The sequence below is a fragment of the Bradyrhizobium sp. STM 3843 genome (genome assembly GCF_000239815.1).
Taxonomy (GTDB): domain Bacteria; phylum Pseudomonadota; class Alphaproteobacteria; order Rhizobiales; family Xanthobacteraceae; genus Bradyrhizobium.
Genome location: NZ_CAFK01000164.1, coordinates 1 through 53,749, shown reverse-complemented (window position 1 = coordinate 53,749; position 53,749 = coordinate 1). Strand labels below are relative to the sequence as shown.

At 64.5% G+C, this 53,749-nt stretch carries 47 protein-coding genes; 18 read left to right on the top strand and 29 right to left on the bottom strand.

The genetic code is table 11. From position 1 onward, the window contains the following. Positions 1-33: 33 nt before the first annotated feature. The 5 genes from BRAS3843_RS17865 to BRAS3843_RS17845 all read right to left on the bottom strand — a co-directional run bounded on the left by BRAS3843_RS17865 (position 34) and on the right by BRAS3843_RS17845 (position 7,946). Positions 34-1,899 (bottom strand): flagellar protein, encoded by a 1,866-nt coding sequence (locus tag BRAS3843_RS17865; RefSeq protein ID WP_008970380.1) that lies wholly within the window; start codon positions 1,897-1,899, stop codon positions 34-36. A 10-nt stretch (positions 1,900-1,909) separates the two neighbouring features. Beyond that, positions 1,910-3,778 (bottom strand): flagellar hook-associated protein FlgK, encoded by a 1,869-nt coding sequence (gene flgK / locus BRAS3843_RS17860; protein ID WP_008970379.1) that lies wholly within the window; start codon positions 3,776-3,778, stop codon positions 1,910-1,912. Positions 3,779-3,825: 47 nt separating this feature from the next. Then, positions 3,826-5,631 (bottom strand): flagellar hook-basal body complex protein, encoded by a 1,806-nt coding sequence (locus BRAS3843_RS17855; RefSeq protein ID WP_008970378.1) that lies wholly within the window; start codon positions 5,629-5,631, stop codon positions 3,826-3,828. A 280-nt stretch (positions 5,632-5,911) separates the two neighbouring features. Continuing rightward, entirely contained in the window at positions 5,912-6,415 is a 504-nt protein-coding gene (gene msrB / locus BRAS3843_RS17850) for a peptide-methionine (R)-S-oxide reductase MsrB (protein ID WP_008970377.1), read from the bottom strand. A gap of 106 nt (positions 6,416-6,521) precedes the next feature. Beyond that, positions 6,522-7,946, bottom strand: a complete 1,425-nt coding sequence (locus BRAS3843_RS17845; RefSeq protein ID WP_008970376.1) for an FAD-binding oxidoreductase — start codon at positions 7,944-7,946, stop codon at positions 6,522-6,524. A gap of 116 nt (positions 7,947-8,062) precedes the next feature. Between BRAS3843_RS17845 and BRAS3843_RS17840 the strand changes: the two genes are divergently transcribed. Together BRAS3843_RS17840 and BRAS3843_RS17835 are read left to right on the top strand one after the other, a co-directional pair. Then, entirely contained in the window at positions 8,063-8,596 is a 534-nt protein-coding gene (locus BRAS3843_RS17840) for a histidine phosphatase family protein (protein ID WP_008970375.1), read from the top strand. A 79-nt stretch (positions 8,597-8,675) separates the two neighbouring features. After that, positions 8,676-9,101, top strand: a complete 426-nt coding sequence (locus tag BRAS3843_RS17835; RefSeq protein WP_008970374.1) for a universal stress protein — start codon at positions 8,676-8,678, stop codon at positions 9,099-9,101. Between the two features lie 17 nt (positions 9,102-9,118). Here BRAS3843_RS17835 and BRAS3843_RS17830 read toward each other — a convergent pair whose 3' ends face one another. Together BRAS3843_RS17830 and BRAS3843_RS17825 are read right to left on the bottom strand one after the other, a co-directional pair. After that, positions 9,119-9,706: a YdcF family protein gene (locus BRAS3843_RS17830; protein WP_008970373.1), complete on the bottom strand. Its 588-nt coding sequence runs from the start codon at positions 9,704-9,706 to the stop codon at positions 9,119-9,121. 94 nt (positions 9,707-9,800) lie between these two features. Beyond that, positions 9,801-10,391: a hypothetical protein gene (locus BRAS3843_RS17825; RefSeq protein ID WP_008970372.1), complete on the bottom strand. Its 591-nt coding sequence runs from the start codon at positions 10,389-10,391 to the stop codon at positions 9,801-9,803. 64 nt (positions 10,392-10,455) lie between these two features. Here BRAS3843_RS17825 and BRAS3843_RS17820 point away from each other — a divergent pair, with 64 nt between their 5' ends. Then, positions 10,456-10,890, top strand: coding sequence for a hypothetical protein (locus tag BRAS3843_RS17820; protein ID WP_008970371.1), 435 nt, complete (start codon positions 10,456-10,458; stop codon positions 10,888-10,890). A 10-nt stretch (positions 10,891-10,900) separates the two neighbouring features. On the opposite strand, the gene BRAS3843_RS17815 is transcribed toward BRAS3843_RS17820, so the two are convergent. Both BRAS3843_RS17815 and BRAS3843_RS17810 read right to left on the bottom strand, forming a co-directional pair. After that, positions 10,901-12,316, bottom strand: coding sequence for an MFS transporter (locus tag BRAS3843_RS17815; protein ID WP_008970370.1), 1,416 nt, complete (start codon positions 12,314-12,316; stop codon positions 10,901-10,903). A 185-nt stretch (positions 12,317-12,501) separates the two neighbouring features. After that, the gene (locus BRAS3843_RS17810; protein ID WP_008970369.1) at positions 12,502-13,008 is read right to left on the bottom strand and encodes a ferritin-like domain-containing protein; all 507 of its coding nucleotides are present in this window, start codon (positions 13,006-13,008) and stop codon (positions 12,502-12,504) included. A gap of 387 nt (positions 13,009-13,395) precedes the next feature. On the opposite strand from BRAS3843_RS17810, the gene BRAS3843_RS17805 reads away from it, so the two are divergent. From BRAS3843_RS17805 to BRAS3843_RS17795, 3 genes are all read left to right on the top strand, one after another. Continuing rightward, a complete protein-coding gene (locus BRAS3843_RS17805) occupies positions 13,396-14,487 on the top strand; it encodes a YbhN family protein (RefSeq protein WP_008970368.1) in 1,092 nt (363 codons plus the stop codon). Positions 14,488-14,569: 82 nt separating this feature from the next. Continuing rightward, positions 14,570-16,519 carry a hypothetical protein gene (locus BRAS3843_RS17800; protein ID WP_008970367.1) on the top strand — a complete coding sequence of 650 codons (1,950 nt, stop codon included), beginning with the start codon at positions 14,570-14,572 and terminating at the stop codon, positions 16,517-16,519. 124 nt (positions 16,520-16,643) lie between these two features. Beyond that, on the top strand, positions 16,644-17,882 hold the full coding sequence (locus BRAS3843_RS17795) for an ABC transporter substrate-binding protein (RefSeq protein WP_008970366.1): 1,239 nt from the start codon (positions 16,644-16,646) through the stop codon (positions 17,880-17,882). A gap of 285 nt (positions 17,883-18,167) precedes the next feature. On the opposite strand, the gene BRAS3843_RS17790 is transcribed toward BRAS3843_RS17795, so the two are convergent. Further along, positions 18,168-18,767: a DUF2147 domain-containing protein gene (locus BRAS3843_RS17790; protein WP_008970365.1), complete on the bottom strand. Its 600-nt coding sequence runs from the start codon at positions 18,765-18,767 to the stop codon at positions 18,168-18,170. A 160-nt stretch (positions 18,768-18,927) separates the two neighbouring features. Continuing rightward, complete coding sequence (locus BRAS3843_RS17785; RefSeq protein WP_008970364.1) at positions 18,928-19,956, bottom strand: NAD(P)/FAD-dependent oxidoreductase; 1,029 nt, start codon at positions 19,954-19,956, stop codon at positions 18,928-18,930. A gap of 172 nt (positions 19,957-20,128) precedes the next feature. On the opposite strand from BRAS3843_RS17785, the gene BRAS3843_RS17780 reads away from it, so the two are divergent. Further along, entirely contained in the window at positions 20,129-20,596 is a 468-nt protein-coding gene (locus BRAS3843_RS17780; protein WP_008970363.1) for a thioesterase family protein, read from the top strand. 50 nt (positions 20,597-20,646) lie between these two features. On the opposite strand, the gene BRAS3843_RS17775 is transcribed toward BRAS3843_RS17780, so the two are convergent. Together BRAS3843_RS17775 and BRAS3843_RS17770 are read right to left on the bottom strand one after the other, a co-directional pair. Beyond that, on the bottom strand, positions 20,647-20,967 hold the full coding sequence (locus BRAS3843_RS17775; RefSeq protein ID WP_008970362.1) for a 2Fe-2S iron-sulfur cluster-binding protein: 321 nt from the start codon (positions 20,965-20,967) through the stop codon (positions 20,647-20,649). Between the two features lie 104 nt (positions 20,968-21,071). Beyond that, a complete protein-coding gene (locus BRAS3843_RS17770; protein WP_035982023.1) occupies positions 21,072-21,428 on the bottom strand; it encodes an Hpt domain-containing protein in 357 nt (118 codons plus the stop codon). Positions 21,429-21,858: 430 nt separating this feature from the next. Between BRAS3843_RS17770 and BRAS3843_RS17765 the strand changes: the two genes are divergently transcribed. Further along, on the top strand, positions 21,859-27,396 hold the full coding sequence (locus tag BRAS3843_RS17765) for a hypothetical protein (RefSeq protein ID WP_008970359.1): 5,538 nt from the start codon (positions 21,859-21,861) through the stop codon (positions 27,394-27,396). 210 nt (positions 27,397-27,606) lie between these two features. Here BRAS3843_RS17765 and BRAS3843_RS17760 read toward each other — a convergent pair whose 3' ends face one another. The 3 genes from BRAS3843_RS17760 to BRAS3843_RS17750 form a co-directional block, all read right to left on the bottom strand. Beyond that, on the bottom strand, positions 27,607-28,476 hold the full coding sequence (locus BRAS3843_RS17760) for an MlaD family protein (protein ID WP_008970358.1): 870 nt from the start codon (positions 28,474-28,476) through the stop codon (positions 27,607-27,609). A gap of 133 nt (positions 28,477-28,609) precedes the next feature. Then, a complete protein-coding gene (locus tag BRAS3843_RS17755; RefSeq protein ID WP_008970357.1) occupies positions 28,610-29,383 on the bottom strand; it encodes an ABC transporter ATP-binding protein in 774 nt (257 codons plus the stop codon). 2 nt (positions 29,384-29,385) lie between these two features. Beyond that, positions 29,386-30,519 carry an ABC transporter permease gene (locus BRAS3843_RS17750; protein ID WP_008970356.1) on the bottom strand — a complete coding sequence of 378 codons (1,134 nt, stop codon included), beginning with the start codon at positions 30,517-30,519 and terminating at the stop codon, positions 29,386-29,388. A 142-nt stretch (positions 30,520-30,661) separates the two neighbouring features. Here BRAS3843_RS17750 and dgcA point away from each other — a divergent pair, with 142 nt between their 5' ends. Next, positions 30,662-31,657, top strand: a complete 996-nt coding sequence (dgcA, locus tag BRAS3843_RS17745) for an N-acetyl-D-Glu racemase DgcA (protein WP_008970355.1) — start codon at positions 30,662-30,664, stop codon at positions 31,655-31,657. On the opposite strand, the gene BRAS3843_RS17740 is transcribed toward dgcA, so the two are convergent. After that, on the bottom strand, positions 31,627-32,826 hold the full coding sequence (locus BRAS3843_RS17740; protein ID WP_008970354.1) for an MFS transporter: 1,200 nt from the start codon (positions 32,824-32,826) through the stop codon (positions 31,627-31,629). The two genes, dgcA and BRAS3843_RS17740, sit on opposite strands and share 31 nt — an antisense overlap. Positions 32,827-32,901: 75 nt before the next feature. On the opposite strand from BRAS3843_RS17740, the gene BRAS3843_RS17735 reads away from it, so the two are divergent. Next, positions 32,902-34,425, top strand: coding sequence for a hypothetical protein (locus tag BRAS3843_RS17735; protein ID WP_008970353.1), 1,524 nt, complete (start codon positions 32,902-32,904; stop codon positions 34,423-34,425). Positions 34,426-34,470: 45 nt separating this feature from the next. Here BRAS3843_RS17735 and BRAS3843_RS17730 read toward each other — a convergent pair whose 3' ends face one another. From BRAS3843_RS17730 to BRAS3843_RS17695, 8 genes are all read right to left on the bottom strand, one after another. Further along, positions 34,471-35,460 (bottom strand): threonine/serine dehydratase, encoded by a 990-nt coding sequence (locus tag BRAS3843_RS17730; RefSeq protein WP_008970352.1) that lies wholly within the window; start codon positions 35,458-35,460, stop codon positions 34,471-34,473. A gap of 37 nt (positions 35,461-35,497) precedes the next feature. Continuing rightward, a complete protein-coding gene (locus tag BRAS3843_RS17725; RefSeq protein WP_008970351.1) occupies positions 35,498-36,553 on the bottom strand; it encodes a glycosyltransferase family 1 protein in 1,056 nt (351 codons plus the stop codon). A gap of 52 nt (positions 36,554-36,605) precedes the next feature. After that, the gene (locus BRAS3843_RS17720) at positions 36,606-37,424 is read right to left on the bottom strand and encodes a UDP-2,3-diacylglucosamine diphosphatase (protein ID WP_008970350.1); all 819 of its coding nucleotides are present in this window, start codon (positions 37,422-37,424) and stop codon (positions 36,606-36,608) included. A gap of 1,134 nt (positions 37,425-38,558) precedes the next feature. Continuing rightward, positions 38,559-39,320, bottom strand: coding sequence for an amino acid ABC transporter ATP-binding protein (locus BRAS3843_RS17715; protein WP_008970349.1), 762 nt, complete (start codon positions 39,318-39,320; stop codon positions 38,559-38,561). Positions 39,321-39,356: 36 nt separating this feature from the next. Beyond that, the gene (locus BRAS3843_RS17710) at positions 39,357-40,052 is read right to left on the bottom strand and encodes an amino acid ABC transporter permease (RefSeq protein ID WP_008970348.1); all 696 of its coding nucleotides are present in this window, start codon (positions 40,050-40,052) and stop codon (positions 39,357-39,359) included. Then, positions 40,049-40,843, bottom strand: a complete 795-nt coding sequence (locus BRAS3843_RS17705; protein WP_008970347.1) for an amino acid ABC transporter permease — start codon at positions 40,841-40,843, stop codon at positions 40,049-40,051. The genes BRAS3843_RS17710 and BRAS3843_RS17705 overlap by 4 nt, the downstream gene beginning before the upstream one ends. A gap of 67 nt (positions 40,844-40,910) precedes the next feature. Continuing rightward, the gene (locus BRAS3843_RS17700; RefSeq protein ID WP_008970346.1) at positions 40,911-41,813 is read right to left on the bottom strand and encodes an amino acid ABC transporter substrate-binding protein; all 903 of its coding nucleotides are present in this window, start codon (positions 41,811-41,813) and stop codon (positions 40,911-40,913) included. Between the two features lie 25 nt (positions 41,814-41,838). After that, on the bottom strand, positions 41,839-42,999 hold the full coding sequence (locus BRAS3843_RS17695) for an aminotransferase class V-fold PLP-dependent enzyme (protein ID WP_008970345.1): 1,161 nt from the start codon (positions 42,997-42,999) through the stop codon (positions 41,839-41,841). A 180-nt stretch (positions 43,000-43,179) separates the two neighbouring features. Between BRAS3843_RS17695 and BRAS3843_RS17690 the strand changes: the two genes are divergently transcribed. Then, positions 43,180-43,980, top strand: a complete 801-nt coding sequence (locus BRAS3843_RS17690; RefSeq protein WP_008970343.1) for an IclR family transcriptional regulator — start codon at positions 43,180-43,182, stop codon at positions 43,978-43,980. Positions 43,981-44,199: 219 nt separating this feature from the next. Further along, on the top strand, positions 44,200-44,655 hold the full coding sequence (locus BRAS3843_RS17685; RefSeq protein WP_008970342.1) for a VOC family protein: 456 nt from the start codon (positions 44,200-44,202) through the stop codon (positions 44,653-44,655). Between the two features lie 392 nt (positions 44,656-45,047). Here BRAS3843_RS17685 and BRAS3843_RS17680 read toward each other — a convergent pair whose 3' ends face one another. Further along, positions 45,048-45,527 carry a peptidoglycan-binding domain-containing protein gene (locus BRAS3843_RS17680; protein ID WP_008970341.1) on the bottom strand — a complete coding sequence of 160 codons (480 nt, stop codon included), beginning with the start codon at positions 45,525-45,527 and terminating at the stop codon, positions 45,048-45,050. 301 nt (positions 45,528-45,828) lie between these two features. Between BRAS3843_RS17680 and BRAS3843_RS17675 the strand changes: the two genes are divergently transcribed. Further along, entirely contained in the window at positions 45,829-46,038 is a 210-nt protein-coding gene (locus BRAS3843_RS17675; RefSeq protein ID WP_008970340.1) for a hypothetical protein, read from the top strand. A gap of 2 nt (positions 46,039-46,040) precedes the next feature. Here the strand turns inward: BRAS3843_RS17675 and BRAS3843_RS17670 are convergent, their stop codons facing one another. Beyond that, positions 46,041-46,988: a DMT family transporter gene (locus BRAS3843_RS17670; RefSeq protein WP_063710306.1), complete on the bottom strand. Its 948-nt coding sequence runs from the start codon at positions 46,986-46,988 to the stop codon at positions 46,041-46,043. Positions 46,989-47,154: 166 nt separating this feature from the next. Between BRAS3843_RS17670 and BRAS3843_RS17665 the strand changes: the two genes are divergently transcribed. Next, a complete protein-coding gene (locus BRAS3843_RS17665) occupies positions 47,155-47,598 on the top strand; it encodes an Lrp/AsnC family transcriptional regulator (RefSeq protein WP_244425379.1) in 444 nt (147 codons plus the stop codon). Positions 47,599-47,730: 132 nt separating this feature from the next. Then, on the top strand, positions 47,731-48,114 hold the full coding sequence (locus BRAS3843_RS17660) for a hypothetical protein (protein WP_008970337.1): 384 nt from the start codon (positions 47,731-47,733) through the stop codon (positions 48,112-48,114). Positions 48,115-48,148: 34 nt separating this feature from the next. Here the strand turns inward: BRAS3843_RS17660 and BRAS3843_RS17655 are convergent, their stop codons facing one another. Beyond that, positions 48,149-48,958: an FkbM family methyltransferase gene (locus tag BRAS3843_RS17655; protein WP_008970335.1), complete on the bottom strand. Its 810-nt coding sequence runs from the start codon at positions 48,956-48,958 to the stop codon at positions 48,149-48,151. 215 nt (positions 48,959-49,173) lie between these two features. Here BRAS3843_RS17655 and BRAS3843_RS17650 point away from each other — a divergent pair, with 215 nt between their 5' ends. Continuing rightward, a complete protein-coding gene (locus BRAS3843_RS17650; protein WP_244425378.1) occupies positions 49,174-50,634 on the top strand; it encodes a serine hydrolase in 1,461 nt (486 codons plus the stop codon). A gap of 38 nt (positions 50,635-50,672) precedes the next feature. Here BRAS3843_RS17650 and BRAS3843_RS17645 read toward each other — a convergent pair whose 3' ends face one another. After that, entirely contained in the window at positions 50,673-52,535 is a 1,863-nt protein-coding gene (locus BRAS3843_RS17645) for a tannase/feruloyl esterase family alpha/beta hydrolase (RefSeq protein WP_008970333.1), read from the bottom strand. Positions 52,536-52,613: 78 nt separating this feature from the next. Here BRAS3843_RS17645 and BRAS3843_RS40790 point away from each other — a divergent pair, with 78 nt between their 5' ends. Beyond that, positions 52,614-52,868, top strand: coding sequence for a hypothetical protein (locus BRAS3843_RS40790; RefSeq protein WP_139024895.1), 255 nt, complete (start codon positions 52,614-52,616; stop codon positions 52,866-52,868). Positions 52,869-53,067: 199 nt separating this feature from the next. Next, a complete protein-coding gene (locus BRAS3843_RS17640; RefSeq protein WP_008970332.1) occupies positions 53,068-53,622 on the top strand; it encodes a MarR family transcriptional regulator in 555 nt (184 codons plus the stop codon). Positions 53,623-53,749: the final 127 nt, after the last annotated feature.

Below are 53,749 nucleotides of genomic sequence, written 5' to 3'. Positions count from 1 at the left end.
AGACGTGGTTAACGGAAGCCTAACCGTGCCCCATCAGCCGGCCGGCAGGTATTTGACCAGCGACAGTTGCGACAGCATCGAGGTGGTCTGGTAGGAGGCCTGCAGATTGGTCTGCAGCTGCAGGATCTCGGCTGCGACCTCGTTCTGCGTGATGCCCTCGGTGCCGTCGATCAGGCTCTGCAGCGCCGCCTTCGACTGCGTCTGCCGGGCCCCGGCATCCTTCATTGTGGTCTGCGCATTGGCGAAGTCGGTCTGGATGTCCGAGATCGTCTGCTGCCCGGTCGCCGGCGTCAGATCGGCGGCGATTCGCTGCGAGAGCGCCGCGATCTGGGCGCCGGAATTGGGAGCCGTCGGCGATGCCGAAACGGCGGCATAGACCGCGGTCTGCTGGATCGCCTGGCGGATCGCCTGCTCGTTGGCCTGCGCTCCGAATTGCACGCTCTGGGAGGTGTCGATGCGGACGCTGGAGGTCGAGCGCGCCGCGCCCGGCGCGTTGTTGCCCGTGTACCAAGCCACCGTGTTCGCAGCGCCAGAGGTCAGGCTCGTGGCCGACCCGAGCGGTGAGCCCGAGACACGCAGCGGAGAGCTCGCGGTCACCGTGCCGCTGAAGCCGAGCGCCTGGAAAGCCGCCGAGTTCGAGCTTGTGATGCTGAGATCCGGGGCATCATTGGTGTTGATCGTGATCGCGCCGCCGCTGATCGTCGACGGTGTCTTGGTGCCGGTGATCTGGTCGATCTTGGACAGCAGGGTCTGAACGCTGTCGGTGACGTTGAGCTGGTTGCCGGTCGCGCCCGATGCCACGAACGTCAAGGTTTTCCCGTTCACGGTGATGGTGTCGCCAGCCTTGAAATTGGTTGCGATCGAATCCGTCGCGGCGGCGCCGGACAGCAGCGTTGCGCCCGTGATCGGCGCCGCGGCCTTGTTGTTGACAGCGCTTCCGGTGGCCACGCCGTCGGAGAAGAAGTTGTTGCCCGCCGCGATGGCCGAAGCCGCCACCAAGGACGTGTTGGCGAGCGTGCCGATCCCGCTGTTCAAGGCCGCATTCAGGTTTGCCGAGGTGGCCGCCGGAGTGGCGCCGATCGCGAATGTATTGGGCTGCGCCGGCGTGGTGTTCGAGGCGGTGAGCTTGATCGACTCGGTGGTGCGATCAGGCAGGTTGAACACGAAGCTGATCTGGTCGCCCGGGTTCGGATTGCCGGCGGTGAGATCGACCGACACCGAGGACGGCGACCCCGACGGACCGGTGACGACGGCATTGGTCAAGGACGAACTGACGGAGTTCAGCTTCAGGCCGAACGGCGAACCCGCGACATCCTCCGACAGCGTGATCGGCATGGTCGCCGGGGCCGACAACACCAGGCGTCCCATGCCGGAGGTGCCGAGATCGGCCTGTTGCCGCTCGGCGATCACCTGCTTCAGTCCGGCCTGGGTGGCGGTACCGTTGAGGATGTCGTCGGCGGATGCCACCGCCGGCTTGTCGATGGCGGAGCCCGAGAAGATGTAGCGGTCGCCGACCTGGGTGTTGAGCATGCCGACCATCGCAGCCAGGTTCGACTGCGCGTTCTGCTGACCGATGCTCTGGCCGGTGCTGGTGAGATTTTGCGGCGTCGCGGCCGCCGCACTCTGAACCGTGCCTGCGGTCTTCGACAGCGACTGCAAAACGGTGTTTGCCGCCTGCACGATGGTGTTGACATGCGTCATCGTGTCGGTGAAGGCCTGGATGTTCGACAGCTGCGATCGCGCCGCGATGGCAAAGCCCTCGTCGCCGCCCATCCCGGCATAGTTGCTCGATTTCACACCGGTCGAGAGCTGGGTCGACAGATTGGCGAGCTGGTCGTTGATGTTCCGAACCGACAGCCCGAGCAGAGACGAGCCATAATTGATGCTGCTGATCGACATGTGACGCGCCTTACGGGTTGGCCTGGAGCAGCGTTTGCATCATGCTTTGCACGACCGACATGATGTGGGCATTGGCTGCGTAGGTGTTCTGGACCTGGATCAGGTTCGACATCTCGGCGTCCATATTGACGCCCGAGGTCGAATTGAACTTCTGCTGGAGGGTGCTGACGATCACGCTCTGGCCCTGCTTCAATTGGGTGGCGAGCGTGGAGGCGTTGCCCTGCTGGCTGATGAACTGCTGCAGATAGCTCGACACCGTGCCCTGGAACGGCTGCGCCGCCGAGCCCAGTCCGGTGGTCGGCGAGTAGCTGAAGGTGGCGGAGGTGAGCTGCGAGAACAGGAAATTTGGCCGGGTCGCATCGCCCGCCGCCGTGGGAGGCGATGTCGAATAGGTCGAGAGCTTGGTCGGGTCACTGACCAGCGCCGGATTGACGGAGATCCGCCCGGCAAGGCCGGTCATCTGCGAGCCAGTCGAGGTGATCGCGCCGGTATAGAGCGCGGTGCTGCCATCGGTGAACACCGGCAGCTGCGGATTGCCTGAGGCGAGCGACTGCGCAGTCGTCGTCACCGAGGCCGCATTGACAGTCGCCTGGCTGGTGCCGTCATCGGTGATGCGCAAGGTCGAGCCGGAGGGATTGGCAAACTGCAGATGCGCACCTCCGAGCGCACTGTTCAATTGCGTCACCACCGACGCCATGCCGAGCGAGAAGTTCACGCCGACATAGGTCGGGTTGGCGCCCGCCGCGTTCTGCAGCGGCAAGGCGGCCGGATCGGTCACATTGACCACCTTGATCTGGCGCTGGACGTTGCTGGAATCGGTATAGGTCAGGTTGATCGTGTTGCCGGGCAGCACGCCCGAGGTCGAGACGTCGAAGCCCGCAGGCGGACCGGTCACGGCCGTTCCCGCGGTGGTCTGGTCAGACAGCGCCGAGGACATCGTCGCCGCGAGCTGATCGACCTGGGTCTGCGCCTGCACCAGCGTCTGGTCGCGCAGCTTGAGGTCGGCCGCGATCTGGCCGGATCCGAGCAGATTGTTGGCGACGACGTCGATCGACACGCCGTTGGAGAGCTTGAGGTTGAGCTGGCCGACCCCACTCAGCGTCGGATTGGTGTTGTAGAGCGAGGTAGCGTCGAGCGATCCTGGCGAGGAGAACGTGAACTGCGAGGCGAGCCCGGCGCCGACCAGCTGGATGCCCGAATTGGTGAACACGCTGACCCCGTTCGTGGAATCGCTGACGACGCGGATGTCGACATATTTGGACAGCGTGTTGATGGCGTTGTCGCGCTGATCCTGCAGCGTGGCGGCAAGCGGATCGGACGGATCGGTCCCCTGCAGCCGGCTGTTCAGGTCCGCGATCTGGGCGATCGCCGCATTGGCCTGGGCCGCCGAATTGCCGATGTCCTGCTCGACATTGCTGCGCAGCGTCTGGATGCCCTTGGTGGTGTTATTGAGGTTTTGCGCCAGGGTCTGCGCCGCCGACAGCGCCACCGACTGGGCGGATTGGCTGTTGGAATTGTTGGACAGCGATTGCAGCGCGCTGGTGAAATTGTTCAGCGCCGTCTCCAGCGTGCCGGAGCCGCCGGGCGTGCCATACACGCTCTGCAGCTGGCCCAGGATGTTGGCGATCTGATCGGTATAGGCTCCGGTCGAGGTTTCGGTGCGGAGCTGGTTCTGCACGAAGAGATCGAGCTGACGGCTGACGCCGACGGTCTGCACTGTGGAGCCGAAGCCGCCGCTGGCGACCTCGATCTGATTTGGATTTTGCGCGACATAGCCGGGCGTCTGCGCATTGGCGACGTTCGACGAAATGATCGAGAGCGCCGCCTGCGTGGACCGCAGGCCGGACATCGCAGTGGCCAGCGCCGAACTCAAACCCATGATGGTACCTGCCTTAGATCATGTCAGAACGCGTCGAACGAATGCGATCAACGCAGCGTGTTCAGGAGATCCTGAACCATGCTGTTCGCCGTGGTGATCACCTTGGTGTTGGCGGAATAGGCCTGCTGGGTCACGATCAGCTTGGTGAACTGATCGGCGATGTCGGTGTTGGAGCCCTCGAGCGACGATCCCGCGATCTTGCCGGAGGCGCCGATGATCGCCTGCCCCGACTGGTCCGTCACCTCATAGGCGCCGCCGTCCAGCGCCTTCAGATAGTTGGTGCCGTTGAAGTGCGAGAGCGTCACCTGCGCGAGGCTGATGGTCTGCCCGTTCGAGAAGGTGCCGACTACGATGCCGTTATTGTTGACCGCAACCGATTGCAGCTGACCGGCCGGGAAGCCGTTCTGCTGGATCTGGTTGATGGTCGCGGCACCCGAGGTGCTCGCAAATTGCGACAACGCCCCGGACGAAATGTTGAGGCTGATCGTGCCCAGCGAGACGCCGTCGACCGACACGTTAGGAATGGAGATCGAGGACGAGGTCGGCGACTTCAGCGAACCGTCGGTGTTGAAGGTGAAGTTGGTGCCGGTATTGAGCCATGCCACCGTCGACCCGGTTGCCGTCGAATTGGTCTGGTAAAACAGATTCCAGGTGTCCGCGTGGCCGGGGCCCAGGGTCGAGCTGTCGGTCTTGGCCCAGCGCAGCTGCACGTTCACCGGCGTACCGGCGGAGTTGTAGGTCGTCACCGCACCGCCGCTGATGGTTTCGTTGGTGAAGTTCGTCAGGTCGTTGCCCACGACGATGCCGGTGCCGGGGCTGGAGTTGCGGGTCAGTGTCACCGGCGAGGTGAGGCCGAGGGCGGCGAAGCCGCCCGCCGTGCTGGCGACGCTCCAATCTTCGCCGCTGCCGGAATGCAGAGTGATCGCACCGCCAGAGATGGTCGGCGCAACGCCGGTGACGGCGCCGATCTTGTTGAGCAAGGTGCCCACGGAGTCGCCCACGTTGATCTGATTGCCGGTGGCGCCGGAGGCGACGAAGGTGAAGGTGACGACGTCGCCGGCGCTGCCGGTCAAGGTGATGGTGTCACCGGGAGCGAAATTGGTCGCGACCGAGTCGGTCGCCGCGCCACCCGACAGCAGGGTGTTCGCCGTGATCGCGGTCGAGTTCTTGTTGTTCGCCACGGTGCCGGTCACCGTTTTATCGCTGTAGAAATTGGTGCCGACGGGAAGCGGCACATTGGACAGATCGGCCGAGTTGAGGCCGCCGGCCGCGGTCAACGTGCCGGAGGCGGCAGTGGAGCTGGCCTGCGTCTTCGGCGTGGTCGGCAGGTTGGCGCCATATTGAATGGCCGTCGTCGCCTGGGCCGGCACGAAGTTGTTGGCGAATTTGAGCACCTGCGGCACGTTGCCCGTCGGGTTGCCGGTCTTGGGGTCGACGGTCATGCCCATCAGGTAGTAGCCGGCGCCGTTGATCAGATTGCCGTTGGCGTCGAGCTGGAAGTCGCCGCGACGGGTGTAGTTGGTGACACCGGAGAACACCGGGGCGTTGTCGACCATCGAGGTCGCCTTCTGCACCGAGAAGAAGCCGTCGCCATTGATCGCCATGTTGGTGGCGACCGTGGAGGTCGAGACCGTGCCCTGGGTGGTGATGGTGGCCTGCGAAAAGGCGGTGACGCCGCCGGCGTTCTGGCGGGTCGGGTTGGTCGCGGCCGGAATGAGATCTTCGAAGTTCGTTCCGATGCCCTTGTAGCCGACCGTCGAGGCGTTCGCGATGTTGCCCGAGATGTTCTGCAGCGCGAACGACTGCGAGGAGAGGCCGCTGACCGCAGTGTTCAGCGCATCGAAGATACCCATACCATTGTCTCCACATTGACCAGGCGGCGGGTCGAGCCCTAACCGCCATTCGCGGAGACTGTCGCAATCGCTGTGCCAGAAACGAATCTGGCGCAAGATCAATACGTTAGAAAACTACAGCGTAAAAAAGCCGCCGCCAAAAGTGGTGAACAATTGCCGAGCCGGCAAGTCTTGCCGAGTCGGCGCGTGCTCCATCGCGCTCCGGACTCGATGCTTTCGCATGGCCGTCGCGTCGTTCAGGTCGCCGATATCCTTTGAACGGGCGAGCCGGCCAATTCCGTCACGTCGCGGACGAACTTGCAGGATGAAAATTGAGCGCGAGCCCGTCCATGCAGTAGCGCAGGCCGGTCGGCTTCGGGCCATCGTCGAAGACGTGGCCGAGATGGCCACCGCAGCGGCGGCAATGCACCTCGGTGCGCGCCATGCCGAAGGTGCGGTCCTCGCGGGTCGCGACCGCATTGTCGAGCGGCCTGAAGAAGCTCGGCCAGCCGGTGCCGCTCTCGAACTTGGTGTCGGAGGAGAACAGCGGCAGGTCGCAGCCGGCGCAGGCGAAGGTGCCCTTGCGGTGCTCCTTCAAAAGCGGGCTGGTCCAGGGCCGTTCGGTGCCCTCCTGGCGCAGGATCTCATATTGCTCGGGGGTGAGCTGCGCGCGCCATTCGGCATCGGTTTTCTCGACCTCGAACTTCTCCGCCGCCCGTGCCGGCGCAGACGCGCCGAACCAGCGCAAGGCAGCAAAGCCGAACAGGCCGGCGAGCGAGGTCAGCATCAGGCGGCGATCGATCATGGCGGTCTCCATGGAGAGATATGGCTGCCGAAGTTACGACCGGGATCGCGAGACGTTACGGGCAAGCGAGCTCCGATGGCTCACTTTATCGCGAGCGAGGAACACGTCACCTCTCTTCGCCCGCGCCTTCCATCATGTCCGACGGCTGGGGCCGCATCGGCAGCCGGCGCGGCGCGGCGGCTTTCCGCCGGGCTTCGGCCAGCCGCGCTTCGCGCGCCCGCTCCTTGACGCGCACGCGCTCGCGATGCCGTGCCAGGCCGCCGGCAACGGCCGAGCTGCCCCGCGTCCACAGGCTGACGACATAGCCGGCGACCCGACCGCTCGCGCCGCCGGCCCAGACCAGCTCAAACGGCGAGAACAGCCGCCAGCGCTCGTCGCCGGCCAGGATGCCCTGCGCAATCAGCTGGCCGGCCATGGCCGAGGTATTGAGACCCTGACGGCCGAAACCGCTCGCCACCCACAGGCCTTTGCGCAACTGGCCGACCTGCGGCATGCCGTGCACGGTCTGGCCAGTGACGCCGCCAAAGCTCTCGGCGATCTCGACTTGGCCGAGCTGCGGAAACACGCTGCGGATGCGGCGTGCGACTGCGCCGGCAAAGGTCCCCGGTCGCATCGGCCAGGTGGTTTCAGGACTGACCCACATCAGCCGGTCGCCGTCGACGATGCGGAAATGATCGATACCGTCGGTATCGCTCACCGAGCCGGAAAAACCGATGGCCTCGTGGAGGCGCTCACCGAGCGGGGCGGTGATCCCGCCGTACCGCCAGACCGGCAGCAACGTATCCGACAGCCGCCGCAGCGGCGCGCCGAGATGGGTGTTGCCGGCCAGCACGATATGGGCCGCACGCAGCCGCGCCGAGGGCGTGACGATGCGCTTGCGCACGCCGGTCGCATCGATGCTCACCACCGGCGTATCCTCGAAGATGCGCGCGCCGGCGCGCAGCGCCAACCGCGCCAGCGCATGCACATATTTCTGGCCGTCGAGCTGGAACGCGGTCGGATAATGGATGCCCTGGAAATAGCGGCCCGTCTTGAGCGCACTGCGGACACGCTCGACCTGCCAGCCCTCCACCTCGGTGCCGAAATCCGCGCCTAGCATCTGGAGGCGGCGCAGCAGGCCGTCACCGGCATCGACATTGGAGACTTCGAGCACACCCTCGCTCCGGGCGATCCCGGGCATCATGGCCTCGGTGACATTAGCGCGAATGAACTCGGCACCTTCCCGGGATAGCGCCCACAGCTCCCGCGCATGCGAAAGCCCGACGCGCTCGACCAGATCGGGCAGCGGCAGCGCGAAACCGGGCATCACCGTGCCGGCCATATGGCCGGATGCATTCCAGCCAACCTGACGGCCTTCGAGCACCACCACGCTCGCACCCTGCCGCGCAGCACATAGCGCGACCGTCAGTCCGGCAATGCCCCCGCCGACCACGCAAATGTCGGCATCAAGGTCGAAAGCGAGCCGCGTTCGCCCGCCAGATGTGTCGTCCAATCGCCCCTCGCCGATCGCACTTGTAGAAGTCCCGCCCATGGCGTTTCTTAACCAACCCCACGGGCGCTTGTCACCTCGCGTCATGACGCTTTTAGTGCCCAAGAGGTAGACAAGAATAGATGAAACACAGCCAGACCGATTCGAGACCACCGTTCATGCGCCGATTGATGCTCTTCCGCCACGCCAAGACCGAAAGGGACGCACCGTCCGGCCGCGATCAGGACCGCCGACTCGATGAACGCGGGCATCAGGATGCCACCGCGGTCGGCGCCTTCATCGCCCGGACCCCGCCCTTTCCCGATCTCGTACTGGTCTCGACGGCGGTGCGGGCGTGCCAGACCTGGGAGCTTGCCTGGGACGCGATGCGGGACCGGGTCCCGGAGCCGGTGGTGGAAATGGTGCCGGAACTCTACGCCGCCGAACCTATGCAGCTCCTGCACACCATCCGCCTCGCCGCCGCCAGCGATCCCAAGCAGCTGCTGCTGGTCGGCCACAATCCCGGCATGCATGAGCTCGCGCTCGCCTTGACCGGCGGCGGAGAGAAGGCGGCGCGCCACGAGCTTGCGCACAACCTGCCGACGGCGGCACTTGCCGTGTTCGACTTCGAGATCGACGACTGGACCGACGTGGCCTTCGGCCGCGGCAGGCTGGTGAAGTTCGTCACCCCGAAGCTGCTGAAGCAGGCGTGAGGCGATTGACAGCGTCGCGGGACACGGCGCCTAATCGGCCCAATCCTCATGTGAGGCTTGGGTTGGAGGGAGGTGCAAGATGTTCAAATCCATCCTGGTCCCGCTCGATCTCGTCGACACCGACCTGGCCAAGCCGGCGATTGCGACCGCGGCGACGCTCGCCAACACCTGGGACGGCACCGTGCGCCTGCTCAACGTGCTGCCGATGACGCCGGTGATGCTCGCCGAATATGTTCCGGCCGATTTCGACGCGCAGCAGCGCGAGACCGCGGAAGAAGCGCTGTCGATCGTGGCGCGCGAGTCCGGAATGGCCGAGAACCGCATCTCCTACGCGGTGCGCCAGGGCGGCATCTATCACGAGATCCTGGAGGAAGCTGCCGCGGTCAAGGCCGATCTGATCGTGATGACATCCCATCGCCCGGCGATGCGCACCTATTTCCTCGGCTCCAATGCCGGCCATGTCGTGCGCTACGCCAAATGCTCGGTGCTGGTGGTGCGGCACTAGAGCTAGGCTATTCGCCCTTACGGCCACTCGGCGATGAAGCCCTTGGCCTTGTAGGGATCGATCTTGTCCCATTCAGCAAGCACGCGGCGACGGAGGTCGGGATGGGTGTGCCAGCGCTCGTGCGGCACACCAAAACTATCGACCGTGACCAGCATTTTCTCGACCTCAGGCCAATGCCGCTGCAGCGTCATCGGATAGCGGCGGCTGGTCCAGGTGTTGCCGAGGCAGATGACGCTCCTGATGTTGGCCAACCCGAGCGCGGCCTCGAGCACCGGCAGCGAGAAGATCACGTTCTCGCCGGTATTGGTGGCGCGGTGCTCCTCGAGGATCAGACCAGCGGGAATGCCGCCGGCAACCATCGCCCGCTTGATGACGGCGCATTCTGTCTCATCCCCGCCCGACGTCATGCCGCCGCTGACGATGGCATGACGGAAGTAACCCTCACGCCAGAGCCGGCAGGCAGTCTCCGCACGCAAGGCTTCCTCGACACGCGTGCCAAACACGAACAGCAGATCCGCCGGCCGCAATGGTGTCGCGATGAGATGCTGCGCGGTGATTGCAGCGATCTCGGTGGCGTCCGGCAGCCGCAACGATCGATCCTGCATCGCATCCGCGCTCTCACATGTCACGGGCACAACATGCCGTCTGGTCCTGCGTCGCAGAAGTCACGTTTGATTGCGTTTGATAACTCCTTGCGCCTCACGGCAGCAGCTGCGGCGGAATGTGGTCGAACGCATAGTTGCAGGGCCTGTTGCGGCTGATGAAGCCGCCGACCTGCCAGGCGAACAGCGCGGCGAAGCCGGCCAAGAACAATGCCCCCCACCACTCCCCGGCCAGCAAGGCACGAATGAGCAGCGCGGTCATGGCAAGCCCGAGCAATGCAACCAGCGCCAGCGCTGCAGCATAGGTCGCCCGTCCAAGGCCGGCGGTCAGCGCCGCCTTGCTGTGGTGCGCGGCAAGCTGCGCATGCAGCGCGATGATGAAGCGGCGATATCCCTCGCTCTGCGGCGCCACCAAGGTCGCGGTCTGCCAGGAGGTCGACAGCAGGCTGAGCCGTGCGCCGCCGCTATGGGTGATGTCGGCGCGAAAGCGACGCGCCTGCATCGACACCGGCCGATAGGACAGCCGGACGGCCGCGATATCGGCATAAGGCCACAGCCCGGCACGTCCACCGACGCGCCAGGCCAGACCTTCGCCGGTGAGCTCGAACTGATGCGCCGCCCCGACCAGCGAGGCCTTGAAGGCGTAGCCGACCGTGCCGTCCTCTGCCGCTGTCGTTATCGCCTGCACGTCAACACCATCTCACGATCTGGGAAGCTTGCACCTCGCGGCGGCCTTATCCTACAAACCGATCATGACCGAAACGACCTATTTTCCCCGCCGGCTGATCCTGGCCGGCGCCATGGGTGCAGGCGTGCTGCTCGCGCTGGCTGTCCACATGCTCGGCGCCCGCTACGGGCTTGATCTCGGCGGGCTGTGGCGGACCGATACCGGCGCGTTCATGCCGGCCGGCTCGGCCATCGCCTGGTGGCTGATCGCAACGGTCGGCTTCGCCGGGGGCTATTTCATCGCCAGCCTGATGCACAGCGCCGTCTCCGGAGAGATCCCGAAACGGATGCAGCATTTCCTGATCGGGATCGGCGTCCTGCTCCTGGTCGGCGCCGGGCAGACGCTGTCCGGACCAAGCCCGACGCCCTCGATCGCCGGCGTGCTGGCCGGCCTCGTCGCGCTGGGGCTCGGCGCATTGATGGCGTTTTGCGGGGCCAATTTCGCGCTGCGCGAGACTTGAAATTCGCAGCTCATCGCTCGCCGTGAGCCGCGCCTCCCCAGCGGATGATTCCGGCCGCCAGCAGCAGAACAACGGCGGAGATCACGAGCGACAGCCGCAATCCCGTCATGAAAGCGTCCGGCTGCCCGATCAGTGAACCGAACAAAGCCACGCCGATGGCGCTGCCGGTCTGCCGCGTTGCGTTCAAAACCCCGGCCGCGAGGCCCGAGCGTGACTTGTCGACGCTGCCGAGCAAGGTCGAGGTCAGCGGCGGCACCAAGAGCCCAAGTCCGCTGCTCATGCCGATCAGCTGGAGACCGAGCGCCCAATAGGGCGTTCCGGGCGCCATGGGCAGCAGCGCCAGACACGCCAGCGCCGACAGCGTCGCACCGAGCGCGATGGTGGCGCGCGGTCCGATCCGTTCGGCCACGCGCGGCGCGATCAGGTTGACCGGGAACACCACGCCGAGCATCGGCACGAAGGCGAGCCCGGTCGCGAACGCCGACAAATGGTTGATCTCCTGGAAATACAGGCTGAACACGAAGATCAGCCCGTAGATGGCGACGTTCGCCAACAGGCCGACCAGCGCGCAGAGCGAAAACAGACGGTTGCGAAACAGGATCAGGGGCAACATCGGCTGAGGGGTGCGCACCTCCTGCCAGACGAACGCAACGCCGGAGACGATCGCGATGACGAAGCCGAGCATGACGGCGGAGTCGGTCCAGCCCCGCGCGCCGGCTTCGATCACGGCCGCCGCGAGCGCGCCGAGTGCGATGATCGCCGCCATCTGGCCCGGCAGGTCGAGCGCGCGATCAGCATGGAGCGGGGTTTCCCGGGCGTAAGCCTTCGTCAGCCAGAGCCCGACGAGGCCGATCGGCAGATTGACGAAGAAGATGGCCCGCCAGCCGACGAGTGCGATCAGGGTGCCGCCGACGAAGGGACCTGCGGTCAAGGCGAGACTGGCGCCGGCGGCCCAGACGCCCACCGCGCGGCCCCGCTCCTTCGGATCGACGTAAGCATGGTTCAGAAGCGCCAGCGAATTCGGAACCAGGATGGCCGCCGCCAGGCCCTGGATGGCGCGAAGCGCGATCAGCGTCACAGCGTCGGGCGCGAGCCCGCAGCCGAGCGATGCGAGCGTGAACAGTGCAAATCCGCCCATGAAGATGCGCCTTGCGCCGAGGCGATCACCGAGCGCGCCCGCTGTCAGAATGAACGCCGCAAACGTGATCGTGTAGGCGTTGACCACCCATTGCAGTTCGGCGACACCGCCGCCGAGGGCCGATCGGATGCTGTCGAGCGCGGTATTGACGATGGTGACGTCGAGCTGGACCACGCCGAAGCCCAGACTCATGGCGGCGAGCGTAAGCGCGTTCGCCAGCGGCGAGGGTCGGGCCAGGCGCGCCTCAGCACGCCCCGAAGCATCTGCTGGTAGGAACAAGCGGTTCATGCCGGAACTCCTGATCTGGAGGGACGGCCTGTTCATTAGCCCATGCGGGCGCAAGGATGCTTCGACACTAGTCGAATTGTGATCGTAGCTGCCGGTCCAATCGCCGCGGCCAAATGTCCGGCGCCAAAACGCCGCGCCGGGGGGCGCGGCGTTTTGCCTCAGCCGAGTTCTTTCAAGGCGCCGTCTCAGCTCGCCGCGCGCAGGTTCACCGCACTTTCGGCCAAGCTGGTCAACTTCCTGTCGGTCGCCTTCTCCTCGTCCAGGGTCTTCTGCAGCACACTTGCGCAGTCGTTGCGGCCGAGCTGCTTGGCCCAGGCGATCAGGCTGCCGTAGCGGACGATCTCATAGTGCTCCGCCGCCTGCGCGGCGTTGATCAGGGCTGCGTCCAGCACAGCCCTGTCAGCGACCTCGCCGGCGACTTCGTCGGCTTCCTCGATGATGCCATCGATCGCCGGGCAGTCGATCGCCTTGGCCTCGACCCCGTGCATCTTGAAGACCTGCTCCAGCCGCTGCACATGGGTCTTGGTCTCATCCAGATGGGTCAGGAACCCCTGCTTCAGCTGCGGATCGCTCGCCTTGCTGGCCATCTTGGGCAGGGCTTTGACGAGCTGGTTTTCGGCGTAATAGATGTCCTGCAGCTGGTGCACGAACAGGTCGTTCATCGTTTTGATATCTTTGGTAAACAGTCCCATGGCCTCGCCTCCTTGCGTTCGGAACGCGGCGGGTCCCCTCCCCGGCCCGATCGCTGGTCGCGTTCGCTTGCTGGTTTGCGTTCGGCTAACCGGTGGCTCCGGCGGTTGTTCCGGCGATGCGGCCACATCGAGCCGGCCTGTTTACGGAACTTCGTGGCGCAACCGGACGTTGGCCGGGCCTGCGATTGCGACAAAACAAGGGCGTCAACATTATGTGACCGGCATATGACGGGTAAGCGCGTCCGAGGGCAGAACCCGGGCTTGTCAAGGGCTGCACAAACGGCGTGTTTTGCCGTAAGGAACTCTCCGTAATGGAATTCCCGCCCGCCATCGAGTAATGGTTTCGCCCCTCTTCACATCTGTGGTGCCGCCCCGCCGGGAGGATGAATGCAGCGTTTGCTGACTGCGCTCGGGCGCGGTTTTAAGAAATGGATTGGCTGGAAGCGGCTGGGGATCGCAGCCAGCTTCGCCATCATCGCGTTTGCCGTCACGACGCTGGTGCGCACGCTGCGGGGCGTCGATGGGGGCGTGATCCTGACTGCGCTGGCCGACATTCCGCCGGGACGGATCGCGCTCGCCGCCCTGTGCGTGGTCGGCGCGTTCTGTACCCTGACCTTCTATGATTTCTTCGCGCTGCGCACGATCGGCAAGAAGCACGTGCCGTACCGCATCGCGGCGCTGTCGTCCTTCACCAGCTATTCGATCGGCCACAATATCGGCGCGACGGTCTTCACCGGGGGCGCCATCCGCTTCCGGATCTATTCCGATTACGGCCTGAGCGCGATCGACGTCGCCAAGATCTGCTTCCTGTCCGGACTGACCTTCTGGCTCGGCAACATCTTCGTGCTCGGCATTGGCATGATCCTGCATCCGGCCGCCGCCTCCACCATGGACCAGCTGCCGTCGGCCGTGAACCAGCTGATCGGAATCGGGCTCGTTCTGGCGATTTTCACCTATCTCGGCTGGCTTGCGCTGGGCAAGAACCGCCGCCAGCTCGGCCAGAACGGCTGGAAGGTGATGCTGCCGTCGACCCGGCTGACCTTTGTGCAGATCCTGATTGGCGTGGTCGATCTCGGCTTCTGTGCGCTGGCGATGTATCTGCTCGTCCCCTCCGATCCGCCGATCGATTTCATGTCGCTGTCGGTGGTGTTCATCCTGGCCACGCTGCTCGGATTTGCCAGCCATGCGCCCGGCAGCATCGGCGTGTTCGACGCCGCGATGCTGGTGGCGCTGCCCCAGTTCGGGCGCGAGCAGCTGCTCGCCACCCTGCTGGTGTTCCGCGTGCTCTATTTCGTGATCCCCTTTGCCACCGCGATCTCGATCATGGGAATCCGGGAACTCTGGATGAACGTCGTGGAGCCCTGGCAGGAACGGCGCCGGCTGAACGACATCTCCGAACGCGCCGCGCCGCCTCACGCGGCAGCGGCACCTGCGCCCGCACGGGTGCCGCAGCGGCTGAAACGGCAGTCGCAGCGCTGATTCAAATTCTCCGTCTCACTGTGGTTGATCTGGCGCGCGGTCCTCTTATTTCCGCCCCATCTTTGCCGTGAAACGTCGCGCCATGATCCGAGATTCATTCCGCCTGTTGCTCGCGGCCGCATTGCTCGCGCCCGCGCTGTACATCATTCCAGCGCTGCCGGTCGCGGCGCAGATCAACGCTGCCGCCCCCATGCAGATCAGCTGGGAGGTGCGCAACCGTTTTCGGCTGTTCCGCGAGGAGCGCGACTTCCTGCTGCACGTGGAGAGCGCCCGCGACCGCAGCATTCTCGCGTCCGAACAAAGCCTCGAGCTGCAGAGCGACGGCCGCGGCTGGGCGCGCAACATCGTCAACCGGCTCTGCATTGACCTTGCGGGCCGCGTCAACGAGCCCTGCACCCGCGACAATGTGAAGGAAAGCTATCTCACGCCGATCGACCATCCAATCACGGTGCGGCTCACCGGCGCGGTGCCGGTCGGCGCCACCTGTGCCTGGTCGTTCGATGATGGCGACGGGCCGCAAACCTCGACCTTCGACTGTGCCGAGCCAGTGAATCTGCGCGTCCGCTATGGCCGCCAGACCGTCGCGACCGTGGATGTCTCGAGCGCCGACGGCGCCCAGCGGCTGTCCGCAGGGATCCAGGTGCGCGACATCTTCATCGCCGGTCTCGGCGACAGCATCGCCTCCGGCGAGGGCAACCCGGACCGCCCGATTGCGCTGGCCGACGAAGGCTTCTGCTTCCGCTCCTATCTCGGCGGCGCCACTGGGCAATACTACCGGCCGAGCCGCGCCGGCTTCAAAGGCGGCCGCGCCTGCGAGGCGCCGGATACCTTGCAGAACTGGCAGCGCCACAGCGCGGTCTGGTTCAATGCGGCCTGCCACCGCTCGCTCTACAGCTATCAGACCCGCACCGCGCTCGCGCTCGCGGTGCGCTATCCGCATATCGCGGTCACCTATCTGCCGCTCGCCTGCACTGGCGCCACCATCGCCGACGGGCTGTTCGGCAGCCAGCGGGCGCGCGAATGCCTGCCGAGCAAGTCGATGGTCACCTGCCAGGGCGGGGTGAACGGCCAACTATCCGAGTTGCGCGAGGCGCTCACCGCAGCCAAGCGCCGCCAGCCCGATCGCCGGCTCGACTTGGTGCTGCTGTCGATCGGCGCCAACGACATCAATTTCTCCGGCCTCGTCTCCGACGTGATCGTGGACACGCCGACCGAGCGCACGATTTTCAAGCGCTCCGGCCTGATCGGCTCGGTGGAAGACTCCCGCTCCGACCTGATGCGCGACCTGCCCCAGGGTTTTGCCAAGCTGCGGGAAACGCTCAAGCCCCTGGTCGGCGATCTTAGCCACATAATCTACACCTCGTACGGCGATCCGGCGCTCGCCAGCGGTGGGACGCCCTGCCCCGGCGGACGCGCCGGATTCGAGGTTCACCCGTCTTTCAACGCCGATCCGCAACGCCTCGCCAACGTCACCGCCTTTGTCGAGAACGAGTTCCTGCCGGCGCTGAAAGCGCTCGCGCAGTGCCAGGGCGGCGTGCTCTGCCGCGATCCGCGCGGCGACCGCATGAGCTTCGTCGATGCGCATCAGGTCGCGTTCGCCGATCACGGCTTCTGTGCACGCTCCGCCAACGATCCGGCCTTCGACCGCGACTGCTTCTCAGCCAAGGGCGACAGCTTCGATCCTGATATCGTCAACGCCGCCAACGAGCCCCTGCTTTGTGGCCGCGGCGCCAGCGAATATCGCGCCTATCTGCCGCGGGCGCGCTGGATCCGCGACGCCAACGACAGCTACTTTGCCGCCATGACCTATCCGCAAGGGCTGCCAGCGGCGATGCAGCCATCCGACATCCATGATGCCACCTGGGGCGTGCTCTCTGCGGTCTATGGCGGCGCGCTGCACCCCTCGGCCGAGGGCCATGCGGCGATGGCCGACGCGGCGTTCCCCGCCGCAGCGCAAGTGCTGAGCCTCGATGCGGCCGAGCCCGACATCAGAAGCGAGCCGCTGGCGCCTGCGAACGCAGTGCAACAATAGGCCGCCGAGCCATCTGAAACCAATCTTATGCGCTTTCCAGGCCGCGCCGGCGCGGCTTACACTTGACCTCGCGCGCGGCCCCATACGCGCGACATAACGAACAATATCGTCAAGGGAGAAACGCATGCTTCGGTTCGATGCCTGTTCGCCGCCGCTTGCCGTCCTAGCCACGGCTCTCTGCCTCGCTACGCCTGCGCACGCGCAGTCCGGTGACCCGATCAAGATCGGCGTGATCGCCGAGGTGCAGGCGATCGCCGGCGCCGCGACGCCGGGCGGCGCGCAGATCGCGGCCGACGAAATCAACGCCAAGGGCGGCGTGCTGGGCCGCAAGATCGAGATCGTCACCTATGACGACCACTCCTCCTCGGCAGACGCCGTGCGCGCCTTCCAGCGTGCCGCCAATGAGGACAAGGTGTCGGCCGTGATCGCGAGCTATATCAGCGAGGTGGTGCTGGCGCTGGAGCCCTGGGCAGCGCGGCTGAAGCTGCCGCTGATCACGCCGGGCGCGGCTTCGAACGAGATTACGAAAGCGATCCACAACGACTACGAAAAGAACAAATACACCTTCCACGGCTATCTGACCTCGGCCGCGCAGGCGCAGCTCGTCTGCGATGCCGCCAAGGATCTCCTGGCCGATCAGCTCAAGTTCAAGTCGGCCGCGATCATGAGCGAGGACGCAGCCTGGACCAAGCCGCTCGACATCGGCTACGAGGCCTGCCTGCCGAAGACCGGATTGAACGTCGTCGAGCACATCCGCTTCTCGCCTGACACCACCGACTTCACGCCGATCTTCAACAACATTGAAGCCAAGAAGCCGGATGTGATCGTCACCGGTATCTCCCATGTCGGCGTGCAGCCGACCGTGCAGTGGAAGAACCAGCAGGTGCCGGTGCCGATGTTCGGCATCAGCGCGCAGGCGCTCAGCCCGACCTTCTGGAATGATACAAACGGCGCCGCCGAGGGCGTGCCGTCGCTTGCCGTCGCGACGCCGGAAGTCGCGGTGACACCGAAGACCAAGCCGTTCGCTTCAGCCTTCAAGGCCAAGTTCGGCACGCCGCCGGCCTATACCGGCTACACCGGCTATGACGATGTCTACATCATCGCCGAGGCGATCCAGCGCGCCGGCTCGACCGATCCCGACAAGATGGTCACCGAGCTCGAGAAGACCAACTACGAAGGCACAATCGGCCGCCTCGCTTTCTACGGCAAGGACGACGAATTCACCCATGGGCTCAAGTCGGGCCCAGGCTATATTACCGGCCTCGTGTTCCAATGGCAGAACGGCAAGCAAGTCACGGTGTGGCCGCAGGCAATCGCCGAAGGGAAGCTGAAGTTTCCGGACTTCGTGAAGCTGTCGCAGTAGGCTCAGAGCCCCGAACAAACACGCTGCTACGAGCGTAGCAACGTGCCCGCCGAAGCCCTTGGGCATCGGCGGAGCAATCCAGATCTTATCTGTCGCGAGAGACCGCATATAAGCTGGGGAGCCCGTGCTCGGACTCCCCGAAGGCTACTTGATGAAGGCGTCTATCTCTGCTCGTCGCGGCGATGCCTCGCGCAAACTCTGTCCCTTGCTGCGCTCTTGAAAAGCGGGGCGTTTGGCAGCGTCAATGATAAGAGCCTGCGACGATCTGAGCGTTTGATAGTGCGACTACTTCTTCTTGCCCATCGTGGCCGCCGGCGGCTTCGCTGCTACCGCGGCGGGGCTGCCCGGGGGCGGCGGCAGGTACTTCGCGATGATTGCAGGATCGATCTGCGCCATCGCGGTGTCAGGCAAGCGCACCCAGGTCTCGTCCCGGCCAAGCAGCGAGATCCCGATATACCCACGCAGGGTCAGCGTCTGACCGTCGGGACTGAGCGTCATCTTGGCGCTGTAGATCTTGCCGTCGCGAGGATCCAGCACGTTGCCGTCCTCATAGACGAGGCCATCGCGCTTCATGTCGCGGATGAAGGAGATGCCGAGCCAGGGCGCGTTCTTGCGATCGTCGGTGCATTTGGCGCAGGTCGGGTTCGGCGCATCGTTTGGCTTCGGAAACAGTTTCGCCATCACGCCTTCGAAGACGCCGTTGTGATCGACAACGAGCACATAGAGCTTCGGCTCACCGTTCTCGACCTTCTGCCACAGGCCGGCGGCGGAAGGCTCGGCCGCCAGCGCCGGCCGCGCAACCAATGCGCCGGCGAGCAGAAAAGCGAGCGTGGCAAATGCCGCGACACGAGGCATCGACCGGAGCCGGGGAAACGCTGTCAGCATCATCATCTCACCTTGACCAATCCGCAAAAGCGAATGGCCGCAGAGTACGGCCATTTCGAGGATGGTGCCAGCCCATAGCAGGTCTTGCGCGGTTGTGAAATCTCACCCCGCTGGAAACATCCCGTTACAATTCGGCGGAATGAGTTCCAGTCGCGGGGACTTAGTTCACGCCGAGCTTCTTCTGCAGGCTCGATGAGGAGGTGGTGTATTGGAACACCAGGCGCTTCTCCGGATAGACGTAGCGGTGCGCCTTCTGCGCCATCAGCGCGCCCTCGTGGAAGCCGCACAGGATCAGCTTGATCTTGCCGGGATAGGTGTTGATGTCGCCGATCGCAAAGATGCCGGGCACGCTGGTTTCGAACGCCGAGGTCTCGACCGGGATCAGATTGTTCTCGAGCGCGATGCCCCAATCGCCGACGGGCCCGAGCTTCATTGTGAGCCCGAAGAACGGCAGCATCATATCGCAGGCGATCGTCTCGACCGCGTTGTCGTTGCCCTTGAGGGTGGCTGCCGTGAGTACCCCATCAGCGCCTTCAAGCGCGGTGACCTGGCCGATCCGAAGATCCATCTTGCCCGAGGCGACCAGCGCGCGCATCTGCTCGACGCTGTGGGGCGCGGCGCGAAAATCGTCGCGCCGGTGCACCAGCGTGATGCGCTTCGCGATCGGATGCAGATTGAGCGTCCAGTCGAGCGCGGAATCGCCGCCGCCGACGATGATGAGATTCTTGTCGCGGAACTGCTCCATCTTGCGCACGGCGTAGAACACAGACGTGCCCTCATAGGCCTCGATGCCGGGCACCGGGGGGCGCTTCGGCTGGAACGAGCCGCCGCCGGCGGCGATCACCACGACCTTGCATTCGAACACCTTGCCGGCATCGGTGGTGATGCGAAACCCGGGATCGCCGATCTTCTCGACCTTCTCCACCATCTCGCCGAGATGGAAGTTCGGATGGAACGGCTTGATCTGCTCCATCAGCTGATCAGTCAGGCCCTGCCCCGTGACCATCGGCACGCCCGGAATGTCGTAGATCGGCTTCTCCGGATAGAGCTCGGCACACTGGCCGCCGACCTTGTCCAGGATGTCGATCAGATGCGCCTTGATATCGAGCAGCCCCAGTTCAAACACGGCAAACAGTCCGCAAGGGCCCGCGCCAATGATCAGCACATCAGTCTTGATCGTTTCGCTCATATCGCTCTTCTCGTTGGGACGCCGCACAGGCATCGCGGCAGGTGGCGGTTCCGCATGTGTAGCCAAGGCGGCGTGGTCAGGGAAGGCAGAAAAGCCGGCCCCCGCCCGCGCCCGACTTGCGGCCATCGGCGTAGCGAGCTTTGAAGAGAGCGTGAATGATGGAGATCAATTGGTGACAGAGACCGCCCGCCACGACCAGACGCCTGATCTGGAGGACTTTCCCTATCGGCTCACCGACAACGTGCGCTTCGGCGACCTCGACCCCAATCAGCACGTCAACAATGCGGTTTATGCAACCTATTTCGAGACCGGCCGGGTGACGCTGATGAAGGACCCGCGACATGGTCTGACCCGGGAGGGGCTCGCCTGGATCATGGTGCGGCTCGATATGCATTTCCGTGCCGAGCTGCGCTGGCCGGGCACGATCGAGCTCGGATTGGGGGTGGTGAAGCTGGGCCGTACGTCAGTCACCTGCGAGCAGGTCGTGTTCTCCGAAGCTCGCTGCGTCGCTTCGGCCACTGCCGTGATGGTGCTGATCGACGAGGCGACGCGCCGACCCACACCACTGCCCGCCGGGCTCATCGAGGCCCTGCGCCCGTGGAGCCGCCGTGGCGTGGCGATCACGAAGCCAATGGCCTAGATGGGCACGAATTTGGGGATGCCGCAGAGATGGGTGGAAGAGCCGAAGGATCAGGCCTGACGCTCAGGAGTCGCGACGACCAGACCATCGAGCTCGTCGGACACCTTGATCTGGCACGACAGGCGCGAGTTCGGCCGCACGTCATAGCCGAAGTCCAGCATGTCCTCTTCCATCGGCGTCGGCGGCCCGACCTTCTCGCGCCAGGCTTCGTCGACATAGACATGGCAGGTGGCGCAGGCGCAGGCGCCGCCGCATTCGGCCTCGATGCCGGGGATGGCGTTGCGGATGGCCGCTTCCATCACGGTTGCGCCGTTCTCGATCTCCACGGTTCGGGATTCGCCGTTATGGTCGACAAAGGTAATCTTGGCCATGTTTGCTCGATGCTGCGGAGGGATGAAGTCGGGCTGTCCTATAACGGGTCGACCCGCCCCGCGCTAGTGCCGGTCCTGGATGGATTCCGACCTTGCGGCTGGCGTCAGAACGCCGCCAGCATTTCCGCAATCGCCATGCGGGCCTCGCCGACGGCTGCATCCAGCTCCGCCAGCGCAAAGGCCAGGGCGTGACTCGGCTCGCTCCCGCGAATGGCGCTCTCCAATGCCTCCGCGGCCTCGGCTACGGCGAGCGCACCGATCGCCCGGGCGGAGCCCTTCAGCGTATGGGCGAGCGCGCTGGCATCGTCCGGCATGGCCATCAATTGCGTGAGAATTCGGTCGGCCTGGGTGGCGAACATATCGAGCACCTCGCGCTCCAGATCGCGGTCGCCCAGCGTCATCCGCCTGAGCTGGTCGAGGCTGATCGGCCCATCATCGGGCACAAGCGGGGGCGAAGGCATCCATTCGATCCGATGCAGGTCTGGAGTCATGGCAGGCGTCTCGGGCAATCCGACCGCGCGGGCTTCGTCGTGAAGCCGCGGCCGCCCCAGCCAAGCACGGGAATGGTTAATGCTTCCTTAGCTGTAAATTGCCGCCGCTCCGCCTTGTTTCAGGCGCGCCGTCGCCTCAATTGAGGCCGAAACGGAATTTTCGGGACTTTCAAACGCGTTACCGGCGGGTCCTGTTAACGATGATTAAGAATCTCTTAATCGCGACCATTTCTTTCACCTCGCCCAGCCAATAGGATGCGGCTTGGATGGAGCGGGCTAGCCGGCAAGTGCCGCGCCTTGGCGCCCGCAGCGGGATGAATCCGGTTCCGAGCCTTGCGATGGGGCATTCGTGCGCGGCTCACCGGATCGCAAAAAAATACGACGAGGGCTCGGACTGAACATGGCGAACACCCCGAAAAAGGTCAAAGACCCGACTGAAGTTGCGCTGTCTGCCATTCAGGAGGCTTTGAACATCAGCGATACGGCCGCTCCGGAAGAACCGCAGGGTCCGAATCGTGCTGACGGGGCGCCGCCGATCATGCCGATCGGCCCGGCCTTCGGGGATTCCACGTTCGAGCTGCGTCCGGGCGCGGAGCGTCCAGCTTTTGACGAAAACGATGCGCCGCCCTTGATCGCGCGCCGTCCCGCCAATGACGACCGCGAAACCATCGGCCAACTGCTGCAGGCGATCCAGAAAGGACGGCCGTCCCGCGGCGTTTACACGATTGCGACCGCGTTCGCGGGCGTGTGGATCGTCGGCTGCGGCCTGCTGACGGTCGGCTTCCTGCCTTCGCTGCAGTCGGCGATCGGCCAGGGCGGCGGCGTTCTGGTGCTGGGCGGCTTGGCTGCGCTGTTCTTCGCGCCGGTGCTCTTGTTCTATTTCCTCGCGAGCCTCACCTGGCGCGGCCAGGAGCTGCGCATGATCGCGCAATCGATGGCCCAGGTTGCGATCCGCTTCTCGGAGCCGGAAGGCGCCGTCAGCGATTCGATCGTCACCGTCGGCCAGGCGATCCGCCGCGAGGTCGCCGCCATGGGCGACGGCGTGGAGCGCGCGATCGCCCGCGCCGGCGAACTGGAAATGCTGGTCGCCAACGAGGTCGCCGCGCTGGAGCGCGCCTATAGCGACAACGAGGTGCGGATCCGCGCGCTTCTGCAGGACATCGCTCATCAGCGAGACAACCTGGTCGGCCAGGCCGAGCAGGTCCGCAGCGCCATTTCCGGCGTGCAGATCGATCTGCGCCACGATATCGCGCTGATCTCGGACGCGATCGCCTCGCGCGTCGACGAGGTCGCCAAGAGCATCACCGGCGCGCTGGAGGAACGCGGCGCCCACATCACGGCCGCACTCGGCAATGCCGGCGACAACATGATCCTGGCGCTCGGCGAGCGCGGCGGCGACCTACTCGACCGGCTCGAGGAAGCCAGCGCCGAGACCACCCGCGCCGTGCTCGACGCCTCGGAGCGCCTGACCACGAGCCTCAATTTCAAGACCGGGCACGTCCACGACGAGTTCGCCGATCTGTCCGAGCGCGTCCATGACATGCTCAGCGAGCGCATCGACCGCATCACCGCGGAGTTCGAGCAGCGGGCTGCCGCGATCGTCGACGGCATTTCGGTGCGCACCGAACAAGTGCACGATTCGCTCAAGGCGTCCGGTGACTCGCTGCTGCTCGAACTCGAGCTGCGCGGCGGCGATCTCGTGAGCAAGATCGACGAGGCGAGCCAGCGGCTGTCGGGCCATATCGCCACGAGCGGCGAGAAGGCGAGCGAATCGCTCGATGCGACCGTCAACTCGCTGGTCGAGAAGGTGGTGAGCCAGACCGAGGCCGCGCACGACACGCTGTCCCTGCAGATGAGCGCGTTCGACGAGCTGGTGAAGAACCAGGGCACCGATCTTGCTGAACGGTTCGCCCGCGACTCCAGCACGCTGGGTGCGCTGATCACCCGCCACATCAGCGAATTCGACCGCACCGTGAAGACGTTCGGCGGCGACATCGTCGAGCGCATGGGCCAGCGGACCCAGGACATCACCGACAATCTGAAGACCTATGTCGACACGTTCGACAGCCGTCTTTCCTCGAATGGTGGCCAGATCACGGCTACGATGGATCAGCGTCTGTCGCAGTTCGAGACCACGCTCGAGGCGCGCATCACCAATCTCGATACCGCGCTTGAAAACAAGATCAGGTCGTTCCACGAGAATCTCGACGGCCGGTTGAGGACTCTCGAAGAGACTTTCGATTCGCGCGCAACCTCGGTCACCTCGACAGTGGAAGGCCGCCTGAACGCCCTCTCCTCGTCCCTGACCGACGGTGCCGCGCAGGTGCTGCATACGATCGACTCCCGTCTCACCGTGCTCACGTCCTCGCTGACCGACGGCGCGGCCCAGGCGATCCATTCGATCGACTCGCGGCTCACTTTGCTCACCTCCTCGCTCAGCGACGGCACGACGCAGGCACTCGACGCCATTGAGCAGCGCATCGCCGGTGTGTCGCAGACGATCGACGGCCGCACCGTGCAACTGACCGATACCGTCACGGCGCGGTTCCAGGATATCCACCAGAGCATCGAGACCAAGGTCGGCAGCATCGCCAGCGACATCGACCAGCGCGTGGCGCAGTTCGAGGACCTGCTGGGCACCCGCATCGAGGCCGTGGCCGGCCGGATCGAGAGCAGCGGACGTCAGGCGAGCGACGAGCTGATGACGCGCGCGGAGCTGTTGTCCGCGAGCATCAAGTCGCATGTCGAGGATGCCGAGCGCTCGCTGACCAATCTCGTGGTCAACACCAGCGAGACCGTCCAGACCGGCGCGCGTGCTGCACAGCAGGCGCTGCTCACCGTGTCGACCGACGTCGGCGCACAGCTGAAGACCACCTCGACCGAGGTGGAGCGTGCACTCACCAGCGCCGGCAGCGGGGCTGCCAATGCCATCCTGTCTAGCGCGCGCGACGCGCAGCTCACCTTGGTCACGGCCTCCGGCGACGCCGTGGGCCAGATCAAATCGCTGTCCGCCGATGTCGAGCGCACGCTGGCCACGGCAGGCTCGGCCACGGCCGCCTCGATTGTCGCCGGTGCGCGCGAAGCCCAGAACACGCTGGTTGCGGCCTCATCGGAAGCAGCCAACCAGGTCAAGACGCTCACCGCCGACGTCCAGCAATCGCTGTTGAGCGCCGGCGCTTCCACCGCGGAAGCCATCACCGGCAGCGCACATGAGGCCCAGAGCACCCTGGTCGCCGCGTCCTTGGAAGCCGCCGAACAGGTCAAGTCGTTGACATCCGACGTGCAGCGCTCGCTGTCGCTCGCCGGCACGACCACCGCGGAAGCCATCACCGGCGGTGCCCGCGAGGCGCAGACAACATTGATCAATGCGTCGTCGCAAGCCGCCAATCACGTCAAGTCGCTCGCCGCCGACGTGGAACGGACCATGTCGGCCGTGGGCACCAGCACGGCCGCCACGATCGTCAACAGCGTCCGTGACGTGCACACCAAGCTGGTCGCGGCGTCGACCGAGGCCTCCGACCACGTCAAATCGTTGGCATCCGACGTCGAACGCACCCTGGCCGCAGTCGGCACCAGCACGGCAGCCTCGATCGTCGGCAGCGCGCGCGACGTGCAGTCGACCCTGATGGTCGCGTCGAACGAGGCGGCCGAACATATCAAGTCGCTGGCTTCCGACGTCGAACGCACGCTGTCCGCAGTGGGCGCCGACACCGCAAGCGCGATCCTCAACAGCGCCCGTCAGGCTCAGACCTCGCTGACGGCGAGCTCCGCCGAGACCGCGGCCGCGGTGGTCGGCAGCGCACGCGAGGCGCAGGCCCTGTTGACCGCAACGTCGACCGACACCGCCGGCCAGCTCAAGACGATTTCCTCGGAGATCGAGCGCGCCATCAACGCGGTTGCGGCGAACACGACCGAGAACATCCAGACCAGCGCGATGAACGCGCAGAACATGCTGGTGACTGCGGTCAACGAGGTCAGCACGCGGGTGAAGTCGACGTCCACCGAGATCGAGCGCACGGTGATGACGGCAGGCACGTCCTTCGGGCAGGCGATGACCGGCAAGACCGACGAGATCGTGACCTATGTCCAGCAGCAGACCGAGAGGCTGTCGCAAGTCCTGGATGGCCGACGCGGGCAGCTGGTCGAGGCGCTTGGTTCCAAGACCAATCAGCTCACGATCGAGATCGATCGCGTCACCTCGGATGCGCTGAAATCGATCGAAACGCGCGGCCAGGCTTTCGCCAAGGCCGTGATGGGCAACGGCACCGAAGTCGCGCGCACGATCACCTCGGCAGGCGAGGTCGCGACCACCGCGATCGGCAAGTCGCTGAAGGAGCTGGAGCAGGCCTCGCGCGCGGCCATCGAGCAGTCGCGCCAGGTGTCGGTCGCCGCCGTCACCGAGATGCAGGAGACCAGCAAGATTCTGCGCACCGATACGGTGGCGCTGTTCGAGCGGCTGCGCGAGGGCAACATCCTGCTGCAGGAGGTGCTGACCGGCGCCCACGACAATCTCAATTCGCTCGAACGTGCGCTGGTCACCCGCGTGGCCGACTTCGTCTCGGCGATGAGCGACGTGACCTCGCGCAACGGCGCGGCGACCGAGACGCTTGAGGAGCAGCTCAGCGTCTTCAACGTCAAGACCTCGAAGGCGCTGGAAGATCTTGGCGCGCTATCACGTCAGTTCGACGCGCATGGCAAGGCCTTGATCGAGGCTGCGGCCGTGGTCGATCAGAGCAACCGCGACGCGAGCGTTTCGATCGGCGAGCGCAAAACGACGCTGGAATCCCTGATCACCACGATCGACCTCCGCACGGCCGATCTCGATCAGCGGCTGTCGCGCTTCACCACCCTGCTCGACGAGTCCTTGGCGGCCGCGGAGGAGCGCGCGCGCGACATCGCACGCGTCGTTGCCGAGACCGCGGGTGCCGGCTCGACGGCGATCAGCCGGCAGTTCGAAGCGATCCGGGCCACCACCGAGGAAGAGCGGCGGGTCACCACGGAATCGATGCAGGCGATCTACCAGCAGAGCACGCAGGAAGCGGATGCGATGTTCAAGCAGTCGGCGGAGAAGTTCGCCACGCTGGTCGCGAGCATGAAGCAGATGACCGCCGAGATGCAGCGCGAGCTGGACGCGACCCGCAACGAACTGCGCCGTGGCGTTCTGGAAATGCCGCAGGAGGCCGCCGAGAGCACCGCGCAGATGCGCAAGGTGATCGTCGACCAGATCGAGGCTCTGGCCGAGTTGAACCGGATCGTCGCCCATCACGGCCGCGGGCTCGACGTGGTCACTGCGGCCCGCACGCAAACCGCGACCGTCAGCGCCCCCGTCCGTCAGGAGGAGCCGATTGTTGCCGCCGCGGCTGGCGGACGTGCCGAGGTGCGCATGCGCGAGCCTGCGCCCACCACCAGCGCCGCCAATCTGCCGCCGCCCGACCTCGGCATGCAGCCGCCACCGCCGCCGCGCCGGGTCGAGGCACCGCCGATGGGACCGGCTGCGGATCAGGGCCGCGACACCTGGCTCTCCGATCTTCTCAACCGCGCCGACAGCAACGGCACCGGTCGCGAACAGCAGCGCGGCCGTGGTCCGGCCCCGCAGTCCGGCAATCCGCTGGAGTCGCTGTCGCTCGATATCGCCCGCCTGATGGACCGCGGTCTCGCGGCCGAGATGTGGGACCGCTATCAGCGCGGCGAGACCAAGGCCTTCACCAAGCGGCTCTACACGCCGGCCGGCCAGAAGGCGTTCGACGAGGTGGCGCGCAAATATCGCGCCGACCGTACCTTCAAGCAGACGGTCGACCGTTACATCACCGAGTTCGAGCGCCTGCTCGACGACGTGGCGCGCGACGACCGCAATCCGCAGGCGCTGCGCAACCAGCTGACCTCGGAGACCGGCTTGGTCTACACCCTGCTCGCCCATGCCGCCGGACGGCTGGCGTGACAGTGGGAATGGCGAGTAGCGATTGGCCAAATAGGAAGTAGCGAATAGAACAACGGAGGCCGCGCGGCCTCCGTTGTGTTTGAGGGACAAGCTGCGTTTGCGCAGACAAAGCGATCAGCGTGTGTCGCGCGCCCGCAATGATGCCGACGAGAGCAGGGCTCGCTGACAAGAAGCCCTATTCGCTCCTCGCCATTCGCCTCTCGCCTGCTCTCACCGCCGCCGATCGTTTGTGGCGCTTGGTGCCGGCTGCGAGGCCTGGGCGTTGCTGGCGCTGGAGCTGGCGCCGAACAGGACGCGGGTCGGGTTGCGGTCGAAATTGTTCACTGCGCGGCTGATGTCGCCGAGTGTCCGCCGGCCGTCCGTCATCAGCGCCCCCGACCGCTTGTCGAAATCCTCCGCCAGTTCGCGGATCGATTTGACGGTCAGCAGCAGTTCGCCGCCGTCCTTGCCGCCGGCGAGCGTATTGAGCCCGAGCATCAGGCTGTCGGCCTTGCCCATGATGCCATCGACCCGCGCCATCACGCCGTCGATCCGTTCGGAGTTGCGGGCCAGCGATTGGGTAAAGACCTCGAGGTTCTTGAGCGAGTTGCGGACCGCTTCCTGATTGTCGGCGACCACCCGATTGATGTTCTGCAGCGTGGCGCGGATCGCCTCGGTGACATCCTGCAGCCGGTTCGGATCGGCGCGCAGCACCGGCACGCCGTCTTCATCCAGCGGTGGGGGCGGCGCCGCCTCCTCGCCGCCCTTGAGCGAGATGGCGGCGATGCCGGTCAGCCCCTGAAACTCCAGCCCGACCAGAGTATCTTTCCGGATCGGAGCGCTGTTTTCGACCATCGCCAGCGCGACCACGCGGCGGGGGTTGTCGAGCTTGACCGAGATGACCTCGCCCACCCTGATACCATTGAAATTGACGCTGCCACCGTTGCGCAGGCCTGCGGCCGGACCTTCGAAGATCACGCGCAGCGGACCGCGCTGCTTGGTGGTGTGCAGGCTCTGAAACCAAAGGACGAAGCCGATCGCAGCCGCGATCACGGCCAGCGTGAACGAGCCGATCAGCACATAATTCGCCCGTGTTTCCATTACAGACTCCGGTACCTGTGCGCAGCCGCCTCAGGCCCTATCGCCATCGCGCTCGCTTCTTCGATGCCGCACTTCGGCACCAGACGTTTCGTCGACCCCTTCTGCCGCCAAAGCTGCCCGGGTCCGCATCACGCTATCCCATCACCGCGCGGGCGCGTTTGCCGTGGAAATACTGCCGCAGCCAGGGATGTTCGGAGGCCTGCATGTCAGCCATCGATCCTGCGGCAATGACTTTACCATCGCCTAAAACGGCGATGCGATCACAGGCCGTATGCAGACTGTCCAGGTCGTGGGTTACCATGAAAACGGTCAGGCCCAAAGTGCGCTGCAGGGTGCGCACCAGTTCGTCAAAATCGCCCGCGCCGATCGGATCAAGTCCGGAGGTCGGCTCGTCCAGGAACACCAGTTCCGGATCAAGCGCGAGCGCACGCGCCAGCGCGACACGTTTGATCATGCCGCCCGACAGCTCGCTCGGAAACCGGTCGGCGACCTCGGGTTTCAGCCCCACCATCACGAGCTTCGCGACCATGATCTCGTCCAGCAGGCGCTGCGAAACCTTGAGATATTCGCGCGCCGGAAACTGGATGTTCTGGCGCACGGAGAGCGAAGAGAACAAGGCGCCCTGCTGGAAGAGCACCCCCCACCGCCGTTCGATTGAACGGCGAGTCGCCGAATCGGCAGCATCGAGGTCGACCCCAAACACCTCGATGTTGCCTGAGAGCTTCGGCACGAGCCCGATAATGGTGCGGGTGAGCACGGATTTGCCGGCGCCGGAAGGGCCGACGAACCCTAAGATTTCGCCGCGCTTGACGTCGAGATCGAGCCCGTCGAGCACGCGGGTCCTGCCGAACTGGACGGTGACGTCACGCACGCGGATGATAGCGTCGGGCGATTGTTCCACCGTCATGGTCACATTCCGACCGCCGCGAAGAAGATCGCGAATACGCCGTCCATGACGATGACGAAGAAGATGCCCTTCACCACCGACGAGGTGGTGTGGCGCCCGAGCGACTCCGCGCTGCCCTGGACTGCGAGCCCCTCGACGCAGGCGACGATGCCGATGACGGCGGCCATGACCGGCGCCTTGAGCAGCCCGACCTTGAAATGATCGATCGAGATCGCGTCGCGAAGTCGCAGCAGGAAGGCCTCGGGTTGAACGCCCCCGTAGAGCCAGGCCACCAGCCCGCCGCCATAGAGCGCGGCAATGTCACCCAGAAAGGCCAGGATCGGCAGCGCAATCACCAGCGCCAGCATCCGCGGAAGAATCAGGACCTCGATCGGATCGAAGCCCATCGTGCGCAGCGCGTCGATCTCCTCGCGCATCTTCATCGAGCCGAGTTCAGCCGTGTAGGCACTCCCCGAACGTCCTGCGATCATGATCGCCACCAGCAGCACGCCGATTTCGCGCAACACCAGCACGCCGAGCATGTCGACGACGAAGATGTCGGCGCCGAACCGGCGGAAATGAAAGATGCCCTGCTGGGCGATGATGCAGCCGATCAGGAAGGTGATCAGCACGATGATCGGGACGGCCCGCCAGCATACCTGTTCCAGATGATGGACGGTCGAGGTCAGGCGGAAACTCCGCGGATGGAGAAACACGCGGGCGCTGGCGACGATGACGGCGCCCAGCATATCGATCAGGGCCGCGATCGTGCCGAAGACGCCGGCGACGGTACGGCCGATCTGATCCAGCATCCCGGCGACGGTGACCGCCGCGGCCTCATCGTCGGGCGCAGGCGTTACCCGACGGACTTCGTCGACCAGGCTCGCATAAGTGGCGGACAGGCCATCGACCTTTGCTTCGACGGTGCCGCGCGTGAAACTGCGCCGCAGCCGCTCGATCAGCCAGGCCCCGAAGGTGTCGAGCTTGGAGATCTCTGACACATCGATCGATACGTCAGGCTTGGAGCCCGCGAGCTTCTCCGCCTCGGCGACCAGCTTCTCGAGCGACGGGGCAAACGACGCCGTCCACGCGCCGGAGGCGCGCAGCATCAATGCGTCGCCCTGAGCGTTCCGTTCCAGAGTCGGGCCGCTTTTCATGCCGACCGCCTCAAGCCCAACCGTCCGCTTTTCGATGACAACAGTTCGCGCACGGCGCTATCACCTTGTCGAACACCGGCCCAACCAGCCATAGTCGGTCGCGCCCCGCAAGCCCACGATTCCAAAATCGCGAACTTTTTAAATGACTTCCACCAATTCTCCAAACCTGATCGGAAACATCGAGCAATGGCCGATCGCCGGCAGCTTTACGATCAGCCGCGGCGCCAAGACCGAAGCGGTCGTCGTCGTGGCGGAAGTGAGGCAGAATGGTTTCGTCGGTCGCGGCGAATGTGTGCCCTACCCGCGCTATGGCGAGACGCCGGAGGCCGCGCTCACCGCCTTGCAGGCGATGCAGGAGGCGGTGGCGGTCGGGCTTGATCGGATGGCGCTTCAAGCTGCGATGCCCGCCGGCGCCGCCCGCAACGCAGTGGATTGTGCATTGCTGGACCTTGAGGCCAAGCGAAGCGGCCGGCGCGTTTGGGACCTGCTCGGCCGACGGGCCCCCGAGCCTTGCGTGACCGCGTACACGATTTCGCTGGGCTCGCCGCAAGTGATGGCGGAGGCAGCTTCCAGGGCGGCCCATCGTCCCCTGTTGAAGATCAAGCTCGGGGGCGATGGTGATGGCGAGCGCATCCGGCAGGTGCGCAAAGCAGCCCCGCAATCGCAACTGATCGTCGATGCCAATGAGGCGTGGACGGAAACAAATCTGGAAAAAAATCTCGCAGCCTGCGCCACCGCCGGCGTGACCTTGGTGGAGCAGCCGCTGCCCGCCGGCAACGACCAGGCATTGGCGCGGATCGATCGGCCGCTGATGGTTTGCGCCGACGAGAGCGTGCACGATCGCACCTCATTGGAGGCGCTCCGCGATCGCTATGACGCCGTCAACATCAAGCTCGACAAGACGGGCGGCCTCACCGAAGCGCTTGCGATGGCCGATGCCGCGCGCACGCTCGGCTTCGACATCATGGTCGGCTGCATGGTCGCGACCTCGCTGTCAATGGCGCCGGCGATGCTGCTAACGCCGCAGGCACGATTCGTCGATCTGGATGGCCCGCTGTTACTGGCAAGCGACCGTGACAACGGCCTGCTTTATGAGGACAGCCTGGTCTATCCGCCCGACGCGGTGCTGTGGGGGTGACGCCTCAAACGCGCGCGTGTCAGCCATATCAGCGCACCGCCGAGCGCAGCCATCCCCGCCATGACGTAATAGACGCCTTGCCCGAAATGCGCATAGACGGGCCCCGACATGGCCGATGCCGCCGAGCCAACGATGCCGGTCGATGCGGCGTAGTAGCCCTGCCCCCGCGCAGTCATATGTGCCGGCACATATCGGACCAACAGCCCCATCGTCCCGACCAGAGTTAGTCCAAAGGTGAAGCCGTGGCTGATCTGAACCGCGGCGAGGCCAATCGCATACGGCTCCTGTGCGGTCAGCACCCAACGCAGCGTGGCGGCCACTGCACCGATCACGACAAGATTGGCGGGGGCGAGCGTGAAGCGCGGCGACAGCGCAAAGACCACGATCTCGGCGATAACACCCAAGGTCCAAAGCCAGCCGATGGTGAGGCCGCCGAAGCCCCGAGCCTGCCAATCGATCGCGGAGAACGCATAGTAGGCAGCGTGGCTGCCCTGCACCAGCGCCGCCGACAGGATGATGCAGATGAAGTCCACATCGCGCAGCAGGCGGCCGCCTTCGTGCCGGGCTTCCGGTGTCCGCGGCGGCTGCTTCAGGGATTGGAGTCCGAGGCTGCCCCCGACACCAAGGAAACCTGCGCCGACGATGATCCAGATCAGCTGCTGAGGCGGAATCAGATCGGCCAAGCCTCCGCACAATAGCGTCCCGATGATGAAGGCCACTGATCCCCATAGCCGCAAGCGACCGTAATTCAGCCCGAAGCTCAATACGCCCCGTAAGGCATAGGCATCCGTGAGTGGCACCAGCGGCGTCCAGCAACAGCAGGTCACGACATAGATCGGGAAGACCAACCACGGCAGGTATTGGGTGCCGAGCAGTGCAAATCCGGTCGCCGTGGCAGCGGCCGTCAACCTCATGGCGCCGCGCAGGGCATGGCGGCGCTCGGCAAGCGCGGTGATGGCAGGCAGCACGGTGAAGCGCGTGACCGCCGGGACCGCGATGATGATGCCGATCCAGGAGGCGTCCAGCCCGATCGCCCGCAGCCAGACCGGAAAAAACGGCAGATGGGTGCCCGAGAGCAGGAAGGCGGCGCCATAGAACAGCCCCAGCCGGAGCGCGAATCGGCGCGACGCGGCAGGCGATGCAATGGGGATTTGTCGGGCGGACTGCATCAATTCAATTGCGATTCGGTCAATATCGTGATGATCGTTATGCCAACGTGCAGCAATTTGCGCGACGAGTTTGCCATGGCCGATGACGTCTTCGCCCTTTCGCCGATCTCCGCCCGCGCGGCCCAGCCGAGCGAGGCCGACTATGAGGCGATCCGCGATGCATTCATGGAAACGTCGCGGGGCCGCTGGTTTCTCGGCGAATATGCCAAGCGCAACCGCAACGCGGACACCAGCATGGTGCTGGATGCGGTCGCCCGCATCGAGCATGCGCTCGCGACGCGCGAACAGCAGCAGGAGCAGGAACAGGTCGACGAGCGGGCGCTGCCGGAAGCCTTGGCAGCGATTCGCGGTGCGGTCGAGGAGGCAGCGCTAGCCACCGCCGCGGCGGTCGATCGCCTGGCGCTGGAGCGGAATCTGGCGCCGGTCCGCAAGGGAACCCGGATCATCAAGGAGATCTCCTGGCGATGGCGCGAGATCGGGGCTGATTCGCGGATTTGCGATCTGATCGATACCCAGATCGTGGCGATCGAGGCCGCCTGCGACCAGCTCACGAGCGCCGATCCGAAGGCCGCGCTGCTGGCGGCCTTCGAGATCATCAAGGCTCGGCTGAACGCCTTTGACGACAGCGAGGCTGCCATCGGGCCGGCCTCGGATGAGAGCGCCGGGGCAGAAGGCGATATCCCAGCGAATGGCGATACCGCTGCCGCGACAGAGCCGCCACGAGCCGAAGCCGTAGCGCTCGAAGCGAGCGCGCCAGCGGAGGCCGGTATCGCCCCGCTTCCGCTGGAAGCTGCCGCCAGCGCGGTGGAGCTTGCCGACGCAGTGCTGCAACCAGCGACTGCCGCGGCGCCCGAAGTTTTCGCCGAATCGGCAGCGCCCGCGCAGATCAAACAGCACGTTGCTTCAGTGTCTGTTGGCGCGCTGCCGCGGGTCGAACTCGATCGAGCGCCGGCTTCCGGCGAAGTCGAGTTCGACCAGCCCCAAGCAACCCTTGAAGTCGCGGTTGAAGCCGCTGAGATCGCGGTTGAGACCAACGCCGCAAGCATCGACGTCGCCGCGCCGGAAATGGACGCCGCGGCAGCGGATGCGCATGACGAAGCGGTGCTCGAGCTGGTCGCGGCGGAAATGGCGGCGCCTGACCTGATCGAGGATGACGACCTCACGCGCGTCCCCACCATTGGCTTCGACATCCAGGAACCGAGCTCGGTCGACGACGACATCGTCGCCACCTTTGCCGAGCCGCATGCGCCCGAGCCGGTCGTTGCGCAGGCCTCCGTTGCAACACCGCCCGCCGCGGCTGCATCCGCGCCAGTCGTCGCACCGGAGCCGCGGGTCGTGACCGTCGCACCCGAACCGGTGCCGGCCGCTCCGGTCATCGCTGAGCCGCCGAAGCCTGCACCACCACTTGCGCCCCAGCCGGCCGTCGCGGCGACCGCTGCAGCGACGGTTCAGGCGATGCCCAAACCGTCTTACGAAGCGTCGCTGGGATCGACGCTGCTGGCCAACGGCCTGTTGCAGCGCAAGCAGAATGCCCCGAATGACCCGCTGACGCCGATCCGGCGCATGACGCAGCCGGAGAAGGTCGCTTTCTTCTCCTAAAGCAGCGTCAGCCCGCCTACCTGACTCCGACCCCGGCCTCGGACCTCAAGCGATCAGCCGGGCGTAAAGATCGGCATCGACATTGCCGCCCGACAGCACGATCACGACGGTCTTGCCGGCGACATCCATCCGACCGGCAAGAAGCGCCGCCAATCCCACCGCCCCGCCCGGCTCGACGACCAGCTTCAATTCGCGGAAGGCAAAGCCGATGGCACGCCCGACCTCCTCGTCCGAGGCGGAGACGGCGCCCGACAGCAGCCGGCCGTTGATGGCAAACGTGATCTCGCCGGGCATCGCCGCCATCAGTGCGTCGCAGATGGTGCGGCCCTTGGCGTCATGTGCGACCCGCTGGCCGGCGCGCAGCGAGCGGGCGTGGTCGTCGAACCCTTCCGGCTCAGCGACGATCATGTCGGCTTGCGGAAACTTCGCCTTGACCGCTGTCGAAACGCCGGCCACCAGGCCGCCGCCGGAGGCCGGCACCACGACGACGTCAGGCGCGAGCCCGAGCGAAGCGAGATCCTCGGCGATCTCGCGGCCGACCGTGCCTTGGCCGGCAATCACCAGCGGATCGTCGTAAGGCGGCACCACCGTCGACCCGCGCTTGCCGGCGATCTCGCGCGCGATCGCCTCGCGGTCCTCGCGATCCCGGTCGTACAGCACGACCTCGGCGCCAAACCCCTTGGTGCGCTCGCGCTTGGCGGCCGGCGCGTCCTGCGGCATCACGATGGTCGCCTGCATCTTCAGAAGCTGCGCCGCATGCGCGACGCCCTGGGCATGATTGCCCGAGGAGAACGCGACCACGCCATTGCCCCGCGCGCTGTCGGGAATCGAAGCCAGCTTGTTGTAGGCGCCGCGGAACTTGAACGAGCCGGTCCGCTGCAGCACTTCGGGCTTGACGAACACAGTCGCGTTCAGCCGCTCGCTCAGCACCGGCGCGGCCAGCAAGGGCGTGCGCACCGCGACGGGGGCGAGCACGCGCGCGGCCGCGTCGATATCGGCAGCGGTGACGGTGGGGATCGAGGTCTGGACTGTCATGCCCTGTTGTATCGCGCCCTCGGATCGCCCGGCAAGCTCAGGCCACGCAGCTGGACGGGTCAGCCAGCTCGCCCACCGCCTCTTTTTCCGCCGCGGGCACGCGCAACACGGCCATGTGATCGATGAAGGCGCGGGTCGAAGCCTCCCAGGTATGCCCCGTGGCAAAGTCCACGCAAGCCTGGCGCGGGATCTTCAGTGCGGCGAGGCAAGCCGCGCGCAGATCCTCGCTGAGCGCGCCGACCTCGGCATCGCCGATGACATCGCGGGGACCCGCCACCGGATAGGCCGCAATCGGCAGACCACTTGCCAGCGCCTCCAACAGCACCAGGCCGAACGTGTCGGTCCGGCTCGGGAACACGAACACATCGGCCGCGGCATAGACCTTTGCGAGCGCCTCGCCCTGCAGCGCGCCGAGGAACACGGCCTGAGGATATTTCTGCTCGAGCGCCGCACGCGCCGGACCATCGCCGACAATCACCTTGGTGCCGGGCAGATCGAGATCGAGGAACGCCTCGAGATTCTTCTCCACCGCCACGCGGCCGACCGAGAGGAACACCGGCTGCGGCAGGCAGAGATCGACCTCGCGCGGATGAAACAGGCTCGTATCCACGCCGCGCGGCCACAGCGCGACACTGGCAAAGCCGCGCTCGCGCAATTCCGCGGCGAGCGCCGGTGTCGCTGCCAGCACGGCGCGGCTCGCGCCATGGAACCAGCGCAAAGTCGCCCAGACCCACGCCTCCGGCACTGGCGCGCGGGCGGCGACGTAGTCAGGAAAACGGGTGTGGAAGCTGGTCGTGAACGGCAGATCATGCTTGCGGCAATAGCGCCGCACCAACAACCCGAGCGGACCTTCGGTCGCGATATGGATGCTGTCGGGATTGGCATCCGCAATCAGCCTTGCAACCTTGGCCGGGCGCGGCAGGGCCAGGCGCAGATCGCGATAGCTCGGCATCGGGATGGTGCGGAACGACTCCGGCGTCAGGAAGCGGATCTCGTGGCCCAGCGCCTCGGCCGCCTGCGCCATCATGGTCAGTGTCCGCACCACCCCGTTGACCTGAGGATGCCATGCGTCAGTCGCGACCAGGATGCGCATTCCCCCTGCCCGTTCTCCTTCTCCCGGTGATCCGCTCTGACGGCCGACGGCCTCAGGCTGCCGCGCGCGCCGCCACACGCGGCGCGGGCGCCGCTTGGCGCAGCGGATCGGTCCAGGTGATGATCTCGAAATGACCGTCTTCATTCTCGGCAAGCGCCGTGCAGCTCTCGACCCAGTCGCCGCAGTTCATGTAGCGAATGCCCTGCTCGTCGCGGATCACGGCGTAGTGGATGTGGCCGCAGATCACGCCGTCGCAGCCATGACGGCGCGCTTCGGCAGCGAGCGCGGTCTCGAACGCGCCGATATAGTTGACGGCGTTCTTGACCTTCTGCTTGGCCCACTGCGACAGCGACCAATAGGGGACGCCGAACATGCGCCGGAAGAAGTTGACGAAGCGGTTCATCTGAATCGCGAAGTCATAGGCCTTGTCGCCGAGATGGGCGAGCCAGCGTGCGTTCTGCACCACCAGGTCGAAGATGTCGCCGTGGATCACCAGATAACGACGGCCGTCGACACCGACATGAACCGTATTCTCTACGACATCGATGCCGCCGAAATGCGTGCCGTAATAGCCGCGCAGGAACTCATCGTGATTGCCAGGCACGTAGACGACCTTGGCGCCCTTGCGCGCCTTACGCAGCATCTTCTGCACCAGGTCATTGTGGGATTGCGGCCAGTGCCAGCTCGATTTCAGCGCCCAACCGTCGACGATATCGCCGACCAGATAGATCGTATCGGCATCGTGGTGGCGGAGGAAATCGACCAGGAGGTTGGCCTGCGAGCCACGGGCCCCGAGGTGAACGTCCGAGATGAAGAGCGTGCGAAAGCGCCGGTCCGCGCCTTCCTCACCAGCAGCATTCTCAATTCCCATGCGCGCCCACCTAACAGCTTCTGATGACATTCCCGTGACGAGCAACGCCGCTCGTTCGCGCGCGTCCCCCACCCGGACCGCTGCAAAAAGCCGCTCGCGTGACGACTCAGGTATCCCTTGCCGTTGAGCTCGCGGATAACAGCGCCGTGCGACAATCAGGCGACAGAAGCAGCGCATTCTCGGGGAATACCCGCATTGGTTTTGCACAAAGATTCGGCCTTTCGCCTTGCGCAAAGCTCGGGCCGGCGATTCGTTCCTCATGCGTCACTACGAGCCTGCCCTACACTTCGTCGTTGCAAGCGCTCGTGCGCCGACGCCATCCAGAACCATGCGACGAGTCCAGAGTACTTCGGAGCTCACGCTCCTCGCGATGACGGTGGCGAGATACGACCTCGCGTTCTCGCGGCGCATGGCGTCCGAGTTTTGTCGTTGGTTTCGCCCTCCTTATCGAGCAGAGGGCACAGGGAAGGCCGGGAGCTCGCCGCCCCCATGGCCCCCGTGCGGAAAGAATGCACGGGGCAGGAACCACAGGTTCGGCCCGAGACATCCCGGCCTTCCCTGCGCGAATGGTTTTAACGGCTGCTTCGTGCTCTCCCCAGGGACCGGCGTTCTTGCCCCTGTCATCGGCGCGATGCCCTCGCATCGCAAAGCGATGTCGAGAAGCATCGTCGCCAACTTGACCTCAGCACCGGGAGATCAGGACCACACGACTTGACCGTGCGCACCGGGTTGTTCGTCCGCATGAACTTGACTTGGGCATGATCTTGTTCGGAAAACCGCTACGCACTTTTCCGGATCATGCCGTCACGCTGCAACCCGACACGCCCACCGCATCCCGCGCTCAACGTTCGTGACGATCGCGAAGCGCCCCTCTTGATCGAGCACGGGACGACGCAAGCTTTAGCACGATTTCTGGAAAAACGAAACAAGAATATTTTTCAAGACAGGACTGGACAGGGGTGATCGCATTGAGTGTGCAAACCAAATTGGTTTTTCCGCGCGGCCCATTCATGGATGGGACGCCGGAGCAGAAACTCCTCGCGCAAGTCGGGCTATCGAGGTCCGCGCTCAAGAGGGTTCGTCTCCTCCTGTCGGGCCCCGACCGACGCTTATGACCTCAAGCAGCCATCTCCCCTAATGGATGATCTGCCGGAGAAAGCCTCTTGCTCGCTCTGTGCGGGGAGCCCGGAAAAAGGTGTCGGGGTCGGCTTCCTCGACGACGCCTCCTCGATCCATGAAGACCACCCGGTCCGCGACTTCGCGGGCAAAGCCCATCTCGTGGGTCACGCAGACCATGGTCATTCCATCTCGCGCCAGTTCCACCATGGTTTCGAGCACCTCGTTGACCATCTCCGGATCAAGCGCAGAGGTCGGTTCGTCGAACAGCATGATCCTGGGCTGCATGCAGAGCGCGCGCGCGATCGCAACGCGCTGCTGCTGGCCCCCGGAGAGCTGTCCCGGATATTTGTCCGCCTGATCATGGATGCGCACCTTTCGGAGAAGGCCGATCGCACGTTCATGCGCGTCCGGCCGCGACAGGCCGCGCACCTTCATCGGCGCAAGCATGCAGTTCTCGACCACCGAGAGATGCGGAAACAGATTGAAGCTCTGGAATACCATCCCGACCTCGCGACGGACGCAGGTGACGTCCGTCATCCGGTCGGTCAGTTCGAGGCCGTCAATCACGATACGACCGCTATCATGCTTTTCGATCCGGTTGAGGCACCGGATCAGTGTCGATTTGCCCGAACCCGAGGGACCGCAAACAACGATCCTCTCGCCGGTCCTGACGCTGAGATTGACGTCGTTCAAAGCTGTGAAACGGCCAAAACGCTTCACCAGGTTTTCCACGACGACGATGTCCGATGATCGCTTCGTTTGAGCTTCCTGAAGCATTCTTGTTTCCCAATGACGGCGTTCTAGTTCGACGTTTTACCGGTGCGTTCCAGCGATCGCATAGCGCTTGCGCAGCGATGCCACGCATTGCGATGCCGCCGAGCTGATGCCGAGATAGACTACTGCAACCACGAGATACATCTCGACCAGACGACCGTTGAGCTGGGCAAGCTTCGAGGCCGCACCGAGCAGATCGGTGAGTGAAAGGACGTAGACCAGCGAGGTGTCTTGGAACAGAATGATGGTTTGGCTCAGGATGATCGGGCTCGCCACCCGGAGCACCTGGGGAAGGATCACGCATCGATACGTATCGAAAGTTGACAGCGCGAGCGCCTGGCACGCCTCGAATTGTCCGCGGTTCACGGCGCGCAGCCCGACGCGGATGATCTCCGAATAGTAAGCGGCCTCGAACAGGCCGAAGGTGATGAACGCCGTCCAGGTTGCGCCGATCGGAATCGGACGGCCGCTGCCGCCGAGATGGCCAAGCACGATCGGCACCAGAAAGAAGAACCAGAACAGGACGAGGATCAGCGGGATCGAGCGGATCAAGGCGATATAGCCGCGCACGACCCTCCCGATCACGGGGAGCTCGAAGTGCTGCACGAGCGCGAAGCAGGTGCCCAGGCTCATGCCGATGACGAAGGCCGCGGCGGTCAACGCCAGCGAGAACAGCAGCCCCGACCAGAGATAGGGCCAGGCCTGTAAGACAATCGAGAAATCGAGACTGTTCATTTCACGACCTCCATCGCCTCCGGCAAGGAGCCGACCGGCTGGACATCGTCGGCGAGACGCGGCTCGATTGCGTCCTTGGCCGGCGTGGTCCCTGGGATCCGAACCGCCCGGTCGATCAGCACCATCGATTGGTAGGCGATCAGCGCCAGTCCGAGATAGATCAGAGTCGCGGCACCGAAAGCCGTAAAGGTCTGGAAGGTCGCTTCGCTGATCTGGCGCGCCTGGGCGGTGAGCTCCATAAGTCCAATCGTCAGAGCGACCGACGTATTCTTGTAGATGCCCATGACTTCACTGGTCAGGCTGGGAACGATCAGGCGGAGCGCCTGCGGCACGATGACGTAGCGATAGGTCATATATCCGGTGAGCCCGAGCGCGTGCGCCGCTTCGGTTTGTCCTTTCGGCAAGGCCTCGATCCCGGCCCGAACCTGTTCGGCGATGCGGGCAGCCGTATAGAGGCCGAGGCAGACGAGCGCGGGAAAGAACGATCCCCAGGGCGGCGACATCTGTTTGATGGCGTTTCCGAGCGCGTTCGGAAGCAGCTCCGGCAGCACGAAGTACCAGAGGAACATCTGCACCAGGACAGGAATGTTGCGGAAGATCTCCACATATAGTCGCGCGAGTGCCGCGATCATCCCGTTCTGAACAGTCCGGCCGATCCCGACCACAAGGCCGACAGCAAATGCGATCCACCAACCGAAAAAGGCCAGCGCCAAGGTCCAACCAAGGCCCGACAAAAGCCAGTCGATATAGCGCTGGCCGTCCGCCGCTTGTTCAAAAAGCACTCCGAACATCGCGAACCTCGGGGCTTCTGGTGCGAGGGAGAATCAGTGTGCGGGAAATTCTCCGGTGTCGCGCCGACTAGTCGACGGCATCGCTGGGATGCGCGATCCGGCCCATCAACTCGTCGGTGAGCGGGAACGCAAGGTTTTCACCTTTGGGCGGAATCGGACTCGTGAACCACTTTGCGTAGGTCTTCTCGAACTGGCCTGACGACATCTGCTTCGAGAGAACGTCATCGACGAGCGCCTTGAAGCCGGCATCACCCTTCGTGAACATCAATCCATAGTAGATCTTGGCGTAGCCTTCCGGAAGCAGGATCAACGCGTTCGGATTCGGAGCGGCCGCCTTCAGGCCCGCGAGAAGGATATCATCTTCCATGAACGCGGACGCACGGCCGGTGTTCAACATCAGGAACGATTCCGCGTGATCCTTTGCCTGGACGATGTTCAGGCCAAGCTGCTCCTTGGCATTCACCGCTTGCGCGAAGCCGATCGCGTTGGACCCTTGCGTGACGACGATCGTCCTGCCTTTCAGGTCGCCTGCGGCTTTCAGGCCGCTGTCAGCCTTGACCAGCCAGCGCGGCTGGCTCACGAACGTGGCGACGGAGAACGAAACCTGCTCCTGCCGCTTCTTGTCGTTCGCCGTGCCGCCGCATTCGATATCGACGGTACCGTTCTGGATGAGCGGGATCCGATTGGACGAGTTCACCGGGGTATAGTTGATGGTGAGATTGGGCAGATTGAGCTCGGTCTTGATGCGCTCGACGATCGCGGCGCAGAGATCCAGCGAGAACCCGATCGGTTTCTGATCCGGCCCGAGATACGAGAACGGAATGGAGGCCTCGCGATAGCCGATCGTGATGGCGCCGCTCGATTTGATCTTGGCAAGCGTCGGACTGTCAGCTGCCGCCGACGGCTCCGCACAGGCGCCGATGGCCGCGAGGCCAGACAGAATGCCGAATACACGCGCAAACTTCTTCATGTGCACCTCCCTCTGCAATCGCGGCCTAGGCTGCCCTGGATGACGGCGTCACTCCGCGCCGACGGATGACATCGATCAGGCGGTCGACGTCCGCTGATGTATTGAACATTCCAAACGAAACGCGGATGCCATCGCGCTCCGGCGAGACGCGCACGCCGTTCTGCTCGAAATGGCCGAGCCATTCGGCGGCCGGCAGTGCGATGACATAGATGTGCGGTGCCCGGTGCTGCCGGTCGCGCGGGCCGATGAGGCGAATCTCTAGCCGGTCGAGCTCGGCGATGAGATGATCGCCAAGGTCAAAACAATGGTTCTGGATGTTCTGCACGCCGATCGCTTCGATCATGTCGAGCGAGGCGCCGAGTGCGTGAATTGCCGGAAGATTGAAGTTGCCCAGCTCGAAACGGCGGGCGTTCGTTGATAGCGCGAGTTCATCGGGACGGGCGATGAGATCAGCCGGTATGTCCGCAAGACTGGCAGCAGCAAGATAGGCCGGCTCGAGCTCGGTCCTGGACTTCACCCAATAGAGCAGGCCCAGCCCCTGCGGCACCAGCAGTCCCTTGTGACTTCCCGACCCGATAAACGTCGCGCGCATCGCTTTGGCATCGATCGGCACAACGCCAATGGCCTGCATGACGTCGACGACGAAATAGAGGTTCTTCTCCTGGCACAGCGCGCCGATGCTTTCGACGTCGAAGCGGTGACCAGCGTGGAACGTCACCTGCGACATCGAGATCGCGCGCGTATTCGCGTCGACGTAGGGACGAATGCTGTCGGCATCGACGATCTCGGTCATCGGCACGAACTCGACCGCAACACCCTTCCGCTGCAGGTTGAGGAACGCATAGGCGTTGTTCGGATGATCGCCGTGGATCATGAGGACCTTGTCGCCCGCGCGCAGAGGCAGCGCATTCGCGGCGATGTTCATGCTTTCCGAGGTGTTCTTGGTGAAGGCGATCTCGTCGGCTGAGGCGCCCAGAAGCCGTGCGACTCTCGCGCGCGTCTGTTCGACGCGATCAAGCCACACCTGTTTCGGACCGGCCGTCTCAAGACCTTCTCGGAGAAACAGTTCGATCGCCGCCTTCACAGGACGCGCGAGCGGCGTCTGGAAGCCGGAGTCGAGATAGGTGATCCGCTCGGCAGCCGGGAACTCCTTCCGCACGGCGTCGACGTCGTAGTGCCCCGACATTCCATTCTCCTTTTGAGCCCCAGGCGCGGTGCCGGGATGGCGGTGCACAAAGCTTATTCATCCGTCGGCAACGCCAACGATATGAGCATCAGCAGCGGTCATCTAGATAGATTTCCAAATTTCAATAGCTTTAATTCCGAAAAATGATAATTTTCTGGAATTGGTATCGGGGAAACCAGGATGATTGAGGGAAAGAGCGACGGACCACTCGATCGTGCCTTTGCCATCGTTGGCCACATCGCCGGCCAGACCAAAGCTGTCTCCGTGGCGGAGATTGCCGATGCGCTTTCGCTGCCTTTGCCGACCGCGCACCGGCTGGTCGGAAACCTGGAGGAGCGAGGCCTCGTTCAGAAGGCCCTCGGAACGAAGCGCTACGTGGTCGGCAATCGGCTCGTCACGCTATCCGCAAAGGTCATCGGTGCGGCCTTTCGCACCGCGCGCCGTCATGCGGTGCTGCGCGCCGTCGCCGCCGAGATCGGGGAGCAATGCGAGATTGGTGTGGTGCGCGACAACATGGTAGCCTACGTCGACAGCGTCCGCGCGTCGCAGCCACAAGGTCTCCAGTTCAATCCGGGTGAGGCGGCGCCACTGCACTGCACGTCGACTGGCAAGATCTACATGAGCCGATTGTCGGAGCGTGCGCGTGAGAAGCTGTGCCGCGCACTCGCTTTGACTAGATATACCGAAACCACGATCGCTGACGTCGCGAGCTTGATGACTGTTCTCGATGAGACCCGCAAACGGGGCTGGGCGAAGACTAACGAGGAGTTCGTGAGAGGCGTTGTCGGCTGCGCCGTTCCCATCCTGTCGCCGGACCGCGAGCTGATCGCCTGCCTGGGGGTCTCCGTTCCCGTGGCACGCGTAAGCTTCGCCGAGCTGGATCGGTTCATCGCTCCACTGCAGAAGGCCGCCGCGCTGCTATCAGAAACAGTCCTCCAGGCTGATGACGATGCAGACAGCGACGACCCAGAAAACTTTTGAACGCGTATCCCGTGCCCAACGTTCGTGCGATCGCGAAGCTGTTAAAGTAAAAGAGGAATTGCGGCGCTGGCCTGTTTTGCCCCTTAGTGGTCCAATTTCGATAGCGCTGGCCGGCGTTGCGTGCGCGCGGCATCGATGCCTCGCCGGACAAATGCCGGCAGCTCACCCAGCCGAGGTAAGCCGGCACAGCGCGCGGTGTTCATGACAGGGAGTGATCAGATGATACTCAATCCGGATCATGTTACGATCGCAGTGGCAGACGCCGGCCGGGCGATCGCGTTCTTCGCGCTCCTTGGCTTCAGAAAGGATCACGTCGCGACGATCGACGGTGGCGCTCCCGCCCGGTACATGGGCATACCGGGCATGAAAGCGCAGCACATCACTCTCGTACTCGAAGGAGCGAACCCTCCTTTCGAGATTCAGCTGCTTCAGTTTGACCCGACCGCAGGGACCGATCTGGGTGCACACCCGACCAATCTGCGACAACGGGGCTTCAATCACCTCGCATTCCGCGTCGACGATATCGAGGCAGCCACCGCGCACCTCGTGGCCAACGGCGTAACCCTGCTGAGCGACGAAATGGACTACATCAGCCGAAAGCTGCGGCTGTTCGAGGGCCCCGAGGGGATCACGCTCGAGTTAGTACAGCGGGGCGGCTCGGACGCGTCCGGCTAGAGCGCCCAACATCGATCTGCGGTCACCGATGCAAGTCGGGATGGCCTCGTGTGCCTTTGCTGCCTCTGAGGCGCTTGCAGCTGCGTCTGGTCTTGGGGGGGGACCAGACGCAGCGGCAGGGCTGGCCTCGACAGCCGCATCGGGGCCCGACGGGCTTCCTTCAGACTCTGCTTCTATGTCGGCTGCCCAGGATAGAGCGGAGATAGAGCGGACTCGTTGTGCTCGGAGCGAGATAATCCGGTCTGACCCGCCCCCCGACATCATCCCTCCACCTCCCCAACCATGCACATGCGCTGGTACATGAGCTCGCCACTTGCGAGTCATCGTCACGGCCGTTCTACAAGGTGCTAGGTTGCCATGGACGTCTTCCATCCATTTTGGCGCTAGACGAATCACCTGCGGAACAATCCGCCCACGACGCTGTGCACCGCGCCGCCGATAGCGCCGATTGGACCGCCGACACCACGCGAATGACCAGCACGGCCCGCAGCGCGACGACGGGCCTCATGGTTGGATTTGGCAGCCTCCGTCGCGGCGTCCGTTAGGACCTTATGCTGGGCAGCATTGAGGAAGCCGGTCGCGGGGTAGCCGTGCTCCTCCTGCCAGCGCGCGATGACCGCGCGAGTCGATTCGTCGAACTTCCCATTGATCTTGGTGCCGAACCCAAGCCTGGTTAGCCCACGTTGCACGTCCCGACGCTTTGCCCTGGTAAGGCCAATCTGATCCTCAGTCTCCTGAGTCGCTTCGTCGGTGGCGGTCACCGTATCGGCGGGTGCCAACGTTTCACGGGGTGTGTTGCTCAGACCAGCTTTAGCAACCTGCGCGCTGCCGACGATCACTAAGACGGACAATGCTACGATCAAGGCGCGCATGGCCTTTCCTTCGCCCCCAACTCGGCCGATGATTCGCTCGTCGAAATACAGATACACCGGGCCGCCCCGAGCTATCAACATCCGGCGGCGCCACTTCGCTTCCTTTAAGGTAACTGTCGTGCGTGGGACACGGTTCCCTCGCCTCGAGCCCATTGTTACGCCGCGTTGCACGCGGGCATGGATCGGCGCTGGCCTGACCGCGCTTGGACCATTGCAACACTTCCGCACGATGGATAAAGACCGCTTAGGCCGACTTGGCCGGCGAACTCAAGACCCAGCGCTGCATCACAAGAGTAAGAAAATGGAACGCGCATTAGCTGAAGACATCGTCCGCGGAATACTGGCCCTCGGGAAGCCCCTCAATCGCCTCAACGATCTGATCGACGCCCACATCGCCGACGGGCCGGTGAAGAAAGAGTTCAAGAGATCTCTTGGAGAGGCAACGGCAGGCGGAACGGTACTGTTGTTGCCCATCATACGGCTCTACCCCGATCTCGATCCTGACAAATAGCGTCAGCTGGTAACCGGCGACGTCGCGCGTCTCGTTTGAGGCTCGGCGATGTTGAAACAGGTGAGACCGGCGACAACAGCGCCCATGCCGACCGCATGATAGATTTGAAGGCTCTCACCCAGCAATACGGCCGACAGGATGGCGCCGTAAAGCGGAACGAGATGGATGAACATCCCCGCGCGGATCGGCCCGACGCGCGCGATGCCGAATATATAGAGCAGGTTGGCAAGCAGGGACGCGGCAATGCCGACGTAGAGCATTGCGGCAAGCGCGCCAGTCGTCCAGTTCACCCGCGCGCCGCGGACATGCTCCCACACAACAGGCGGAAACAGCACGACGACAGCGATCATCAGTTGCGCGCCCAGTAGTCCGAGACGGTCGATGTCAGCCGGCAGGGAGCGCAGCAAAATCGAGAACAGCGCAAACGACACCATCCCGGCGAACACCAGCAGATCACCGGGCGAGAAGCGGAAGGCGAGCAGTCGTGCCAATTCGCCATGCAGGATCATTGTCAGGACGCCGCCGCAAGACAGCACCAGGCCGAACATCTGCGCGACACCCAATCGCTGCTTGAAGAGTACCGCGCTCAAGGTCGCGATCAGGACCGGGATGGTGGAGTTCAAGAGTTGTGCGGTGGACGCTGTCGCCGAGTGCAGCCCCAGATAGACGAGCAAATTGAACGCCACCATGCCCGCCAGCGATGTCTGAAGGAGCTTCCAGCGGCACGCCCAGTAGCGGGCGATGTCGCGACGCATGGCGGCCCACCCGAACGGCAGCAAGACTACCAGGGCGACGAAATGCCTGGCGAACGCCAATGTCATCGGAGGGACGTCATCGCGAACCGCCCTGCCCGCAACGAAATTGCCCGCCCAGAACAGCGGCGGCAGAACGAGAACGATCCAGCCCACGAGCTCGGGGCGCGTCATGGGCTTCGCTGGAAATATTGGCATGCCGAAACATCCTCGAAATGCTGGGCTCGCGGTCGCGATCCCTGGGCATCATGAGAAGCCGTTCCTTGCGCCTGCAGGTTGCGTTTCGCAGGCAAATGCATCAGACTGCGCAATCAGATTGTGTGAATGCTCAAATTCTTGGCGAAAAATGCCCAAGCTGGATCCGATGGATCGCAGAATCCTCCGTGAGCTGCAGCGGGATGGAGCGATCCGCAACGACGCCCTTGCCGAGAAGGTCGGCTTGAGTCCGTCGCCGACGCTTCGCCGCGTCAGAGCGCTCGAGGAAGCCGGCTACGTGCGATCTTATGTCGCTTTGCTCAATCCGGACCGGCTCGGCTTGGGGGTTCGCGTGCTGGTCGAGCTGCGGCTGACCGTCCAGGATAGGACTACGCTCGACCGGTTCGAGAAGCAGGTCACCGCCATTCCCGAAGTCATCGAGTGCATGACGGTGCTCGGCGACTGGGACTACGTCTTGACCGTGGTCGCCAGGGATATCGAGGACTATCAGCGCATCCTGCTGGACCGGATCGCCAAGCTGCCTGGCGTTGCCAACTACAAATCCACCCTCGTCGTGCGAGAGGTGAAGCGGTCCACCGAGCTGCCTGTCTGATCGCGCGCACTTGGCCGCGCGACGATCTTGCGATATCAGGAAGCGTTTGGCCGAAGTGTCGGCGCATCAAATTGAATGACAATTCGACAGATAGGACAGCCCGGCATCGCCGGTGATCATTGGGGGATGCGCATGGCAAGGACGATCGCGGCGGCGCTGGCTCTGGCACTGCCAATCTCAGCGGCCTCAGCGCAAGCGGTTTTTCCGGTCGAGCCGGGAGCCGCCGGTCCGAACCAGCCGCTGCAGATCACGACGACGTTCCAGGCGCGGATCGAGGGCGCAGCCGACGCACGCGACGTGCCTGCCACCACGGCCCAGGACACCGCCCGCCGCTCGCTCTACACCATGGCGGCCAATGAGTGCGCCGTGCTGGCCGAATATTGGCGGGCCGAATGCCGGCTGATTTCGTTCTATGTCTCCGGACCGATCGCGCCGATCGGAGGACCCGTCGCAACGATCCCATCGATGTTTGGGACAGCGAGCTACGAGCTGCGATTCAAATCTCCGGGGCGATAGCATTCGCCGGCGGCGTGCGGGCGCCCCCGGCGCCTCAGCCCGCCGTGAAGATGAAGTTGTTGTAGTAGTCCTTGCGCTTCCAGTACCAGGCGCCGTCGTGCCGCTGGTGCACGGCGGCGTCGAACACCGACAGCGGCTGCAGGCCCATGGAGGAAACGAAGCTGCCGCGATACCCGAGCGCGGCCAGATAGGCGAAAACGTCGTCGATCGTCCTGCCGACCAGATGCCGGGTTTCGCATTCGAACACCAGCATCGGCCTGTCCCTCTCGAGAATCCGCCGCGCGCCACGGAAGACGTCCAATTCCGCGCCTTCGACGTCGACTTTGAGGAAGGTCACGCGCTCATTCGGCTTGAAGTAGTCGTCGAGCGCGACCACCGGAACCGTCACCCGGTCGGACCTGTCAGTCGGCGACGCCGGCGGATTGAGCGAGGCGCCCGGCGCATGGCCGAGCGGAATATAGAGCTCACGGCGGCCCGACGCAGCGTGAACGGCCTTCGCTTCGACGGTGACATTGCGCAGGCCGGCCGCGGCGCAGACCGCCGCCAGGCGATCCGCCAGCTCGCGCTGCGGCTCGAACGCGACGACGCGCCCTTGCTCGCCGCACCAGCGCGAGAGCCAGGAGGTGAAGCTGCCCTTGTTGGCCCCGACGTCGCACACGGTGTCGCCCGGCCGCAGATGACGCCTGATCGCGGCGAACTCCGTCGTGTGATCGCGAAAGCGCGCCTTCCATGAGCGAATATGGAAGCGGGCGATTTCACCGATCGAGGGCGCCTTCTGACCGAGGCATCGGTCCGCGCCCGATCGAGCGAGGTCTTCGGCAATTGCAATGTCGCCGTCGTGCATCCGCGAGCGTCTCCCTGGTCAAGGGGCATCATCTCCGAGATTTGCGACCGCGATGGGGCGCCGGCGACACCGGATGGGGGCGCCCTTCTCGGCAGCCCAAAGCGGTACCATTGTGCTATCACCATGACCGGTGAATGGATCGGCTGGCGCCGAGGGACGGCAGTGGTCTGTTCCAGTGAGCAACGATGGGAGGGGTGATGACGAGGAGCGCAAGGTTGGCCCGGGCCGCCGCGATGTTGGTCGGTTTCATGCTCAGCCGACCCGCGCTCGGCACAGACGAGACACGCGGGACCGTTGCAACCTATCCCGGCACGGCGTTCGAGACCACGACGCCAGAGGCGGCGGGCTGGTCGGCTGCGACGCTTGCCGAAGCCAAGTCCTGGTCGCTGCTGATCGCGCCGACCGCGGCGGTGATGATCGTCCAGCATGGACGCATCATCGCCCAATGGGGCGACATTACGAGCAGGAGCAACCTACATTCGGTGCGCAAGAGCCTGCTCAGCGCCCTCATCGGCATCGCAGCCGACGAGCACTGGATCGACCTCAACGCGACCTTGGCAAGCCTCGGCATCGACGACAACGCGCCTGGCCTCACGGAGACAGAAAAATCCGCGACCGTCGGTGATCTGCTCAAGGCGCGCTCCGGCATCTATCATGCTGCGCTCTATGAGACGCCGGGCATGGCCCGGCGGCGTCCGCCGCGTGGCAGTCACGCGCCCGGTACGTTCTGGTACTACAACAATTGGGACTTCAACGCGCTCGGCTCCATCTATGAAAAGGCGACGGCGCAATCGATCTTCAGCGGCTTCTACCGGCAGATCGCGCGGCCGATCGGGATGCAGGACTATCAGCCAAGCGATGGCAGCTATGTGCGGGGCGCCGCGTCCAATCATCCCGCCTACCCGATCCGGATGAGCGCGCGCGATCTCGCCCGCTTCGCACTGCTCTATTTGCACGAGGGAAAATGGGGCGATCGCCAGATCGTCCCCCAGCCATGGGTCCGCGCCAGCGTGCAATCCTACTCGAACGCCTATCCCGCGTTGGGCCCGGGCATGGGCTATGGCTATCTGTGGTGGATCGGCTTTCTCAGCGATACCGGTGCGCCGATCGTGAAAGTCCCTGCGGGAACGTACGAAGCGATGGGCGCTGAAGGACAATATGCGTTCGTGATCCCGGCCTATGATCTCGTCATCGTGCACCGGGTGAACAGTGACGCCGCGCTCGCGCCGCTCGGACCGCGCAAGCCGGAACCAAACTTCCGGCAAATCGGCCGACTGCTCTGGCTGATCCTCTCGGCAGCCGGGGACCGGGACGTCGGACCGGACGCAAGCCTCGCCCATGCCGACGGGCAGCGGCTCGATACTGCGGCGCTGAAAGCGGCACTATCCGGCAAGGACCTTCGGCTCGGCGCAGCGCTCGTTGGCGGGCCCTTCATTTGGCAGTTGCATGATGACGGCAGCTTCTCGGTGCTGGCCGGCGCCGAACACCGCGAACGTTCCAGCGGCACCTGGCGCGTCGACGACCAGGCGCGCTACTGCCGCACACTGACCAACGACGATCTCGACCGAACAGCGGCCGCACCGCGCGAACGCTGCTTCGATGTCGTCGTCAACGGCGACAGGTTTCAGTTCTTCGATGCCGACGGCCTGATGCAGTTCGACACCAAGACAGAGTAGAGGCCGCGGGCGGAGCGTCTGCCGCCCGCGGCAGTCACTCAATGCCGATGCCCGTCGAGGCCATCGTCGTCATCGTCGTGATCGTGATCGCCGTCGCCGTGCGGCAGGCCGTTGTCGACGCAGGCGAAGTTTGAGGCGTCGTTGGTCATGCCCGAGCCCTTGTACTTCGCGATCTTCGGGTAGACGCAAAGCGGGCGGGTGCCGCCGGCGGGGAAGTTGGTGGCGATGCGCGGATCGAACAGTCCACCGGTGGCCGGGAATGGCGAGGCCGTGTTGTGATTGGCCGCCACGATCCGATTTGGCGCGGTGCCAGTCTCGACCCAGGCCGTGATGGCGTTGAGCTCGTTCACCGCGAAATCGCTGGTGGCAGGACCGCCGCCGCAATGGGCCATGTTGGGCACCATGAACAGCCTGGCAAACTCCTCGGCGCGGCCCTCCATGCGCCGATCCATGTTGCGGTACCAGCGCGCGATCGACGCCCCTGAGAAGATGCCGTCATTCACGGACGAGGAGATGATCAGCTTGCTCCCCCGGCTCTTGAACGGATGCAGATCCGTCGACACCGCGGCCATGAAGTCCATCGAGCTCTCGGGATAGGCCTTGGTCTCGGTGAAGATCTTGGGCGCATCGGTATCGAAATTATAGTGGAAGACGAACGCCCCCTGTCCATTGGGTCCGTTGACCGGCGTCACCACCGGCGGCGTGGTGAAGATCATCGGCAGCGCGCCCGCGCCAAGCGTCAGGTTGGCCGCGGTGTTGACGCCCGGGACCGGCGCGGTGACGACGTTCCAGGCGGCCCAGCCGAGGCCCGGCGCCGACGGTGGCGCCCAGATGCCGGCGTCCCAGAACCAATCCGAATAGAGCCGCTTGCCCTTGGAGTTGGTGGGTCCGGCATAGATCTTCTTCAGCGCATCGACCTGCCCGCTGGTCAGGCAGGTGCCGCCATGCGGCGTGCTGCCATGCGTGCCGGTGCCACAGGTGAACGCCGCCAGCGCCGGAAACACCTTCTGCTTGGTGCAGGCGTGGTAGTTGTCGATCAGCCCGTCCACCAGCCCGTCGAGCGCATCGCAGGCGCTGAGGATCGCCGCGGAGGCAACGGCGAGATCCTGCGACGGGAACGTGTCGGGGATGAAGGGCTGTCCGTTGACATCCTGGCTCGTGGCAAGAGGCGCCAGCGCCTGCTCGTTCCAGGCTTCCGCAATCGCGGCTTGCGGCAGGTTGAAGCCGGGATTTTGCGCGACCACGCCGTCGAACAGCCAGGGCGATTTCTGCGAGGCGACCATGGCGTCGCGGCCGCCATTCGAGCAGCCCATGATGTAGGAATAGACCGCTTCCAGCCCGTAATATTCGGCGATGATCTTCTTCGAGATGGTCGCGGTCTTTGCAATGCCGTTATAGCCGTAGTCGACGCGCGCCTGCTCGTCGACCGCGAAGTGCTGCCCGCCGCCGGCGTTGGCATCGTCGTCCTGATAGCCGCCGACCGCGTTCGCGGCATTGTCTTCGTGCCCGCCGTCATCGGCCGCGATCGCCCAGCCCTGGTTCAGCTCCACACCGGCCGCGCCCTTCGGATCGGTGTTCAGGCTGCCGTCGCTGCCGCCTCCGCCCATCATTTCGAAGCGGCCATGCCAGGTGTTGGGCAGATTGAGCGAAAAGCCGATCCCGTAGGTGAAGTGGTCGGGGTCTTGCGCACTGGTGCGCTTGTTGATGATGCCGATGACGTTGCAATAGCCCGTTTTCGGCGTGGCGCTCAGGATCTGGGTATCCGGCAGAGCAAGCCCCGCGATGCTGGCGCACGCCAGCCGCGGCGCGACGCCGGCGGCCGGCAGCGCGCTCGCTGACGCCGCCGAGCTGAGCAAGAGCCCGGTCGTAACAATCGTCGATGGTAAGATCAGTCGTTTCATATCGCACCTCCCCACTCTCTTTTTCAAAACGATCCGGAGAACGCTGCGATCAGCGACGCGCCACGAGACGCGCCGCCGATGAGCGGCACCGGTTCAGCAGATGAACGCTTGGTCCTGGAATGCCTGCTTCTTGAATGGCTGGATCTTGGGTGCCTGGGATGCGAGACGCCGTCTCGCAAATGCTGCGCCGCGTTCGTCGACGGCATCGCAATGATGCGCGATCAACGCGCGCCGGTGCCGCCGCACCTTGCACCAGGCAAGGCTAGTCGATCGTATCAGCACGGACGTTTCCTCCAGCCGTTCTTGCGACGGCATTTGATTTGCAAATATTAGCTGACGACCATGTAGCCTTGTCAACATGCGATTTGTGGAAACGTAATGCAGCGGTCGCGCCTCTTCGCATCTGCGCAAGACGCTGCTGCACTGCCATCAGCAAGGCTGATCCGGCCATGGCCGATCAGGGCTTGAACAAATCCCACCGGCATCTCAATCTGTTGCTGCCGGGCTCTCACACTCAGAAAGGCGCGCGAGGATGCAACTGAAGGGCCTGCGGGTCAGAGACCAAGCCGCCAAACGTCCTCGTTCGGCGCCAGGCAAGTCGACCTCCCCGAAAGCGCTGCGGCAAGCGACGGCGGCGGCAGAGTCGCCGACCCCGGCAAAGCCGCTGGCGATGGGAGATCTGGCGCAGTCCCTGGGCTATCGGATCCGGCGCGCGCAACTCTGGGTCTTCAAGGACATCAGCCGGCGCCTGGCGCCGTTCGACATCAGCCCGGCGCAATTCTCCGTGCTCAGCGTGATCGAGGCCAACCCCGGGGTGAATCAGCTTGCGCTGGCGCAATTGCTGTCGATCGAGCGTGCGGGTCTGGGGCGGATGATGGATCAGCTCGAACAACGCGGCCTCGTTGTTCGAACCGCATCGGCGCTCAACCGCCGCTACTACGTGTTGCGCTTGACCGCTGAAGGCGCAGCGCTCGTCACGCGGCTGAGGCCGATCATCGCGGAAGGCGAAAAGGCGCTCGCCAAGAAGATCGGATCGCAGGCCTTCAAGGAGCTGCAGCGGACGCTGTCGATCTTCCTGGACGAGTGACGTCGGGCTCGACTGTCGCGCAGACCTGGCAGACGCATGCATGCGATCGCATGTTGCCGAACCAAATGAGATGGGCCTCATGGTTCGAGACGCGCTACGCGCTCCTCACCATGAGGGTCTCGCACTT

Excerpts from the sequence above, each read along its gene's own strand:
- BRAS3843_RS17865 (WP_008970380.1), bottom strand. The coding sequence starts at position 1,899 with ATGTCGATCAGCAGCATCAATTATGGCTCGTCTCTGCTCGGGCTGTCG.
- flgK (WP_008970379.1), bottom strand. The coding sequence starts at position 3,778 with ATGGGTTTGAGTTCGGCGCTGGCCACTGCGATGTCCGGCCTGCGGTCC.
- BRAS3843_RS17855 (WP_008970378.1), bottom strand. The coding sequence starts at position 5,631 with ATGGGTATCTTCGATGCGCTGAACACTGCGGTCAGCGGCCTCTCCTCG.
- msrB (WP_008970377.1), bottom strand. The coding sequence starts at position 6,415 with ATGATCGATCGCCGCCTGATGCTGACCTCGCTCGCCGGCCTGTTCGGC.
- BRAS3843_RS17845 (WP_008970376.1), bottom strand. The coding sequence starts at position 7,946 with ATGGGCGGGACTTCTACAAGTGCGATCGGCGAGGGGCGATTGGACGAC.
- BRAS3843_RS17840 (WP_008970375.1), top strand. The coding sequence starts at position 8,063 with ATGCGCCGATTGATGCTCTTCCGCCACGCCAAGACCGAAAGGGACGCA.
- BRAS3843_RS17835 (WP_008970374.1), top strand. The coding sequence starts at position 8,676 with ATGTTCAAATCCATCCTGGTCCCGCTCGATCTCGTCGACACCGACCTG.
- BRAS3843_RS17830 (WP_008970373.1), bottom strand. The coding sequence starts at position 9,706 with ATGCAGGATCGATCGTTGCGGCTGCCGGACGCCACCGAGATCGCTGCA.
- BRAS3843_RS17820 (WP_008970371.1), top strand. The coding sequence starts at position 10,456 with ATGACCGAAACGACCTATTTTCCCCGCCGGCTGATCCTGGCCGGCGCC.
- BRAS3843_RS17815 (WP_008970370.1), bottom strand. The coding sequence starts at position 12,316 with ATGAACCGCTTGTTCCTACCAGCAGATGCTTCGGGGCGTGCTGAGGCG.
- BRAS3843_RS17810 (WP_008970369.1), bottom strand. The coding sequence starts at position 13,008 with ATGGGACTGTTTACCAAAGATATCAAAACGATGAACGACCTGTTCGTG.
- BRAS3843_RS17805 (WP_008970368.1), top strand. The coding sequence starts at position 13,396 with ATGCAGCGTTTGCTGACTGCGCTCGGGCGCGGTTTTAAGAAATGGATT.
- BRAS3843_RS17800 (WP_008970367.1), top strand. The coding sequence starts at position 14,570 with ATGATCCGAGATTCATTCCGCCTGTTGCTCGCGGCCGCATTGCTCGCG.
- BRAS3843_RS17795 (WP_008970366.1), top strand. The coding sequence starts at position 16,644 with ATGCTTCGGTTCGATGCCTGTTCGCCGCCGCTTGCCGTCCTAGCCACG.
- BRAS3843_RS17790 (WP_008970365.1), bottom strand. The coding sequence starts at position 18,767 with ATGCTGACAGCGTTTCCCCGGCTCCGGTCGATGCCTCGTGTCGCGGCA.
- BRAS3843_RS17785 (WP_008970364.1), bottom strand. The coding sequence starts at position 19,956 with ATGAGCGAAACGATCAAGACTGATGTGCTGATCATTGGCGCGGGCCCT.
- BRAS3843_RS17775 (WP_008970362.1), bottom strand. The coding sequence starts at position 20,967 with ATGGCCAAGATTACCTTTGTCGACCATAACGGCGAATCCCGAACCGTG.
- BRAS3843_RS17770 (WP_035982023.1), bottom strand. The coding sequence starts at position 21,428 with ATGCCTTCGCCCCCGCTTGTGCCCGATGATGGGCCGATCAGCCTCGAC.
- BRAS3843_RS17765 (WP_008970359.1), top strand. The coding sequence starts at position 21,859 with ATGGCGAACACCCCGAAAAAGGTCAAAGACCCGACTGAAGTTGCGCTG.
- BRAS3843_RS17760 (WP_008970358.1), bottom strand. The coding sequence starts at position 28,476 with ATGGAAACACGGGCGAATTATGTGCTGATCGGCTCGTTCACGCTGGCC.
- BRAS3843_RS17755 (WP_008970357.1), bottom strand. The coding sequence starts at position 29,383 with ATGACGGTGGAACAATCGCCCGACGCTATCATCCGCGTGCGTGACGTC.
- BRAS3843_RS17750 (WP_008970356.1), bottom strand. The coding sequence starts at position 30,519 with ATGAAAAGCGGCCCGACTCTGGAACGGAACGCTCAGGGCGACGCATTG.
- dgcA (WP_008970355.1), top strand. The coding sequence starts at position 30,662 with ATGACTTCCACCAATTCTCCAAACCTGATCGGAAACATCGAGCAATGG.
- BRAS3843_RS17740 (WP_008970354.1), bottom strand. The coding sequence starts at position 32,826 with ATGCAGTCCGCCCGACAAATCCCCATTGCATCGCCTGCCGCGTCGCGC.
- BRAS3843_RS17735 (WP_008970353.1), top strand. The coding sequence starts at position 32,902 with ATGGCCGATGACGTCTTCGCCCTTTCGCCGATCTCCGCCCGCGCGGCC.
- BRAS3843_RS17730 (WP_008970352.1), bottom strand. The coding sequence starts at position 35,460 with ATGACAGTCCAGACCTCGATCCCCACCGTCACCGCTGCCGATATCGAC.
- BRAS3843_RS17725 (WP_008970351.1), bottom strand. The coding sequence starts at position 36,553 with ATGCGCATCCTGGTCGCGACTGACGCATGGCATCCTCAGGTCAACGGG.
- BRAS3843_RS17720 (WP_008970350.1), bottom strand. The coding sequence starts at position 37,424 with ATGGGAATTGAGAATGCTGCTGGTGAGGAAGGCGCGGACCGGCGCTTT.
- BRAS3843_RS17715 (WP_008970349.1), bottom strand. The coding sequence starts at position 39,320 with ATGCTTCAGGAAGCTCAAACGAAGCGATCATCGGACATCGTCGTCGTG.
- BRAS3843_RS17710 (WP_008970348.1), bottom strand. The coding sequence starts at position 40,052 with ATGAACAGTCTCGATTTCTCGATTGTCTTACAGGCCTGGCCCTATCTC.
- BRAS3843_RS17705 (WP_008970347.1), bottom strand. The coding sequence starts at position 40,843 with ATGTTCGGAGTGCTTTTTGAACAAGCGGCGGACGGCCAGCGCTATATC.
- BRAS3843_RS17700 (WP_008970346.1), bottom strand. The coding sequence starts at position 41,813 with ATGAAGAAGTTTGCGCGTGTATTCGGCATTCTGTCTGGCCTCGCGGCC.
- BRAS3843_RS17695 (WP_008970345.1), bottom strand. The coding sequence starts at position 42,999 with ATGTCGGGGCACTACGACGTCGACGCCGTGCGGAAGGAGTTCCCGGCT.
- BRAS3843_RS17690 (WP_008970343.1), top strand. The coding sequence starts at position 43,180 with ATGATTGAGGGAAAGAGCGACGGACCACTCGATCGTGCCTTTGCCATC.
- BRAS3843_RS17685 (WP_008970342.1), top strand. The coding sequence starts at position 44,200 with ATGATACTCAATCCGGATCATGTTACGATCGCAGTGGCAGACGCCGGC.
- BRAS3843_RS17680 (WP_008970341.1), bottom strand. The coding sequence starts at position 45,527 with ATGCGCGCCTTGATCGTAGCATTGTCCGTCTTAGTGATCGTCGGCAGC.
- BRAS3843_RS17675 (WP_008970340.1), top strand. The coding sequence starts at position 45,829 with ATGGAACGCGCATTAGCTGAAGACATCGTCCGCGGAATACTGGCCCTC.
- BRAS3843_RS17670 (WP_063710306.1), bottom strand. The coding sequence starts at position 46,988 with ATGCCAATATTTCCAGCGAAGCCCATGACGCGCCCCGAGCTCGTGGGC.
- BRAS3843_RS17665 (WP_244425379.1), top strand. The coding sequence starts at position 47,155 with ATGGATCGCAGAATCCTCCGTGAGCTGCAGCGGGATGGAGCGATCCGC.
- BRAS3843_RS17660 (WP_008970337.1), top strand. The coding sequence starts at position 47,731 with ATGGCAAGGACGATCGCGGCGGCGCTGGCTCTGGCACTGCCAATCTCA.
- BRAS3843_RS17655 (WP_008970335.1), bottom strand. The coding sequence starts at position 48,958 with ATGCACGACGGCGACATTGCAATTGCCGAAGACCTCGCTCGATCGGGC.
- BRAS3843_RS17645 (WP_008970333.1), bottom strand. The coding sequence starts at position 52,535 with ATGAAACGACTGATCTTACCATCGACGATTGTTACGACCGGGCTCTTG.
- BRAS3843_RS40790 (WP_139024895.1), top strand. The coding sequence starts at position 52,614 with ATGAGCGGCACCGGTTCAGCAGATGAACGCTTGGTCCTGGAATGCCTG.
- BRAS3843_RS17640 (WP_008970332.1), top strand. The coding sequence starts at position 53,068 with ATGCAACTGAAGGGCCTGCGGGTCAGAGACCAAGCCGCCAAACGTCCT.